The 42,767-nt window shown below is 36.3% G+C and carries 44 protein-coding genes; 5 read left to right on the top strand and 39 right to left on the bottom strand.

The window, feature by feature from the left end:
* Positions 1-214, top strand: a 214-nt coding sequence (locus BCR22_RS15085) for a transposase (RefSeq protein WP_141706569.1), incomplete at its 5' end; no start/stop codon positions are given.
* Positions 215-326: 112 nt separating this feature from the next.
* Here BCR22_RS15085 and BCR22_RS10835 read toward each other — a convergent pair.
* From BCR22_RS10835 to BCR22_RS10825, 3 genes are all read right to left on the bottom strand, one after another.
* Positions 327-1,184, bottom strand: a complete 858-nt coding sequence (locus tag BCR22_RS10835) for a glucosaminidase domain-containing protein (protein WP_069654914.1) — start codon at positions 1,182-1,184, stop codon at positions 327-329.
* Positions 1,185-1,532: 348 nt separating this feature from the next.
* Entirely contained in the window at positions 1,533-3,527 is a 1,995-nt protein-coding gene (tkt, locus tag BCR22_RS10830; protein ID WP_069654913.1) for a transketolase, read from the bottom strand.
* A gap of 98 nt (positions 3,528-3,625) precedes the next feature.
* Entirely contained in the window at positions 3,626-3,868 is a 243-nt protein-coding gene (locus BCR22_RS10825) for a DUF896 family protein (protein ID WP_069654912.1), read from the bottom strand.
* 296 nt (positions 3,869-4,164) lie between these two features.
* On the opposite strand from BCR22_RS10825, the gene lexA reads away from it, so the two are divergent.
* Positions 4,165-4,794, top strand: coding sequence for a transcriptional repressor LexA (gene lexA, locus BCR22_RS10820; RefSeq protein WP_141706568.1), 630 nt, complete (start codon positions 4,165-4,167; stop codon positions 4,792-4,794).
* A gap of 68 nt (positions 4,795-4,862) precedes the next feature.
* Here lexA and BCR22_RS10815 read toward each other — a convergent pair whose 3' ends face one another.
* From BCR22_RS10815 to BCR22_RS10700, 24 genes are all read right to left on the bottom strand, one after another.
* Entirely contained in the window at positions 4,863-5,363 is a 501-nt protein-coding gene (locus BCR22_RS10815) for a dihydrofolate reductase (protein ID WP_069654910.1), read from the bottom strand.
* Between the two features lie 18 nt (positions 5,364-5,381).
* Entirely contained in the window at positions 5,382-6,329 is a 948-nt protein-coding gene (locus tag BCR22_RS10810; protein WP_069654909.1) for a thymidylate synthase, read from the bottom strand.
* A gap of 12 nt (positions 6,330-6,341) precedes the next feature.
* Complete coding sequence (locus BCR22_RS10805) at positions 6,342-8,228, bottom strand: ABC-F family ATP-binding cassette domain-containing protein (protein WP_069654908.1); 1,887 nt, start codon at positions 8,226-8,228, stop codon at positions 6,342-6,344.
* A 56-nt stretch (positions 8,229-8,284) separates the two neighbouring features.
* The gene (locus tag BCR22_RS10800) at positions 8,285-10,348 is read right to left on the bottom strand and encodes a cation:proton antiporter (RefSeq protein WP_069654907.1); all 2,064 of its coding nucleotides are present in this window, start codon (positions 10,346-10,348) and stop codon (positions 8,285-8,287) included.
* 19 nt (positions 10,349-10,367) lie between these two features.
* Complete coding sequence (locus tag BCR22_RS10795; RefSeq protein WP_083241820.1) at positions 10,368-10,646, bottom strand: hypothetical protein; 279 nt, start codon at positions 10,644-10,646, stop codon at positions 10,368-10,370.
* A 148-nt stretch (positions 10,647-10,794) separates the two neighbouring features.
* Entirely contained in the window at positions 10,795-11,274 is a 480-nt protein-coding gene (locus tag BCR22_RS10790) for a hypothetical protein (protein ID WP_069654905.1), read from the bottom strand.
* Positions 11,275-11,306: 32 nt separating this feature from the next.
* Complete coding sequence (locus BCR22_RS10785; protein ID WP_069654904.1) at positions 11,307-11,498, bottom strand: hypothetical protein; 192 nt, start codon at positions 11,496-11,498, stop codon at positions 11,307-11,309.
* A 260-nt stretch (positions 11,499-11,758) separates the two neighbouring features.
* A complete protein-coding gene (locus BCR22_RS10780) occupies positions 11,759-12,607 on the bottom strand; it encodes a DegV family protein (protein WP_069654903.1) in 849 nt (282 codons plus the stop codon).
* Positions 12,608-12,682: 75 nt separating this feature from the next.
* Positions 12,683-13,810 carry an LCP family protein gene (locus BCR22_RS10775; protein WP_069654902.1) on the bottom strand — a complete coding sequence of 376 codons (1,128 nt, stop codon included), beginning with the start codon at positions 13,808-13,810 and terminating at the stop codon, positions 12,683-12,685.
* 110 nt (positions 13,811-13,920) lie between these two features.
* Positions 13,921-14,769: a prephenate dehydratase gene (pheA, locus tag BCR22_RS10770; RefSeq protein WP_069654901.1), complete on the bottom strand. Its 849-nt coding sequence runs from the start codon at positions 14,767-14,769 to the stop codon at positions 13,921-13,923.
* A gap of 12 nt (positions 14,770-14,781) precedes the next feature.
* A complete protein-coding gene (locus BCR22_RS10765) occupies positions 14,782-15,282 on the bottom strand; it encodes a shikimate kinase (RefSeq protein ID WP_069654900.1) in 501 nt (166 codons plus the stop codon).
* A gap of 17 nt (positions 15,283-15,299) precedes the next feature.
* The gene (aroA, locus tag BCR22_RS10760) at positions 15,300-16,580 is read right to left on the bottom strand and encodes a 3-phosphoshikimate 1-carboxyvinyltransferase (protein ID WP_069654899.1); all 1,281 of its coding nucleotides are present in this window, start codon (positions 16,578-16,580) and stop codon (positions 15,300-15,302) included.
* A gap of 59 nt (positions 16,581-16,639) precedes the next feature.
* Positions 16,640-17,731, bottom strand: coding sequence for a prephenate dehydrogenase (locus BCR22_RS10755; protein ID WP_069654898.1), 1,092 nt, complete (start codon positions 17,729-17,731; stop codon positions 16,640-16,642).
* A 29-nt stretch (positions 17,732-17,760) separates the two neighbouring features.
* Positions 17,761-18,927 carry a chorismate synthase gene (aroC, locus tag BCR22_RS10750; protein ID WP_069654897.1) on the bottom strand — a complete coding sequence of 389 codons (1,167 nt, stop codon included), beginning with the start codon at positions 18,925-18,927 and terminating at the stop codon, positions 17,761-17,763.
* A gap of 11 nt (positions 18,928-18,938) precedes the next feature.
* Entirely contained in the window at positions 18,939-20,000 is a 1,062-nt protein-coding gene (gene aroB / locus BCR22_RS10745; protein WP_069654896.1) for a 3-dehydroquinate synthase, read from the bottom strand.
* A gap of 52 nt (positions 20,001-20,052) precedes the next feature.
* Positions 20,053-21,075 (bottom strand): 3-deoxy-7-phosphoheptulonate synthase, encoded by a 1,023-nt coding sequence (gene aroF, locus BCR22_RS10740; protein ID WP_069654895.1) that lies wholly within the window; start codon positions 21,073-21,075, stop codon positions 20,053-20,055.
* A 29-nt stretch (positions 21,076-21,104) separates the two neighbouring features.
* Entirely contained in the window at positions 21,105-21,974 is an 870-nt protein-coding gene (gene aroE / locus BCR22_RS10735) for a shikimate dehydrogenase (RefSeq protein WP_069654894.1), read from the bottom strand.
* Positions 21,975-22,384: 410 nt separating this feature from the next.
* On the bottom strand, positions 22,385-22,714 hold the full coding sequence (locus tag BCR22_RS10730; RefSeq protein ID WP_069654893.1) for a nitrous oxide-stimulated promoter family protein: 330 nt from the start codon (positions 22,712-22,714) through the stop codon (positions 22,385-22,387).
* Positions 22,715-22,729: 15 nt separating this feature from the next.
* A complete protein-coding gene (locus tag BCR22_RS10725; RefSeq protein ID WP_069654892.1) occupies positions 22,730-23,710 on the bottom strand; it encodes an NAD(P)H-quinone oxidoreductase in 981 nt (326 codons plus the stop codon).
* Positions 23,711-23,787: 77 nt separating this feature from the next.
* Complete coding sequence (locus BCR22_RS10720; RefSeq protein ID WP_069654891.1) at positions 23,788-24,240, bottom strand: hypothetical protein; 453 nt, start codon at positions 24,238-24,240, stop codon at positions 23,788-23,790.
* 82 nt (positions 24,241-24,322) lie between these two features.
* Complete coding sequence (locus BCR22_RS10715) at positions 24,323-24,694, bottom strand: thioesterase family protein (RefSeq protein WP_069654890.1); 372 nt, start codon at positions 24,692-24,694, stop codon at positions 24,323-24,325.
* A gap of 5 nt (positions 24,695-24,699) precedes the next feature.
* Positions 24,700-25,911 carry a CCA tRNA nucleotidyltransferase gene (locus tag BCR22_RS10710; protein ID WP_069654889.1) on the bottom strand — a complete coding sequence of 404 codons (1,212 nt, stop codon included), beginning with the start codon at positions 25,909-25,911 and terminating at the stop codon, positions 24,700-24,702.
* Complete coding sequence (gene dapB, locus BCR22_RS10705; RefSeq protein WP_069654888.1) at positions 25,908-26,696, bottom strand: 4-hydroxy-tetrahydrodipicolinate reductase; 789 nt, start codon at positions 26,694-26,696, stop codon at positions 25,908-25,910. The genes BCR22_RS10710 and dapB overlap by 4 nt, the downstream gene beginning before the upstream one ends.
* Complete coding sequence (locus BCR22_RS10700) at positions 26,689-27,036, bottom strand: nucleotide pyrophosphohydrolase (RefSeq protein ID WP_069654887.1); 348 nt, start codon at positions 27,034-27,036, stop codon at positions 26,689-26,691. Before BCR22_RS10700 ends, dapB begins: the two co-directional genes overlap by 8 nt.
* Before the next feature lie 160 nt (positions 27,037-27,196).
* On the opposite strand from BCR22_RS10700, the gene BCR22_RS10695 reads away from it, so the two are divergent.
* Positions 27,197-28,087 carry a YitT family protein gene (locus BCR22_RS10695; protein WP_069654886.1) on the top strand — a complete coding sequence of 297 codons (891 nt, stop codon included), beginning with the start codon at positions 27,197-27,199 and terminating at the stop codon, positions 28,085-28,087.
* Between the two features lie 53 nt (positions 28,088-28,140).
* On the opposite strand, the gene BCR22_RS10690 is transcribed toward BCR22_RS10695, so the two are convergent.
* The 6 genes from BCR22_RS10690 to BCR22_RS10660 form a co-directional block, all read right to left on the bottom strand.
* Entirely contained in the window at positions 28,141-28,674 is a 534-nt protein-coding gene (locus BCR22_RS10690) for a YpiB family protein (RefSeq protein ID WP_069654885.1), read from the bottom strand.
* An 8-nt stretch (positions 28,675-28,682) separates the two neighbouring features.
* Positions 28,683-29,942, bottom strand: a complete 1,260-nt coding sequence (locus BCR22_RS10685; RefSeq protein WP_069654884.1) for a tetratricopeptide repeat protein — start codon at positions 29,940-29,942, stop codon at positions 28,683-28,685.
* Positions 29,943-29,945: 3 nt separating this feature from the next.
* Entirely contained in the window at positions 29,946-30,992 is a 1,047-nt protein-coding gene (locus BCR22_RS10680) for a hypothetical protein (protein ID WP_069654883.1), read from the bottom strand.
* A gap of 861 nt (positions 30,993-31,853) precedes the next feature.
* The gene (locus tag BCR22_RS10670) at positions 31,854-32,129 is read right to left on the bottom strand and encodes an HU family DNA-binding protein (protein WP_010761417.1); all 276 of its coding nucleotides are present in this window, start codon (positions 32,127-32,129) and stop codon (positions 31,854-31,856) included.
* A gap of 247 nt (positions 32,130-32,376) precedes the next feature.
* Entirely contained in the window at positions 32,377-33,687 is a 1,311-nt protein-coding gene (gene der / locus BCR22_RS10665) for a ribosome biogenesis GTPase Der (protein ID WP_069654882.1), read from the bottom strand.
* A 179-nt stretch (positions 33,688-33,866) separates the two neighbouring features.
* Positions 33,867-35,207: an acetaldehyde dehydrogenase (acetylating) gene (locus BCR22_RS10660; protein WP_069654881.1), complete on the bottom strand. Its 1,341-nt coding sequence runs from the start codon at positions 35,205-35,207 to the stop codon at positions 33,867-33,869.
* A gap of 228 nt (positions 35,208-35,435) precedes the next feature.
* Between BCR22_RS10660 and BCR22_RS10655 the strand changes: the two genes are divergently transcribed.
* Complete coding sequence (locus BCR22_RS10655; protein ID WP_069654880.1) at positions 35,436-36,212, top strand: helix-turn-helix domain-containing protein; 777 nt, start codon at positions 35,436-35,438, stop codon at positions 36,210-36,212.
* A gap of 98 nt (positions 36,213-36,310) precedes the next feature.
* On the opposite strand, the gene rpsA is transcribed toward BCR22_RS10655, so the two are convergent.
* The 5 genes from rpsA to BCR22_RS10630 all read right to left on the bottom strand — a co-directional run bounded on the left by rpsA (position 36,311) and on the right by BCR22_RS10630 (position 41,617).
* Positions 36,311-37,522, bottom strand: a complete 1,212-nt coding sequence (gene rpsA / locus BCR22_RS10650; RefSeq protein ID WP_069654879.1) for a 30S ribosomal protein S1 — start codon at positions 37,520-37,522, stop codon at positions 36,311-36,313.
* A gap of 213 nt (positions 37,523-37,735) precedes the next feature.
* A complete protein-coding gene (gene cmk, locus BCR22_RS10645) occupies positions 37,736-38,404 on the bottom strand; it encodes a (d)CMP kinase (RefSeq protein WP_069654878.1) in 669 nt (222 codons plus the stop codon).
* A 114-nt stretch (positions 38,405-38,518) separates the two neighbouring features.
* Positions 38,519-39,067 (bottom strand): SAG1386/EF1546 family surface-associated protein, encoded by a 549-nt coding sequence (locus tag BCR22_RS10640; protein ID WP_069654877.1) that lies wholly within the window; start codon positions 39,065-39,067, stop codon positions 38,519-38,521.
* Between the two features lie 79 nt (positions 39,068-39,146).
* On the bottom strand, positions 39,147-40,589 hold the full coding sequence (locus BCR22_RS10635; RefSeq protein WP_069654876.1) for a RecQ family ATP-dependent DNA helicase: 1,443 nt from the start codon (positions 40,587-40,589) through the stop codon (positions 39,147-39,149).
* Complete coding sequence (locus BCR22_RS10630) at positions 40,586-41,617, bottom strand: YpbB family protein (RefSeq protein ID WP_069654875.1); 1,032 nt, start codon at positions 41,615-41,617, stop codon at positions 40,586-40,588. Before BCR22_RS10630 ends, BCR22_RS10635 begins: the two co-directional genes overlap by 4 nt.
* 39 nt (positions 41,618-41,656) lie before the next feature.
* On the opposite strand from BCR22_RS10630, the gene BCR22_RS10625 reads away from it, so the two are divergent.
* Positions 41,657-41,869: a ferredoxin gene (locus tag BCR22_RS10625; RefSeq protein WP_069654874.1), complete on the top strand. Its 213-nt coding sequence runs from the start codon at positions 41,657-41,659 to the stop codon at positions 41,867-41,869.
* An 81-nt stretch (positions 41,870-41,950) separates the two neighbouring features.
* On the opposite strand, the gene BCR22_RS10620 is transcribed toward BCR22_RS10625, so the two are convergent.
* A complete protein-coding gene (locus BCR22_RS10620) occupies positions 41,951-42,673 on the bottom strand; it encodes an alpha/beta hydrolase (protein ID WP_069654873.1) in 723 nt (240 codons plus the stop codon).
* Positions 42,674-42,767 lie beyond the last annotated feature (94 nt).

Genomic DNA, 42,767 nt, shown 5'->3' with positions numbered 1-42,767 from the left:
TACTACCTTTAAAAAAGTTCAAACGGGCATTAAAAATGCGTTGAATTTGCCTTATTCCAACGGACCATTAGAATGCTTGAATAACCATATAAAAGTACTAAAGAGAAACGCCTATGGCTTCCGTAACTTCTATAATTTTAAATTGAGAATTACTTTATGCTTTGGCACTGTTCTTTTAAATCAAATAGAAAAACCTAGAGGAATTTCCCTCTAGGCTTCATTAGTGATTTAATTCTTTGGATTTCTTCACCAACATTAGTTGACAAAGAGCCGAAAAAATCTTCCAACAAATAGTCATTTTCACGACAGATTGTTGGAAGATTTTTTTATGCGACTTGTAAGACTTGTCCTATAGTAATCAACTCAGCCGTTATACCATTGGAAGCCATCAGTTGGTCGACAGTAACACCAAATTTTTCAGCTATCCCCCAAAGAGTATCACCAGAAGCTACAGTATATGTTTGAGCTGTGGTAGTTGCACTGCTTTGTCCAACAGCAGATTGATTCGTTACAGGGCTCGCAACAGTTGTAACTGTTGCACTATTTCCACTATCATATGCAGTCAAACCATATGCCTCAATCAACCAATTTAATTTCCCAGCGTAGTTTGGATCAGTTGCATAGCGTCCAGCTAAAGCAGCTGTCGCATCCATGTAACTAGTTGTATTACTTTTCCACACGCCAGAATAATGATAGTCTCCGCTAGAAGCTAACGTCGTTTTAAGTACATTGGCATGATCTTGGAATGATTCAGTGTATGATGGATAACTTCTAAATGGCTCAGTTATCGTTACCCATTGACCATTCAAATATTCCGAAGTCGGCATATAGACTGTTTGTCCACCGTAGCTTCCCTTTACGCCAAACAAATTATAATTCGGAGCTGCAGCTAATCCTGAAGTACCGTAGCTGCTTTCCAATAATGCTTGAGCAATCATAACAGATGCGTATAAATCATTAGCGTCAGCTACAGACGACGCTGAATAGCCAATAGAATCAATAAATGCTTGTTGTGAATAGTCTCCTTGTACTTCAACTTCATTTGCTTGAACACCTAATGGCAAAATATTCCCAGCAATCGGAAGAAATACTAATGAAGTTCCAATTATAGATACCATCCGTTTACGATTATTTCTACGTTCTTTTTGTTGGTGTCTACTACTTCTTGTTTCGATCTCGCTCATTCACTTGTTCCTCCTCAATAGAACATCATACTATCATTCTACTAGGGGACTTTTTTATGCACAATTATTTGTTCCTGAAATTTGAAGTTTTAAAGTGAGTGTAATCCAGTTGAAATCTTTGTTTTATTGATTATAGCGATTTTTGTTTCATTCGTTTTACATAGTGTATATTATTCAGTATTATTCTTTTCGCAAATGCCTTCATCCTAAGTTTATTAACTTTTTTAATTTTAATATAAAATATTACGTTTATTACTTTAATATTACATAAAAATCGTTTTAAATATCTAATTTATTCATATAAAAGGCAGAAATTCACGAAATGTGAACCTCTGCCTTTTATACTTTTTATAGATTATTGTATTTTGATACTACATTATCGACTGTAAAGCCAAATTCTTTCAAGACCAAATCTCCAGGAGCAGAAGCCCCAAAGTGATCAATCGTTACAGTCGTACCAGTTGTCCCAACATAACGCTCCCACCCAAAAGGTGATGCAGCTTCGATTGCAACTCGTTTAGTTATATCTTTAGGTAATACAGCTTCTTTATATTCCGCTGTTTGTTTTTCAAACAAATCAAAACTTGGCATTGAAACAACCGAGACATCTTTCCGTTGTTCAGCTAATGCCTTTTGGGCTTCAATTGCTAAATTCACTTCTGAACCAGTTGCAATTAAAATCCCTTCAGGTTTCTCACCATTTTGTTTAGAAATAACATAAGCACCTTTTTGAACAAATTCTCCTGCATGTTCTTTTGTCCCTTCAATAACCGGTAAGTTTTGGCGACTTAGAACTAAGACAGTCGGTGCATCTTTTGTTGTCATCGCAATTTTCCATGCTGCAACAGTTTCATTACCATCTGCTGGACGAATTACTTGTACACCAGGCATGCAACGAATACTTGCCAATTGTTCAACGGGTTCATGTGTTGGTCCATCTTCGCCCACCGCCACAGAATCATGTGTTAATACATATGTCACAGGAGTGTTTTGGATTGCAGCTAAACGTACTGCTGGACGTAGATAATCTGTAAATACAAAGAATGTTCCACCGTAAACGCGACTTCCACCATGTAATTGGATTCCGTTCATTGCTGCTGCCATAGCAAACTCACGAACGCCAAACCAAATATTGCGGCCTTCGTATTGACCAGGCTCAAAATCTTTTTCTGCTGTAACCATCGTATTGTTCGACGCAGACAAATCAGCTGATCCGCCCCAGAAACCTGGTACAGTTTTAGAGATTGCTTGAATCGTTTCTTTACTTGTAACACGACTAGCTGCACTTGAACCTATTTCATAGGTTGGTAATTCACTATCCCAATTTTCAGGAAGTTCATCGGCAAAAGCCTGTTTAAATTGTTTCGCTAACTCAGGATGATCTTTTGAATAATTTGCAAACATCTTATTCCATTGATTTTCTGCTTTCTCGCCTTCTTCTATCATCGTTTCTTTAAAGCGGGCAGCAACTTCTTCTGGAACAGTAAAGTCTGGGTATTCCCAACCATAAACAGCTTTAGCTGCAGTAATACCATCTGCCCCGATTGGCGCTCCATGTACAGATGATGTACCTTCTTTTGGAGCACCGTAGCCAATAACTGTTTTTACTTCAATCAATGTTGGCTTATCTGATTCAGCTTTTGCAGCTTCTATTGCTTTAGAAATTTCTTCTAGATCATTGCCGTCTTTGACTAAAATATGTTGCCAACCGTATGCTTCATAACGAGCACCAACATTTTCCGTGAACGCTTTTGACGTTGGACCATCTAAAGAGATATCATTTGAATCGTATAACACGATCAGTTTACCTAATTTCATGTGTCCGGCCATAGAACTTGCTTCTTGAGAAACACCTTCCATCAAATCACCATCTCCGCATAAGGCATACGTATAATGATCGATTACAGGAAAACTATCACGATTATATGTTGCAGCAGTATGTGCCTCAGCCATCGCCATCCCAACAGCCATCGCTATTCCTTGACCTAAAGGACCCGTTGTTGCTTCAACACCATCTGTGTGATGAACTTCTGGATGTCCAGGTGTCTTACTACCCCATTGACGGAAACTTTTCAGATCATCAATTGTAACACCATAGCCCGCTAAGTGAAGTAAGCTATAAAGCATTGCAGATCCGTGACCGGCAGAAAGGATAAAACGGTCTCTATCTACCCAATTTCTTGAAGTTTTTGGGTTTACTTTTAAGTGTTTTGTCCAAAGTGCATAGGCCATAGGTGCTGCACCCATTGGTAATCCTGGATGTCCCGAATTAGCTTTTTGTACTGCTTCAATGCTTAATGTACGAATCGTGTTAACGCCTAACTGATCAGTGTTGTCGAACAAAAAAATCATCTCCTATTTAGGTTTTTTTTACCTTTATTAACTACATTTTATCGCATTTCGTTTATGAAAGCAATTACTTTTAGTAAAAAAAACTAAAATTACTTTCTATTGTGCAATCCTTTTGCTTTTTGAATCTCTTTCAATTTCTCTGGTGTTACATCATTTCCTTTAGGATCAACGACTTTCATACCTTCAATATGATGCCGCATCCCACCTCGAAAAGCTGCCAAATATTCTTGACGAAGTACTTTTTGCTCTTCTTTTTCTTTCTCAGTCAATTCATTTTCTTTCGCTTTTTTTGCTAGTTCATTAATACGGTTCATTTTTTCTGACGATAACATCTATTTTGCCTCCTCGTTTTTAACATTTAATAGGCGTATTCAATCTTTTTTTGAAAGGCTAGTTTTGAAGTTAGACAAGTTTACTTTCCAAGTCTATCTTATAAGATGGGCACAAAAAATACAACTATATTCTTATTAAAATTAGAAACGATTCCGTTTATTTACTGAAATTTTCATTTACTGCCTTATCACTTTTGGAGTATCCTTCCTACAATTATACTTTTTCAAAAATACACGAACGCTTGTTTGATTCCTATATAAAACTATGGTACACTAAAAATATAAATCGAAAGAAGGTGCGGGTTGTGGTGAAACGTACAGACACAAGACAAATCGAAGTATTAAAATATATATATGAACAAGTTGAACTAAAAGGCTATCCGCCGACTGTAAGAGAAATCGGAAAAGCAGTTGATCTTTCCTCAACCTCGACTGTTCATGGACATTTAGCACGTTTAGAAAAAAAAGGACTCATTTTACGTGATCCTACAAAACCAAGAGCAATTGAATTGACTGCAGACGGACTTGAAAGAATCGGTGTGAGACCGACAGTGATTCCAATGCTGGGTGTTGTTACAGCTGGTGAGCCGATCTTAGCTGTCGAAGAAGCTTCTGACTTTTTTCCTCTTCCACCTGATTTAATGGCAGAAGAAAATGCTTTGTTCATGCTGACTATCAGAGGTGAAAGTATGATCAATGCTGGTATTTTAGATGGCGACCAAGTTATTGTTCGCAAACAAACTGCTGCTTCAAATGGTGATATCGTTATTGCGATGACAGATGAAGATGAAGCAACTTGTAAACGATTCTTCAAAGAGACAGATCATGTTCGCTTACAACCAGAAAATGATGCATTGGAACCAATTATTTTGAATAATGTAAGCATTCTAGGAAAAGTTGTTGGTTTGTATCGCAATCATATTTAAATAGTAAAAAAACATACTAACTCTTAGTATGTTTTTTTACTATTTATTTCTTTAAATCAAAAAACGTTTTAACCTACCATGACTTTGCGCTGATATGTTTCAAATTGATAGCCGTAACTATTTGCTTCGTCTTGTTCGCCTGCACTCAAATTGATCAAGGTCCAGTCATCCCAATTAACCGAAGGGAATAGTGTATCGCCATCAAATGAATGATGAATAACTGTACGGTATAATACATCACAATACGGTAAAAAATCTTCATACACTGCTGATCCTCCCGCAATGAATGTAATTCCTGAAAAAGTTTTAGCATAATCAAGAACTTCATCCACAGTATGAAATACAATGACTCCTTTTGCTTGATAGCTTTTGTCTCTAGTTAGAACAATCGTTTGACGATTTGGTAACGGCCGAGCGCCCATCCCCTCAAAAGTTTTTCTTCCCATAACAATGGTGTTGTCTTCAGTCATTTGTTTAAAAAATTTTAAATCATTTGGCAAATGCCAAGGTAATCGATTCTCTTTACCGATTGTCCCTTGCTCATCTTGTGCCCATATGGCTGCTAACATTGGAGAACTCCTTTCGAATTAAACGGCAATTGGTGCCTTGATTGTAGGGTGAGGATCATATCCTTCGATTACAATATCCTCCATCTCAAAATCAAATACTGATTTCTTATCTTGATTCAATTTTAAAGTTGGGAAAGAACGAATTTCTCTAGCAAGTTGCTTATTCATTTGATCGATGTGATTCGTATACAAATGAGCATCTCCTAAAGTATGAACAAAATCACCCACTTCTAAACCAGTTTCATGAGCAATCAAATGCGTCAACAATGCGTAACTAGCAATATTAAATGGGACACCAAGAAAAACATCTCCACTGCGCTGATACAATTGACAACTTAATTTTCCATCGTTGACATAGAATTGAAACATCGTATGACAAGGTGGTAAGGCCATCGATGGGACATCCTCAGGATTCCAAGCTGATACAATCAAGCGTCTGGAGTCTGGTGTTTTTTTGATCATTTCAATAACATTTTTTAATTGATCGATGAATCCACCATCTTTTGTTTCCCAATGACGCCATTGAGCACCATAAATATTCCCTAATTCACCATACTTAGACGCAAAATTATCATCTAATAAAATAGCATCACAGAATTTTGTGTGTTCTTTTTCATAAGTTTCTTTGAAAGCTTCATCCGTCAGTACTCGACGACCAAAGTCAGTCATATCCGGACCTGTGTAATCTTCACTTTTGATGTAACGTTCAAAAGCCCATTCATCCCAGATATGATTGTTGTGTTGCAAGAGGAAACGGATGTTCGTATCCCCATTTAAAAACCATAAAAGTTCGCTTTTAATTAAGCCGAATGGTACCCGTTTTGTTGTTAAAAGAGGAAAACCTTTTGACAAATCGAAACGCATTTGATGACCAAAAATACTTTTTGTACCTGTACCTGTACGATCTTCTTTAAAGTGACCCTCCTTCAAAATTTTACGGCCTAACGATAAATATGCTTCTTCCATAGTTTCTGCCCCCTAATTTTCTGCAAATTCACTTAAATATTCCCAGCGTTCCATTTTTGATTCAAGTTCTTCTTCTGCGTTCGACAACTCTGTTTGAAGTTGTTGCAGTTTTGTAAAATCATCCCCTTGATGATTCATCTCTTCAGTCAGACGTGCTGTACGATCTTCAAGTTGTGCTATATCACTTTCGATTGTTTCCCATTCTTTTTGTTCCATGTAAGTCAATTTTGTTTTTTCTTTTTTCTCAATTTCTTTCATTGGTTTTATTTCAGTCTTGATTGTCTTTTTCGATTGTTCTTTATTCGTCATCAAGTACTCACTCATCGAACCGAAGTACGTTGTAATTTGACCTTCACCTTGAAAAACAAGTAGTTTTTCCATCGTTTTATCAAGAAAATAGCGATCATGTGAAACTGCGATAACTGCACCCTTGAATGTTTGGATATAATCTTCCAAAATCGTTAATGTATCAATATCCAGATCATTTGTTGGTTCGTCCAATAATAACACATTTGGCTGGCCAATCAAGAGTTTTAATAAATACAAACGACGTTTTTCACCACCAGAAAGCTTACCAATCACAGTTCCATGCATAAAGCGGGGAAATAGAAATCGTTCCAATAATTCAGCAACGCCAATAGTTGTTCCATCTGTCCGCTTCACTTGTTCTGCCGCTTCTTGTAAATAAGAAATCATCCGTTGGTTTGGATCCATTGCTTCATTTTGTTGGGTATAGTAAGCCAAGTAGACTGTTTCACCGATTGAGTACATACCACTCTCTAATTCTAAGCGACCAGCAAGAATATTCAATAATGTTGATTTTCCTGCACCATTTTTCCCAGTAATTCCAATACGATCTTTTGCTTGAATAAGTATATCAAAATCTTTTAAAATCGTCTTATGTTCAATTTGATAGTAACCATCTTTGATTTCTAAAACTTTCTTTCCTAATCGTTGCGTTGCAACATCGATTTCCAATTGACCTTTTTGGTTGACTTGATGAAGATTTTCTTTCAGATCATGGAAGCGATCTTGTCGCGCTTGCTGTTTGGTTCCTCGTGCTTTCACACCAGCACGCATCCATTCTAATTCTTGATTATAAAGCTGCTTTCTTTTTTCTTCTTGTTCGACACCGACGCGTTCACGCTCAGCTTTCGCAATAATGTACGCTTCATAATTTCCTTTATATTCATATAACTTCCCAAAAGATAGCTCAAAAATTCGGTTTGTTACTCGGTCTAGAAAATAACGATCATGCGTCACCATTAAAATAGCACCGCGATATCCATTCAAAAAGCTTTCCAGCCAACTGATTGCTTCATAGTCTAGATGATTGGTAGGTTCATCTAATAGCAATAAATCTGGTGATTCGATCAATACTTGGGCTAAGCTAACGCGTTTCTTTTGCCCCCCTGATAGTTCACCGATCCTTTTATGCAACGTTTCAATACCTAATTTTTGTAAAATGATTTTGGCATCCGTATCCGCTGTCCAAGCATCTTCTTTATTCATTCGTTCTTCCGCTTGGGTATATTGCTTTTGAGCTGCTTCACTAAGTCCGTCATCTGCTAATGCAAGCAACGCTAATTCATAATTTTTGACCGCTTGAATAATCGGAGTGTCTCCCTGAAAAACGGCTTCTACAACAGTTAGTTCCGGATCGAATTCCTGGTCTTGTGACAGATAGCCTATTTGGTAATCGTTGGCTTGTTGGATTGCTCCGATATCTCCATCTCCGCTGTCTTTACCAGCAAGGATATTTAATAAACTAGTCTTACCAGTTCCATTTGTACCAATCAATCCAATTCGATCTTTATCGTGAATATGGAAAGAAATGTGATCAAATAATGTCTTCTCTCCATATGTTTTCGTCAATTCATTTACTTTTAATTCATTCATATGCTCACGCCCTTTTCATCCTGCTTATTGTAACAAAAAAAAGCAAAAAAAAGAAGCTAGTTTTCTTCGTCTGCTTCTTTTTTTAATTCTCTTGTTAACTTTCTAAACGGAACAGCTCCTGAAATGTCATTAATTGAATAAGATTCTAATAGATTCACATTTTTCCGATACTCATTAGCCTCATAAGAAGAAATTATTTCAGATAATTCATATTCATCGATGACTCTGCGTTCCTCTTGGTAACCAATCAGAAGCTCTTTAACGTAATTCGATTGAGAACGAACAATAAATGAGTCAATAAAGGTACCATCTTCTAATCTATGAGCAAATTGTAGTCGTCCTTCTATGAAAAATTGAATGATTTCGTCATCATAAACCCCTTTTAGATTATCTAAACTCTTCAAAACAACTTCCGTATTTTGTAAAAAGACTTGTCGAACATTTTCTAGTTCTTCTTTTTGAAATTCTCTTCGATTCTCATCTTCTTTTTTTGCAAATAAGTGTTTAGGATGGACGAAGAATGCAATGATTTGGCGCGCAAAAAGCAACCAAAAACCAATGATCGATAATAGTTGTCTAGCAATCGATCGTTCCATTCTAGAAATCAAGCGTTCATAAAGTCGATACCCTTCAATACCAATTTCTTTTTGGCGAAAGCTTTCTTCTAGACCATCGCGCTCGATAGAAACAATCAATGCTCTTAACTCTTGTACCTCTTGCCGTTGATCTGACGGCAATTGTTCTGTGTACAGTTCCTTAACACGATCTTGATAATTTTCGATTACAACATTCATTTCAACATGAGGATTATTATGATTTATTTTTTTAAGACGTTCAATAACTTCCTGCAGCAAGGTGATACCTTGTAAATTGTTGCTCTCTACCTCGTCAGATTCTGTTAAGAACGGTAAAAGGACAATACCACCGACCAAAGTAACCAAAATTACACAAGCCGTAATAAACAAGAGCAACGAACGTTCAGGAAAATCTTGACCATTTAGAGTTAACGGTAAAATAAAAATAGTTGCTAAACTTACGGTCCCTTTTACTCCACCAAAAGTCAAAATCAACATTTCATTCATCGACTGCCAAATATTTTTTAACCCGTTTTTTACACTATATATCAATACAATAGAGAAAAAGCGCGCAACAAATAATGTAACACTTAAAATAAATACAACAATCATCAGAAAACTGTTAGAATAGGTTTCACTATTCCAGATTGGTGAGAATACCTGTGATAACTCAATTCCCAAGAAAAGGAATACTAGAGCGTTCAACATAAACGTGATCGTTCCCCATGTACTTTCTGAAACACTTGAAAGTTCTGCTTCAAACAATGACACTTTTTTAAAACTAGCCGCTTGCATAACTCCTGCTACAACAGCAGCAATAATTCCGGAAACATGAAATAATTCAGCAACCATATACGCTAAAAAAGGCAACAGTAATTCTAACAATAGATAACCCGTAACATCTCTTGCAGATGCTTTTTCTAAAACCATAACGATCTGACGTTTGATCATCACTAAAACAGCCCCTACGATAGCGCCTCCGATACTAGAAAAAACCAATGTAATCCCCGCATCCATCGCTGAAAAACTGCCTGTCAATAATGCAGCCAGTGCAAATTGAAACGCCGTAACACCGGACGCATCGTTGATTAGACCTTCACCTTCTAAAATATGCATCGCTTTAGGCGGAATTTGAATTTTCCCAGATAAAGAACCTACAGCTACTGCATCTGTAGGTCCAAGTGCTGCGCCTAAAGCAAAACAAGCTGCAATCGGCAAAGCAGGAATAACCATGTGTAACGCCCATCCTACACTGACTAGTGTGATCAAAACACCAATAAATGCTAAAAATAATATTACACTAAAGTTTTTCATCGTTGCAGAAATATCATTTCGTTCTCCTTCTCGGAACAACAACGGTGCAATAATCATTACTAAAAATATCTCTGGTTCAAATACTATTTCACGACCGACATCCGTCAATCCAATTAAAACCCCTACAATTATTTGCACAATCGGTAATGGAATAATTGGTACGATTCGATTGAATACATTTGAAAATGTTATCGCAAAAGCAAATACAATAATTAAATAAACAAACTCCATCTCGTATCCCCCTTACTAATCAATGATTGAGTTGTTTTCCTAAATACCGTAGTAATTTTTCTTTTTTACACATAATTTTTTTCTCTACTAAAGATAACTCTTTTTCCTTGTCACATAATTCTAATTGTGCGCGACGCGCTTCTAAGCGAAGTAATTCAGACTTGATTAATTCAATTTTTTTATAATTTAAAAAGTTTCTCTTTTTTATATGGTGTTCCCACTCCGCTTTTTTTTCAGGTGGTAACTCCTTGTATTTTTCGCGTAATTCAGCAATTCGTTGCTCTATTTCTTTATTCACAACAATACTTCCTTTCAGAATTTCTCTGCACATTATAGCAAACTGTTAAAGAAATACCTACTAAAATTTACTATTATTTTAAAAAAACTTTTTGAGAAAAATTTCTAACGCTTACATTTCAATAAAAGGGGAATAATGATCATTCTACTTATTCACCTTCGTCTACTAGAATGCTGATTTCAGTATCTTCATTCAATCGCTCAGAAAAAAAGGCCAGTAAATCTTCTAATGGGATAGAAAATTTCATCATTGGACCTCGTCGTCCATTTTTTAAATAGTTTAAACGAATTTCTTTTTTTTTGATCAATAGAGCTATCTTGTCTACGTCCTGATACAAAATACCATTCTTATCGAAGGGACCTAGAATAAGCCGATCATCTGACAATCCTTTTGTGTCTAATAAGAAACTCAAGACAAGCAACACTGATAAAAAACCACGAATGCGTTGATCAAAAGTTTGTTCCGTTACTAAAGTAAGAAGTAGAATAAGCAGGCTAAAACCAATCACTAACATATAAATAAGTTTTCTTTTGACACTTTTGATCAGGATGGTTTTTCTTACTAAAATAAGATAAACATACATGATCACAACAAAGGCTGATAACAGCACAGTAAAATAATTTATCACCAAAATAGGCTCCTTTTATAACTTAACAATCGTTACTCTTTTTTATTTAGTTCTGTCAATTTTTGATTGATTTTTTTTATTTTATCCTTACAGGCTAATATATCTCGAATCATCTGATCTCTCTTATCGCCAAGCGGTAACCGATTAACTACTTGGTAATATGCAGCGAGTAGTTGAACTTGTTTCATTTTATCTTTTTGTAGACGTTCTTCAATTAGATTCATCCACTCGCCCTCCTTTTTTCTTTAAAGATATCTTACCTTTAAAGGAAAATGACTATTGAATCGTTATTCTTTATCGATACTTGACTAAAAATGTATGATTTATTTATTATTATTGTAACATACTATATTTTTAAATTGAACTAACCAAACGTGTTTCCCAATAAAATAATAACAAATAGTTTAAGTAATAATATCCACCTTTAGGATGAAAAAATAAAGATGAAACAGAAGCCGATAAACGCTTTGTTTCATCTTATTCTTTATTGCGCTGAGATACAAATTCCGATTGCTTTCTCACCTAAATGGGTTCCAATAACTGGACCAAAATGACCGATTTCAATAATTGCTTCAGGATATTGCTTTTGAAGTTTTTCTTTCTCCTCTTCAGCAACTGCTAAGTTATTTGCATGGATTACATATAACTTCACTGATCGATTGATTTCTTTATCACGTTGGCCAATAATATTTTCAGCACGGGCAAAAGCTTTTTTGGTCGAGCGAATCTTTTCAAATAAAATAATCTTACCATCTTCAAATGTCAAAATCGGCTTAATTTTCAATAATCCAGCAATCAGAGCCGCACCATTGGTTAAGCGTCCGCCACGTACAAGGTTATTCAGATCATCCACGATTAAATATGCATAGGTATTATCTCTGATGATATCTAATTTCGCAAATATCTCTTCTAAGCTAGCATTTTCCTTCACTAAATCTAAAGCAGCCTCTACCATATGTCCCATGGGTACACTTGTGATCTTAGAATCATACGGGTAAAGTGTCACACCCTCAATTGAATCGGTTAATGAAAATAATGTATTAACAAATCCTGAGATACCTGCCGAAAGATGAATACTGATAATCGTATCAAATCCTTTGGTTGCAATCCCTTTGTATAGTTCGATCACTTCACCTAAGGCAGGCTGAGAAGTTGTCGGAAACTCACTACTATTATTCAACAAGCTGTAATATTCGTCAGCCTCAATGTCGATTCCTTCGTTATATATTTTACCATCTAAAATTACAGGGATGGGAATAACAAACAGATTGGATGCGTCTTTGATCCGATCAGGTAAATAAGCTGTACTATCTGTCACAATAGCAATTTTCATTTTGTAACCTCGTTTCACTAAATTTACACGGTATTATAAATATAGCATAAATCAGTTCATAATTAAATAAAATACTTATTGGTCTAGAAAACTTTGTACGGCTGCTTTATTTGTGTCTAAATCGATTTGAAGAACACTACCCGCATAACCAATGTCTACATTACTCCATGATCCCTCAACTGGGATGGTTAAGCGCTCAATCCCGCTGCCACCTTTTAACAGTAATGATGGGCCATTTTTTAGCATAAATGTCGTAGGAACATCTGTTGACATATACCCAACTAAACGACCTAAAGATTCTGGTGTACGAATCAATGCTAGAGGATTTTTTAATTGTCCCATCACGGCTGTCATAACTTGTTGCTGACGGCGCACGCGACCGAAATCCCCTTCCTCATCTTTTCTAAAGCGAGAATACTGTAAAAGTGTATGTCCATCCATTTTTTGACTTCCCTTGAAGATATCAACACCGTCTAAATTTAGGTCTTTCTCGGCATCGATTTTAACTCCATTTGGAAACATCGAGTCAATAATTTTTTCAAAGGATTGAAAATCTACTTTAGCATAATAGCGACACTGAATATTAAAATTTTCCGCTAAAGTTTGACGTACCAAATCCGCTCCACCTAACGCATAAGCTGCATTGATCTTATTCTCATCATAGCCTGGAATATCAACAAAAGTATCTCGCATAAATGAAATCAATTTAGGTTTTTTTGAAGGTCCGTCCAATTGCAGTACCATAATAGTATCCGCGCGTCCAGAATCTTCTCCTCTTGTATCACTGCCTAAGATCAGAATATTATTTGCACCGTTCGCACTTTTTACTCCGTTAAACGTCTCAATTGCTTCTTTTGGTAACGAAGTATCATTTTCAGCATATGATTTTCCTTTGAAAAAGAATCCAACTGCTAAAACAATCAGCAATACTAAGAATACAGCGATTCTTTTAGGCCAGCTAAAACGTCTCTTTCGTCTCGGTTTTTTCGGTTTTTTTTCTTTTTTTGATACACTTTTTGCATTTCCAGTCGTTTCCGTTTGCTCTGCATACGGGTTTGAATCATTACTGGTTTCTGATTTCTGATAATAGTTACTTTCAAGTTCTTCTGTGTATTTTTTTTCTTTTCTTGGATTAAAACCATTTTTTTCTTCTACTGGTTTTGACTTATCATGTATATGTTTATAGCGATCTACACGGCTCATCATTTCCACCTCACTTCGATTAACAACATTTATAAGCATACCTTATTTTGCCATAAATTCCTATTAGATAGACAAAATTTAACAAAAAATAAAAAGACCTTTTCAGATCTTTATACTCCGTTGATTGGATGAATCGCGTAATTTCCGAATATTTTTACCGTTCCACCCAGTAAACGTATTTCTTCTAAAGCATTATCTAATAATTGTTGTGGTTTTTGGACATTAATATCAATCAAAAAGAAATATTCTCCTAACGTTGTTTTCAATGGCCGTGACTCAATCTTACTCAAATCAATTTCTCTCCAACTGAAGGCAGATAATGCTTTATGCAATGCGCCAGGCATATTATTGGGCATGGTGAGCGCAATCGTTAATTTATAATCATTTGACTTAATTGGTACGTCGACTTTCTCTGATCCAATCACCCAAAAACGTGTCTCATTGATTGCAACATCTTGAATGTCTTGCCCAACAATTTCAAGATCATATTTCTCAGCAGATAGTCTAGGTGCAATAGCAGCAATTTTTTGTTCAGGATGAAGTGCGACAAAGTTAGCTGCATACGCAGTCGAAGGTGTCACTTCAAGATCCGCCATTGGAAAATAAGCATGAATGAACTCTTGTGATTGTGCTAAAGCCTGAGGATGAGACAAAATTTTTGTAGTCTCCTGCCAAGATCCTTTGTTTTCTTTTGAGACCATCAATTGCTGGAAGATTGGTAAAACAATCTCCGCGCCCACAGGGATTGTTGTTTGATGAAACAGATAGTCTACGGTTGTGTTGACAGATCCTTCGATTGTATTTTCAATCGGTACAACACCCAAATCAACTTCCCCAAACTCAACACCTTTAATACAAGCTGGAATCGAATGATAAGATATCAATTCGTCGGCAGGAAAAGCAGTTTTTGTTGCAGTATGTGTAAAAGAAGCTTCTGGACCTAAAAATCCGACTTTCATTAGCTCACCTACTTATATATTCTCTAAAATTTCATGAACGATTTCTTCTGGTGTTCGTTCATCTGTATCAACGACTATGCTAGCACTTTCTTCATAAAGAGGGATTCTTGGCTCAAAAACTTGTTTGATTTCTTCTGGAGATTTTGATACAACTAGAGGTCTAACCGTTGTATGATCGTGTTTCAAGCGCGGAATAAAGACTTCTGGTTTTGTTTGTAAATAAACAACAGGTGCCATTTGTTTTAAAAGTTCCCGATTCTCCGGTCTCATGACGATACCGCCACCTGTTGAGACCACTTGATTATGATCTAAATAACGTTTTAAGACATTCGTTTCTCTTTCTCTAAAAGCAGCTTCGCCATGTAAATCAAAATATTCTTGAATCGTCATACCGATTTCTTCCACGATTTTATCATCAAAATCAATATGTTCCATTCCAGTTTTTTCTGAAAGAAGTTTCCCGACGGTCGTTTTACCAGCGCCCATAAAACCAATTAAAATAATCCCCTTCATCTTTGTTCCTCCATTTATTAATATAAGTTGTTTAAATCTTCAAAAAATCTTGGATAAGAAACAGAAATTGCCTCAGCTTTTTCTAATTCTACTGTTCCATCTTTTACCAAAAGAGCTGCAATTTGCAACATCATGCCAATGCGATGATCACCGTAACTAGTGACCTTTGCAGCATATAGCGGCGTTTTACCATGAATGATCAGTCCGTCATCAGTGGGTTCAATATTTGCTCCCATTTTAGTTAATTCAGTTGCAACTGCATCGATCCGATTAGTTTCTTTTACTTTCAATTCTTCAGCATCACGAATGATTGTCGTCCCTTCAGCTTGAGTGGCTAATAATGCAATGATTGGCAATTCATCAATCAAACGAGGAATAATTTCTCCGCTGATTTCGACGCCTTTTAAATTACTAGTTTCAACTGTTAACGTTCCGGCTTTATTCGCTTCGCTTCCTGTTTCTTGAATCGTTAATGTCCCACCCATTTGCTGAATAACATCAATGATGCCGGTGCGTGTAGGATTCAACCCAACATTGTTCAGTGTAATTTGGCTATCTGGGACAATTAAACCCGCTGTAAGGAAAAAGGCTGCAGAAGAAATGTCTCCTGGCACAATGACTTCTTGTCCTACAAGTTTTTGTGGACCAGTGATACTGATTTCTTTTTCTGATACAGAAATTTCTCCACCAAATTGACGAATCATATCTTCCGTATGATCCCGCGTTTTCTCTTTTTCTACAATAACTGATTTTCCTTGTGCTTGTAAAGCAGCAAACAGAATCGCTGATTTCACTTGTGCACTCGCAACAGGCATTTGATACTGAATCGGTTGTAAATTTTTTGTACCTTTAACCGTTATAGGAGGAAACTCTGTCCCGTCATGCCCCGTGCACTCAGCTCCCATTTGATTGATAGGTAACATAACTCGATTCATTGGTCTTTTAGCAATTGAGTGGTCACCAAATAATTCTGTGCTAAAGGAAGTTCCTGCTAAAATCCCCATGATTAATCGAATCGTTGTCCCAGAATTCCCGACATCGATTGCTTGTTTCGCTTGTTTTAACCCAGAAAAACCAGTTCCATAAACCGTTATGACTTCACCATCATCTTCTATTTCAACTCCTAAATCTTGAAATGCTTTCAGGGTACTTAAACAATCATCTCCTCGTAAGAAGTTTTTAATTGTTGTAGTTCCGTGTGCGATTGCACCAAACATTATACTTCTATGAGAGATCGATTTATCACTAGGAATATCGATCATTCCGTTTAAACTAGTTTTATTGATTACTAAATCCAAAATAGCCCTCCTAAATGTAAAATAGTGTAACTAGATACAGCAACACGCAATTTCGATATTTACTTTTCATAACACTTGTAAGCTGTCTCTTTTTCAATAATTTCTTTCGCCTTTTCTGAATCTTCTTCTCGTTTAAAACTTAATTGTAAAATCCCATAGATATCTTCACGCGTTTCAAGAATTTTCAAATTAATTAGGGACAATTGCGCTTTGCCAAGTAATGCTGTTATCTCGGCAATTACACCTGGGACATCAGGCACATCCACAAATAAATCATGGAATGCAGGAATCGCCCCCTCTTTATGAACGGGCATTTGATTTCTTGTTTCCTTTGCTTCGTAGAAAAATTGAAAAATCGCTTCTTTGTTTCCGTTTTGTATCCAAGTCGAAACTTGTTCCATTTCAGCTTGCCATGAATGCATTAGTGCCAACAATGCTTCTTTATTACTCATTAGAATATCTGTCCACATTTGTGGATCAGAAGATGCAATACGCGTGATATCTCGAAATCCACCTGCAGCTAATTGTTTAGAGCGTGGATGTTCTTCGTTAAAAACTTTACTTTGGTTAACTAAACCAGCAGCAATAATATGTGGCAAGTGACTAAGCATTCCTGTAATTTGATCGTGCTCTTGGGCTGTAAGTACTACAAATTTCGCTCGTGTTCCTTGCAACAATTTTTGCAATTCGTTGTCATTTTTTTCAACCTTCTGAGAGGTTAAAATATAATAGGCATTCTCAAATAAATTTTCATCCGCCGCTGTCACACCAGATTTATGTGAGCCCGCCATTGGATGTCCACCGATAAACGTTTTTAATCCAGCTTTTTTTGCCGCATGCATAATTTCTACTTTCGTACTACCGACATCTGTAATAATGACCTCTTGTTTTAAAGGCAGAGTACCTAATAAGTCTAGTTGACTCAGCATACTTTTTACTGGAGTACACAGAAAAATGAAATCAGCTAATATAGCAGCTTCTTCTATGGAATTACCTCTTTCATCGATGATTTTTCTTTTTAAAGCAAATTCTTCTGAAGTTTCTTGACAATCTATTCCGATAATTGTGACTGATGGGTGTTCTTTTTTGATACACAATGCTAATGAGCTACCAATCAGTCCTAGACCGACAATCAAAACCTTTTTATTCATTCCGTGTCACTCTCCATTTTTATTTTTTATTAAAACGTTTGAGTATAACGGCGATACGATTCAACTTCTTCTTTCATTTGTTCAAAAGCATCACTGCCAAATTTTTCTAGCATTGCTTGGGCAACTTCTGTTGCGACAACAGCTTCACAAACGACACTTGCAGCTGGAACCGCAGTACTATCTGAGCGTTCCACACTTGCTTTATAAGGTTCTTTTGTATCAATATTGACACTTTGTAACGGTTTATACAATGTTGGAATAGGCTTCATAACGCCTCTAACAACAATCGGCATTCCATTTGTCATACCGCCTTCAAATCCACCTAGATTGTTCGATGTTCTGGTATAACCTGTTGTTTGATCCCAAACGATTTCATCCATTACCTGGCTACCAGGTTTGAATCCCATTTCAAATCCAATTCCGAATTCAACCCCTTTAAAGGCATTAATACTTGTAACAGCTTGAGCGATTTTGGCATCAAGTTTGCGATCCCATTGAACATAACTGCCCAATCCAATTGGCACTCCGCCCACAACTACCTCAACAACTCCGCCGATCGTGTCACCATTCTTCTTAGTTTTGTCGATTAAATCACGAATATCTTGTTCGACTGACGGGTCAAGAACTCGGACATCTGAATTTTCAGAGCGTTCTTGGATCTCTTTAACTGTTAGGTTATCTGGGATTTCAGCTTTGATTCCGCCTAATATCGCAACATGACCTGCTACTTCTACATCTAGTTCTTTTAATAGTTTTTTAGCAACAGCGCCAATTGCAACTCGCATCGTTGTTTCACGAGCTGATGAACGTTCTAATACATTTCTAAGATCATCGTGTTGGTATTTGATTCCGCCGACAAGATCTGCATGACCTGGTCGTGGCTTATTTACCCGTCTGATTTTTTTCTCTTTTTCCGAAACTTCTTCAATTGACATGACCGAAGTCCAATTTTTCCAATCTTTATTTTCAACAACAAGAGTTAACGGGGAGCCTAGTGTTTTGCCGTGACGAATGCCTGAAGTGATTCTTACTTGATCTTTTTCAATCAGCATTCTTCCGCCGCGACCATATCCGCCCTGTCTTCTAGCTAACTCGAGATTGATATCTTCCGGTGATAATGGCATACCTGCTGGTAACCCTTCTATAATGGCTGTTAATTCTGGTCCATGTGATTCTCCCGCTGTAATAAAACGCATATGATTTCCTCCTAATTTAAATAACCCTTCATTTCTTCAATTGGAATTCGAACGATTTTTGCTTCACCGATCGAATCCAATAAAATAAGATTAATTTTCCCGCCTCGTGCCTTCTTATCATGTGTTAATGCCGCATATAATTGCTCTTGATCCCATTGATTTGATCTAATCGGTAAATGAAATTTTTGAATCATTTTAGTCAATTTTTCTGTTGTTCCTTTTGGCGTTAGTTTCTTACTTTCGGCAACTCTTGTGACCTGACTCATCCCAATTGCGACTCCCTCGCCATGAGTTAAATTGCCGTATCCAGCAGTGTTTTCTAATGCATGACCGATTGTATGACCAAAGTTAAGAAGTAAGCGAACTCCGTTATCCAACTCATCCTCTTCTACAACTTTGCGTTTGATTTTACAGCAGGCAGCTATAATTTCTGTTGCATGAGCTTTTAAATCATTCTCATCCGTCAGTGCATCTAATTTTTGCCATAAGTCCTGGTCTGCGATAGCAGCAGATTTAATAATTTCGGCGATTCCTTCTTGAATCCTTCTTACCTCCAATGTATCCAGAGTATCTGGATCAATCAAAACACCATCAGGCTGAGCAAATGTGCCTACTAGATTTTTAGCTTTTTTCGTATTTACAGCTGTTTTTCCACCAATACTACTATCAACTTGAGCCAACAAAGTTGTTGGAACTTGTAAAAAATGAAGACCTCTCATATAAGTTGATGCAACAAATCCAGCTAAATCGCCAACAACTCCGCCACCTAACGCTATGATTCCATCGCTTCTAGTCATGCCTTCATCTGCTAAAACATCATAAACTTCAGCCGCTACAGACAAACTTTTACTTTGTTCTCCTGCTTTGATTACAAAGGTTGCTGTCTCAAAGCCTGCTTCTTTTAAACTTTTTTGAACTTGCTCACCATATAAAGGTTGAACATTTGTATCTGTTATGATCACGATTTTCTGCGACAACCATAACTCTTTTACCCAAGAACCGATACTTTTCAACAATCCTTTTTCAATAGTCAGATCATACGAGTGATTAGGTAAAGTGACCGTGAGTTTCATTTGTTTCAACTCCTATTTTTTAGTGAAGAGAAAAAATACTCTCCGTTCATTTTTAATCTAATTCATTAATTTCTTTCATTGCTTTTTCCATGATATGGACTTCTCTCATCATGCGCAAGTAAGTCTTCTCATTTAATGATTGAGGCCCGTCAGACCATGCGTTGATTGGATCTGGATGAATTTCCACAATAAGTCCGTCTGCACCGGCAGCGACACCAGCACGAGCCATTGAAGGAACAAGATCCCAAATTCCGACACCATGACTTGGGTCAACGATGATTGGAAAATGACTTAATTTTTTAATTAATGGAACAGCACTTAGATCGAGTGTATTACGTGTCGCTGTTTCGTATGTGCGAATACCACGTTCAATAAATAGCACATTAAAATTCCCTTGGGCAGCGATGTATTCAGCCGCATTTAGCCACTCATCAATTGTACCAGATATTCCACGTTTCAAGCCAATTGGTTTCCCTTTTTTTCCAACAGCTTGTAATAATTTAAAGTTTTGCATATTTCTGGCACCAATTTGCAAAATGTCACTGTATTCCGCAATCATAGCAATATGCGCTTCATCCATTACTTCAGTGATGACTTTCATGTCAAATTCGTCCGCTGCTTGGCGAATGTATTTTAAGCCTTCTTCTTCTAATCCTTGGAAAGCGTAAGGGGATGTTCTTGGTTTAAAAGCACCACCGCGTAAAATCGTTGCTCCGCCTGCTTTAGCAATTCTTGCACACTCTCGAATTTGGTCTAAACTTTCGATTGAACATGGCCCAGCCATCATTGTCATGCTACCATCACCGATTTTGACACCATCAACATTAACAATTGTATTTTCTGGATGAAACTCACGACTTGTTAATTTGTAAGTTAAAGATATTCTAACTGCATTTTCAACACCATCGTAACTGTTGAATGCCACATCCTGCATTTTTCGAGTATCTCCAATCAAGCCAATGATTGTTTGTTCTTTTCCTTCACTTAGATGAACTTCTAAACCTTCTTTTTTTACTCGTTCTATCACTGAATTGATTTGTGCTTTCGTTGCTTCTGATTTCATAATTACGATCATTGGTGTTCTCTCCTTCAGTAGATTCTGATTTAGTTGTTTTCAATAATTGGTTTTACAACTTCTATAGGCATTTCTTGACCAGTCCATTTTTCAAACGCTGCAGCACCTTGATAGAGTAACATGCCTAACCCATTATTTGTTTTAGCTCCACGTAACCGTGCTTGTTTTAGAAATTCTGTTTCTCTAGGTGTATAGATAACATCACAAACCGCAAGATCGGGACGAATGATTGAAAAATCTTGAATCGGTGTTTGTTTTTCTAATGGTTTCATGCCGACGCCTGTTGCATTTAGTAATAGGGCACTCTCTGCTACATCTTTTGCCAAACTATTTTCATCAGATAATTCATGTAATGTTATGATGCAATTTGTATTTTCTGAAATGTACGCTAGTTTTTCTTTGATTTTTTCGTAGAACTCATCTTTTCGGTTGTACACAGTAATTTCTTTTACTCCATCTAAAGCTGCTTGCACAATAATTGCTGTAGCTGCCCCACCTGCTCCAATGATTGTCATTTTTTTATCGATAATGTCAACCTCGATATCTTTCAAGCTTCTCATAAATCCTGTTCCATCAGTGTTATGACCTGTTAATTTACCTTGGTCGTTGGTGATGGTGTTAACGGCACCAATCAAGCGCGCCGCTTCACTTAGTTCATCCATATAGTCAACGGCTAAAATTTTATTCGGCATTGATAAGTTGGCACCCATCATTTCCAAATTTTTGATTGAATCGATCGCTCGTTCTAATCCATCTGTTCCTATTTCGAATGTAAGGTATACGGCATCGATTCCTAACGCTTGAAACGCTGTATTATGAATCATTGGTGAAACACTGTGACGAATTGGTGTCGCGAATAATGCGGTCAAGCGCGTATGGCCAGTAATCGTATTTTCCATCTTATTTCCTCCTTGAAAATCATTTTTTAAACAAAAAAGGTATTCACGTAAATTTTCAGAAAAAAATCTACAGTGAACACCTCACAAAAAATAGGTAATATAAAAGCCACTATAGATTTTCTCATCTACGCGGCTGAAAGTCATCTCAAAATCCCCTAGCCATCATAGATACAAACTTGCTAGTCTGCATCCACAATGTTATGAATACAAACTCATCTAAAATAGCTAAAGTAATAATTATTCAGTTGTGATTGATTATGCTTCATGTCTACCATATGAATCACTCCGTAACTGATTTATTTAAGAATTGTTATCAGTATATACCTACGTATACTGTGTGTCAACCTCTTTTATTCCTTAATGTCTAATTTTTTTCTGTCTTTTTAAATAAAAACCTTTCATTAGATCTTTTAATCACACTTTATTTTTTTGCTTTTATTTTCTTTTATAAGATGTTTAATCGCTAAAATTGGATGATACAGTGTCATTCTTGGTCCAGAATATCTCATTACTTCTTTCATCTGCTCATTGTAATCTGGACGATAACAATGAACGGGACATTGCTTACACGTTGGTTTTTCTTCACCGAAACGGCAAACATCCAAGCGAAGTTGTGAATAAGACAGCAACTTTTCTTTGTCTATCTTCGGTGTTTTATGTTTGCTGTAATAGATGTCAATCATTGCACGAATGGTCTTTTTTTCTTCTTGTATTTTTGGTCCATTATTCTTTTTCACCATTTTTCAGCTCACTATTCACTCATCTATTTTTAAAATGATTTTTCCTTTATTTTGATTATGCCTCATATACTGGTGTGCTTTTTCTACTTCTTCCAATGAAAAAATTTTATCTACAACTGGTTTTAAATAATGTTTATCAAAAAGCTTTTTTGTTTTTATTGAAAATTCTTTGGTCAACTCTGCTTTATAGGCATCACTTCTTGGCGTTAGTAATGTTCCTTTGATGGTTATTCGTTTTTCTAATAACTCCATTAAATTAATTTCTTCTACAATTGCGCCACCTAAAATACCAATGAGAATCAACCGACCATCGTAAGCTATACTAGAAAGATTTTTTTCCCAGTAAGATGCACCAATAAAATCTAAGATCACGTTCACACCCTGACCTTTAGTTTCTTCCAGAATTCTCTTACTGAACGATTCTTCATGATAATTTATTAGAACATCTGCCCCCAACGAGTGGCATAATTCTAGTTTATCAGACGTGCTTGCTGTGACAAAGATTTTAGCAGTCGTTAATTGTTTTACTAACTGAATAGCCGCGGTTCCTACGCCACTAGCACCAGCATGAATCAAAATAGACTCATTAGGACCTAATTCACCAAGCCAAAATAACGTTTGATAAGCCGTTAAAAAGACTTCTGGGATCGCCGCCCCTTCTTCATATGTTAACTGATCGGATAAAAGCATTGCATTCCCACTATTCATTACAGCGTACTCCGCATATCCACCCCCGTTTACAAGTCCCATCACGCGACTGCCACAAGGAAATAAATCTGAGTCGCTTTCGATTACTTTTCCTGAAACTTCAACCCCTAGAATCGGATTGCCTTTTGGAAGTTTTCCTGTTTCTATCGCTACTAAATCCGTACGGTTGATTGCGGCTGCTTCGACTTTTATTAATAGCTGGTGGCTTTTTCTTTTAGGTATCAACGCATCTTTCTTCAATTCCAAAACGGGTTGACTATCCTTATACGATAACTCAATGGCCTTCATTTTTTCACCTCACAAATTTTGACGAAAAAACCGTAGAATCTCCCAAAAAGAAATCTACGGTCCCATTTATTTAGTTATTAAAGTTCTTCACCATATACATCATCAACCGTTTGTGTTGGATCGATCACGATGTACAAGCTTTTTGTTTTTTCGCTGACTTTTGTAGATTGGTAAATGTTATCTAAACCTTCGTCAGTTTTGTCTTTGTATGGGAAGTAAACTAAATCTGGTGTTCCCGTTTTATATAAGATTTCCATACGTTCGATATCTTCATATTTTAGAGCACGTGCAAACATTCCTAATTCTAGCCCACCAAGGTTGATATCATGGGTTTGAACATGATCTCCTTCTTGGAAGATTTCGATTTTAAAGCCTTCGCACGGATGAATTTCCATAAATTCGCTTCCGTGGATACGGCCAAAGCTAGTTGTGATGTGTTTGATCCATAGATCTCCGATAAAACGACGACCAATCGTCCAAGTTTCACCATTTCTAAAATAAAATTTTAATCCTGTCATTTCTCTACTCATAATATAAGTCTCCTTATCTAAAATAATTTCTACAAAGCTAAGTTTAGCATAACTTTAAGGTTAGGTCACACCATTCGCACTATCACTTAGGAAGAGCTAATTTATCTAAAAAAACATCTGTTAAGATAACAGCTCTCTGATGGATACCTGTTGCGATGATTTGCTCATTGTCATTAGCCTCGAAAGAAAAATTGATTTTCGTTTTTTCTTGAGACTCGACTTTCACTTTAACCATAATTTCCGCGCCAACTTTAGATGGTCTTAAATGTCTAGCTTCGATTAGAGTACCAACACTTGTTTCTTCTGAAGCTAATTCTTTATGCAAGTATTCTTTTGCAGTATTTTCTACCATTGCAAGTACTGCAGGTGTACCTAATACCTCTAAATCACCAGACCCGATTTCTTTTGCGGTATCCTTGGAACCAACAACAAACTTTTTTGAGAACTCTTCCATGGCTATCACTCCTCGTCAATCTTCTCTTTTGCATATGCAAGCAGTAATTCTTTGTCATTTTTTATTTGGCTATTTACGACAGCGGTCTCAAGTTTCTCAATCATATCACCTAGCCATTTTCCAGGCTTCTTATCGAAATAATTCAATAAATCATTCCCTGTAACAGCAAGTTGCTTTCTGTCGTGAATGGGCAAACTTAAATAACGTTCTTTTACTTCTTCAAGTTTACTCTTTTGCCCGTAATAAAACAACAGTTTTTCAACAGACAATGCTGCGTCTATCCCTAAATCGAACAAATCCATGACTTGCCAATCCTCTAAAAGACGTCTATTCAACCCATAAATTAGTTGCTGGACTTCTTGAATCATTTGATTTGACTGTTTCCACGACTTCAAGAAGCTACGAATCTCGTTTTCTTTTAATCTCATTGTCTTGATCAATAAAGCCCATGCTTGATTTTCCAATTCAATTTGTTTATTGGGAAGTTCTATAAAATTAAATAGTGCTTCACCAAAGTATTTTAGACCAGGACAGTATTGATAACAATTTGTTTCGATAAACGGCAATAGTGCAGCTTGCCGATTTTTTCCTAATAAAAGTTTGATGAATTCCACAGCTATACGTTCTACAGATATTTTTCCTAAAAGTGGATGAAATTCTTCAATAGCTAATAGTGTGTTTTCTTCAATCGTAAAATTTAGTTGACTGGCAAAACGCAGTCCCCTCATCATTCGTAAAGCATCTTCATGAAATCGCTCTTTGGGATTCCCAACAGCTCTTATGACTTGTCTCTCCAAATCAGCTATCCCGTCAAATAAATCGATGATCTCTCCGTCAACGTTCATTGCCAATGCGTTAATTGTAAAATCTCGACGTTTCAAATCTTCTTTTAAAGAACGAACAAACGTAACTGTATCAGGACGTCTAAAATCTTGATACGTTGATTCCGTTCTAAACGTAGTGATCTCGTACTGCTCCTCACCGTCTAATACAAGAACGGTCCCATGATCGATTCCTACATCGATCGTCCGATGGAAAATTTGTTTGATTTCCTCTGGATATGCGCTAGTAGCAATATCAACATCGTGTATTGATTGTTTTAATAATGCATCACGAACGCTTCCACCAACAAAATAGGCTTCAAAACCATGCGCTTGAATTTCTTTCAATACACTAGCTGCTCGAGTAAATTCATCTGGTATGATTTCTAATTTCATAATAGGTTTTCCAGCCCGTAGACTAACTTTTCTAAGTGGACTACTTTTTCGCATCCTAAAGCTACACCCGTCATAAATGAACTACGATCATAAGAATCGTGTCGGATTGTTAAGCCTTCTCCAATCCCACCAAATTGAACTTGCTGATGGGCAATCAAGCCTGGTAGGCGAACACTATGGATTTTCATTCCTTCAAAATCAGCTCCTCGGGCACCTTCAATCAATTCTTCTTCTTCAGGATGTCCTTGTTTTTTCTTTGCACGGACCTCACTCATCATTTCGGCTGTTTTGATGGCCGTTCCACTTGGTGCATCTCGTTTATTGTCGTGATGTAACTCAATGATTTCAACATCAGGGAAATATTCGGCTGCTTTTTGGGCAAATTGCATCATTAGAACCGCCCCCACTGCAAAATTAGGTGCAATCAGACCACCGACTTGCAATTCTTTTGAACGATCAGTCAACTTGGCTAATTGTTCTTCTGATAAACCGGTCGTCCCTACAACGGGGGAAATGTTGTGTTCAATAGCAAATCGTGTGTTTTCATAAGCTACTGCTGGGATCGTAAAATCAATCCAAACATCAGGCTGAACAGAAAGAACGGCTTCTTTCGTTTTAAAAATTGGGACATTAATTGTTGGATACTCAATTAATTCATTCAGATTACCTTTCTTTTCAAAAGGATCTAATACTCCTACTAGCTCAAATTGGTCATGATTTAAAACCATTTTTGTTGCGGTTGCACCCATTTTCCCTTTAAAACCTGCGACTAAAATTTTAATCATTTGTTTGCCCATCCTTTCGTTCAAAACGATATTTATCCCGTTGATTGAATTTATCCATATTTTTTTGAAACGCTTCAGTTAAATCTATGTCTAAAGAATTAGCCATAATCATTGTCACGAATAAAACATCCCCAAGTTCCTCAGAAACTGTTTTTGGTTTCTCCTCTGTTTTCTTAGGTTTTTCGCCATAATAATGATTGATTTCTCTTGCTAATTCACCTACTTCTTCTGTTAATCGTGCCATCTGGCTTAGTGGAGAAAAATAGCCCGTTTTAAATTGCTGGATATACGTATCCACTTCTTCTTGCATGGAATGCAGAGATTGATTGTCGTCTGTCATCTTACCCCAACCTTTCTACTACTCATCTTATCAAAAAGTGCGCCATCTGAAAAGGTTCTGCTTGTTGTTTTATAGTGAGAATGATAAAGTGAGTACTGGATAAGGGTTTTTCACTTTGGCTATACGTGTAATGAACCAATATGTTATAGGAGTGAACATTATGGAAGAAAAAAAGTTTTATGTTAAAGACATTCTGTTTATTTTGGCTGGCACATGTCTTTACGCATTTGGGTTGGTAACATTTAATATTGCAAATGATCTAGCAGAGGGTGGCGTAACTGGGATCACGTTGATTTTACGTGCGCTTTTTTCTATTGATCCAGCCTATTCAACATTGATCATCAATATTCCGTTGATTTTGATTGGCGGAAAAATATTAGGAAAGCATTCATTTTATTATACAATTTTGGGTACTGTTTCTTTATCTGTCTTCTTGTGGTTATGGCAACGATTCCCGATAGAAGTGAATTTAGATCATGATTTATTAATCGCTTCTTTATTAGCCGGGCTTGCTGCAGGTCTTGGTAGTGGACTGGTTTATCGAGTTGGTGGGACAACAGGTGGAACCGATGTAGTTGCTCGTATTTTAGAAAAAAATTATGGCATTAGTATGGGCCGTTCGTTGTTGATTTTTGATATTTTAGTTTTGATTCTTTCATTGAGTTACATTGATGTCAAAAGAATGATGTATACTTTAATTGTTTCATTTGTTTTTAGTAAAGTCGTCGATTCTGTCTTAGATGGCGCCTATGCTGCAAAAGGGATCTTGGTTATTTCTGACCATTCTGAGGATATTGGGGAAGTGATTATGGCTCTTTTAGAGCGTGGTGTAACGTATTTAGATGGTCAAGGGGGATACTCTCAAGTACATAAGAAAGTTCTTTATGTAGTTGTTAGTCCTAGTGAAATTATTGAAATTAAACGTATCGTTCATGAGTTAGATACCAAAGCTTTCATTTCTGTCATCAATGTTCATGAAGCCATCGGGGAAGGATTCACCTATTCTCGACCTGAAAAAATGCTTTTTAAAAGAAAAAAACAATTAACTTAGCCTAAATAAAAAAAGGTAAAACAGACGGGATTCGTGCTATTTCACCTTTTTTATTATTTTAATCGATTCAATTCATCTGTTAATTCTAAAAAAGCCTCATAATTATTATCTTCTAATGCTAAATCGATTTGACTATATAGCAAGTCTAATTTTGCTTGTTTTTCTTCATGGGCAAAGAAATCATTGATACTCTCAATCACATCATCACTTACTTGCTCATTCCAACGAGCATATGGATTATCTTCCAGAATCGACAAATACTGACTATTTTGCCAAGAACCATCAAAAATGCATTCTATAAACAATGCTTCTTTCCAATTCATACGAATTTCATGGAAAATCTGATCAGTATCATTAAATTCTTTTCCTGACAAGAACAATTGGATTGGTTCATCATCTAGTTCTCTTGCCGTAACTTTTAACCCGCGAACTGCTTTGTCTGCCTGCTCAATGAAATGAACATTATTTAAAATAGCTTCGTGGTTAATCAAATAATTCAAAATCCATAACACTTCTCTTTGGCTAAATGAGACATTATTCACTAGCCAAACCAAAAACTCTTTTTTATCAGCTACATTAACAAACATCTTATCACCTATCTTTCTTCAATATCATCTAACAGGGATTGTGCTTCATTATCCCCTGGCTCGTGTTGAAGATAGTGTTGCAATAACTCTTTTGCTTTTTCTAATTGTCCTTCTTCACGAAGAAAAACAGCATATTCCTTTAAAAATTCAGGTTCATGAGACAATTCTTGATAAGCTTGTTCAAAATGAACTTTTGCTAAATCAAATTCCTCTAGCTCATTATATGCATGAGCTAAATTCCATTCACCATATGGATGGCCTTGCTCTTCCATTTGTTGTATGACTTCAACTACTTCATCGAAACGCTGTTCATTCAAATACAGATTACTTAATGTAAGTCTCGTTTCATCCGTCTTTTCACCAAGTTCCAGTGCTTGCTTCAATAAAGATTCAGCTTTTTCTGTATCATGAAGGCGATAAGCATTCTCAGACGCTAATTGGTATAAATCTACTTGGAAAGGATTTTCTTTGATTCCTTCTGCTAAAACAGTTTGCGCTTCTTCCAGTTGCTCTTCTTCTTGTAACGCCTCGCCTAAAGATAAATACAATGATTGATAATGCGGATTTAGCACTCTTAACTGTTGTAACAGTGCGATTGCTTTTTGATTTTCATGTAATTGTAGATAAGTGAAAGCTAATTGGAACATCCGATCATCCGTTTGACCTTCTTTTAATGCTAGTTCTAAAAATGGAATCGCGTCTTCAAAATCGCCTGACATGCTGTGAGTGCTTCCCAAACGTTCATTGATTGAGACATTGGATATTTCTGTAACGTGGGTGTTAAGCAGCTCTTGATAGGCTACTGAGGCCTCTTTAAATTGTCCGTTAGAAAAATACAACTCCCCTAAAGCAAACAGAATCAAAGGTTCATCTGGCATCAATCGTTGCGCTTCTTTTAATTTCGCTTCACTTACCTCTGGAATGCCTATTACTTGATATAAATCTGCTGTTACAAGCAAACTTTGAACATAACTATCGCTTTCTTTATCAACTTTTTCTAAGTAACCAAAGGCGTCGTCAATTAAATTATTTTCAATTGCAATTTCAGCTAAAGGAATATTCAAGCCGTCTGCATTAGGAAAAATTGTCAGCAAATGATCAAAAACTAATTTAGCCTCTTCTAAAAATCCTAGTGACAATAACTCTTCTCCTAAATCAGCAAGTGTATCATCATCATCTTTCTTGATTGCTTCTGCTAGCATCAATTGTGCTTGAGCCAACTCTTCTTCATGTAATGCTTGGAGCATTTGTTCACTATGTGTTGTCATCTTTTATCCTCTAATTTCTTTTAATATATTTTTATATTGTTCTACTGTTTTTAGTAGTTCGTCCGTTTTTGGCTGTTGCATAGAATCAAGCTGCCCAATATCTTTTAAAAGAGCAGCTGTTTCGCCACAGTTCACGTATTTTAAAACACCTTCCACGTAATCACTGACTAAAATTTGCTCTGGAAAATCCACTGGAAAACCTAAGCGAATCAACCAGATCATAAAGTTCTTATAATGGAACGAAAACTGACTAACGTCTTGAGACCAGAGTAACTGCAATAAACACCCTAAGAACCGTTTCATATGACTGGACAACAAATGACCATTTTCAGTCTCTAAAAAACCTTGTTCAAACAGTTGGCCAAATCGATCGATCGTTTGTCCTTCTTTTTCGTAATAACCTATCATCTCGTCCAACATACCATTAAACGACTGCTGATTCAATCGAGTTGCATCACTGTAGTTCTTAAAAAGCATCCGTAAAAAATCATGGCTACAAACTAATCCACAACGGATAAAAACAACAAAATCCACAAGTTTTCCATCGCCTTGACCCGTGGTTAAGGTATGATCATAGATAATTTTTTCTGCTAGCACTTTACTATATAAAACCGGATGATTTTTTAATTCTATTTGAGCTTCAGCAATCAAACTTTTACTTAATGATTCGATGGATAGTGGTAAAAGCCAGCAATCTGAAGTTAGCACAGATGTTTCGTGTAAAAAATGGGTTAATTGAACGACTCCTTCATTTCCAACACCTAGAAAAAGAAACTCTTGTTGCTGGTCAAAATCCGACAAAAAAGCCAATAAGCTTTCCAGCTCTTTTATATTGTTACAATGTGAATCATTCTTACAAATATACCAATCTAATTCCTGTTTGTCATCAAAAAGCTGAATGAATTTTTCCGAAAACAAATCATAATACCGCTGATTGGTAATCAAAAAAAGATGTTTTGAATCGAATGAGGCTGATTTGATTTGTGAGGCAAACGTTTCGCCATAGATAATCGTCGTTTGCAACTGATACTTCTTATAAACTAATTCCATTGATAACACCCCTCTTTATACATTTTACCATTAGTTGTTATAAAACAGAAAGGGGATGATTTTTTTTAAAAAATGCAATGATAACTGTTCAAAGTCAATTATTCTTTTACTTTCCTTAAAGAACAGACATAATTGTTTCACTATTTCGTTACAGTTATTCTACTATATCTATGCAAAAAAAAACTTACTTTACCTTTATACTTAACTTGTTTCAAGAAATAGTTCGCTTTTAAAGAAAATAGCGCACTTCTTAAAAAGTGCCATTTTGAAGAAACATTGTGATTCAGTCTAAGCTGAATAATTAGCACTTTGTAACGTTCATAGTTATTTTAAACATAGCTGATTATTCATTATCCGCAAAAGGTTGGGATATAACTCCAAAAAGTTATGTCACAACTTTTTTTAACAGAAAATAAATGAAAGAACTCTCAATTAATGACGAGCTCTTTCATTCGGGGGTTCCTATCAAAGCAATATAACTATCTATGTTAACGATGCGCATATGTTTTACGTCAAACTGTCCTCTACTATTATAGTTTCCTTCTACCTCAATTTCATACTGGTGCATCGGTAGCGATAGGACATACCTGGCAAATGGTCTGTTTTTGATAACACAATTGATACAGACATCATTTTCCCAAATTAACATTCCTGTTATAGCATACGGCTTTTCTTTGAACACCTTGATATGGGTTAATAATCCTGTGTGAGTTTCCATAACTTCATGATACACGAAATAATTATGATGTCCACTCTCATGTTTTTTTATTAAAAAAAACACTATTGGTATAATGCTGATATGTAAAAAAATAATGAAATAAAGAAAGAACCCTTGACTCATCAAGGGTTCTAAGATCTGTCTTATTTAACAGCATCTTTCAACGCTTTACCTGGTTTAAACGCAGGTACTTTACTTGCAGCGATTTGAATTTCTTTACCAGTTTGTGGGTTACGTCCTTTACGAGCCGCACGTTCGCGTACTTCAAAGTTACCAAAACCGATTAATTGAACTTTTTCACCTTTAGCAAGAGATTCTTGGATTGTTGAAAATACAGCATCCACTGCTGCAGTTGCGTCTTTTTTAGTTAAACCAGTTGAAGATGCAACGTTTTCGATTAATTCTGCTTTATTTGCCATGGATTATTTCACCTCCTCCACAAGGGATAGGATATCTAAAAGATATCTAATTTACGTTTCTTTTTGAGTGGTCCAAAAATGACGTACAAATATTGAATTGAATCAATATTCTGTTATCACGATATCATAGGAAGCTTGTAATAGCAAGGTTTTTGATGCGTTTTAACCAGTTTTTTCTAAAAATATCATTTTTTTTTATAACTCAATGAATTTATTTGTGCAATTAAAACAAGTGTGGTAAAATGCTCTATTTTCGCCTTCTTGGGATGATTTTGATTGGTGTTCCTTCAAACGTAAAAGCTTTGCGAATTTGATTTTCTAAAAAGCGAGCATATGAAAAATGCATTAATTCTTCTTCATTTACAAAAATAACAAATGTTGGCGGCTTAATTGCCACTTGTGTTCCATAAAATACTTTCAACCGTTTGCCCTTGTCTGTCGGAGTCGGATTAATAGCAATGGCATCCATTACCACATCATTCAACAAAGCAGATGGAATACGCAGATTTTGATTCATGCTGACACGTTCGATCAATTCTGGTAATTTGTTCAAGCGTTGTTTTGTTAATGCTGAAACAAAGATGATTGGTGCGTAATCAAGGTATCGAAACTCTTCACGTATCTCTTCTTCAAAGTCACGCATCGTGTTGGTTTCTTTTTCAACAGTATCCCACTTATTCACAACGATAATAATGCCGCGTCCTGCTTCATGCGCATATCCAGCAACCTTCTTATCTTGTTCACGAATACCTTCTTCAGCATTTAAAACCATTAAAACAATATCTGAACGTTCAATCGCACGCATTGCACGCATAACACTGTATTTTTCAGTTGATTCGTATACTTTGCCTCGTTTGCGCATGCCAGCTGTATCGATCATCAAGAATTTTTGACCATCTTCCGATTCAAAATGTGTATCAATTGCGTCACGAGTCGTTCCTTCAATTTCTGAAACGATGACACGGTCTTCCCCAAGAATCGCATTGATCAAAGAAGATTTCCCAACATTTGGACGCCCAATCAAACTAAATTTGATTGTATCTTCATCGTCCTCTTCGATTTCAGATGAAAAATGTTTAACAGCTTCATCTAAAACATCTCCGATACCTAAACCATGACTTCCAGAGATAGGAAGTGGATCACCTAAGCCTAAAGAATAAAACTCATAAATATCATTTCTCATTTCAGGGTTATCAACTTTATTTACAGCCAGAATTACTGGTTTCTTGCTGCGATATAAAATTCTTGCTACTAATTCATCAGCATCCGTCACACCTTCTCTGCCACTTGCGACAAAAATAATGACATCCGCTTCTTCAATAGCGATTTCAGCTTGATGCTTGATTTGATCCATAAATGGCTCGTCACTTAGATCGATACCACCTGTATCAATAATACTAAACTCACGGCCTAACCACTCTCCTGTGGTATAAATACGGTCTCTTGTTACACCTGGTGTATCTTCTACTATAGAAATTCTCTCACCAGCTATACGGTTAAAAATTGTCGATTTCCCTACGTTCGGGCGCCCGACAATTGCAATTGTTGGATTTGCCATTCAAATTACCTCCTTGACAAGTTTTCAATCCTTACTAGTTTACCTAAAGCTTGTCTAAGATGCAAGAAAAACTAGTGAAATAAGTGAATTAACCCGCTAAACAGAAAAAATACCCTGTAATTGCACGTATCATAAATCGCAATTACAGGACACTTTATTTTTAAATTAATCGTTTTCTACTATTCAACACCATAAGCAATGCGTTTTATATTCATCAAATGGTGTGCCGTTACATTATCCGTTGTACTACTGCCACCCATCGCACCACAACCTAATGTCATTGAAGGTGCTAGTTTTGTTGTCGCTCCGATTGCACCTAGTGCACCTAATGTATTGACTAAAATACGTGATGCTCTCATCTCTAATCCAAATGTTTCTGCATTAGCATCGGTTGTTGTATGGATAACTGCAGTATGACCAGTTCCTTCATTCGCCAGTAAAGCTTTACATGTTTCTACACCATTCTCAAAAGAATCAACGGTGAATAAACCTAAAATTGGCGTTAATTTTTCTCTTGAATAAGGATTGTGATGACCGATTTCTGTTTGCTCTGAGAGTAAAATCGATGTGTCGTCTGGAACAGAGATACCAACCAATTTTGCAACGTCTGATGCACTTTTACCAACGATATCTGGATTTAGGGTGCCCGTCTCTCTCAAAATAAATTGGCTAACTTTTGCAGATTCCTCTTCATTCATAAAATAAGCTTTTTTTGCTTTTAGCTGTTCGACTACTGCATCTTTCACCGTCTTATCTACAACAAGTGCTTGTTCTGATGCACAGATGATTCCGTTATCAAAGGTTTTACTACTAATGACACAATCGATTGCATGTGCCACATCAGCTGTTGCATCGATTAATACTGGTACATTACCAGGACCTACCCCAATTGCTGGGTTTCCAGAACTGTATGCAGCTTGAACCATTGCTTTACCGCCGGTAGCAAGAATAAGTGAAACATCTACATGCTTCATCAAAGCACTAGTCGCATCCAAAGTCGGTTCCTGAATCACTTGAACCAAGCCAGATGGAGCCCCAGCTTCAATAGCCGCTTTTTCAATAATATCAACTGCCATTAAAATTGATTTTAAGGCTTTTGGATGTGGTGAAAAAACGATTGCATTTCTAGTTTTTAGTGCAATCAATGCCTTGAAGATCACTGTTGCAGTCGGATTTGTTGATGGGATTAGACCTGCTACTACCCCTAAAGGAATGCCAATTTCAATGATTTTCTCTTCTTTACGGCGGTTGATGACTCCCACTGTAGGTAACTCCTTGATGCTTTCATAGACTTGCTCACTTGCAAAAGTGTTTTTGATTATTTTATCAGAAACTTTTCCGAATCCAGTTTCTTCATGTGCTGACACTGCTAATTTTTCTGCGTTATCAAGCGTTTTTTGATAGACATTTTTCACGATAGCATCTACTTGCTCTTGCGTATAACTTTCGTATTCAGCCTGTGCTTTCTTTGCAGTTTCGACTAGTGTTTCAATTTCTTTCACTCTGATTATTTCAGTCATATTTGAACACTCCTTCTTTTTTTAACGCTTACAACTCAATTTTAATCTATTCTATTCAATTTGTTAGGTACTTTTTTAAGAAGTTTGTGGACAAAATTTACCTATTAACGTATTTTTTCACAAAGAGTTATACTTGAAAGGTTCATTTTTTCAAGGTATCATAAAGTAGTAAAGTATATTTAACAAAGAAAAAGGACATTATCTCATGAAAGAAAAGAGGGGTTATTTATGTGCCGATTATTGATTGTTAGCAATGATACAAAAGAGCAACAAACTCTTCAACACTCTATCAACGATGCATTTATGAACATAAAAGTGCTACCTCCTGCAGAAACAGAACAAGAAGCTCTAAAAATTGCTGATAAACTGCTTCCAGAAATTCTTTTGATTGCTATCGACCATTTAGAAATTGACGGATTTATCGTTAAACGTAAAATAGTACAACAACTACCCAATATTAAAGTCATTATACTGACGGAACGGAATGATTTCCAGAGTATTCATCAGGCTTTACGCGGCGGGGTGATCGACTACTTGTTAAATCCTATTGATTTTAATGAATTAAAATTTGCTATTGATCGCTGTGTTAAATCACTCAACCAGGTTTCTCTAATGGATGTTTTGAATAATAAACCTACTGTTTTAGCAAAAGAACAAATCAATACTATTTTGGATTACATCCATGACCATTATAATGAAGAAATCAATTTGACAACGTTGGCTGATATCATGCATTTAAATCGTCATTATGTCAGTCGATTTTTTAAAGAAGCTGTTGGTATGAATTTCATTGATTATCTGACTGCTTATCGTATAGAAAAATCAAAACAATTATTAATGAAAACAGAAAAGTCTATTTCTGAAATTTCTGGAACTGTGGGATATGTCGATTCGACTTACTTTAGTAAACTATTCAAGAAAAAAGTAGGTCAATCCCCCCATCAATTCCGCAAACACTATCAAGGCGAACATATACCGGCAGATTTACGAATCATTTATAATTGATTGTCTATCTAAAAAGGAGACTTACCACCTCATTAAGGTAGTGAGTCTCTCTTTTTAATAAAAAAAGCGAAGGTTTCCCTCCGCTCGAATCATTATACTTATTCTGAATCAGTATCTTGTGCTTTTAGCGCGTCACCTAAGATATCCCCCATTGTGAAACCAGTATTCTCTTCTGGCAACTCATATTCTTGAACATCTTTTGGTTCTTCTTGAGATTCAGGTTTTGCTTCCAAGGCTTTGATACTTAATGCAATGCGGTGTTCGTCTGGATTAACTTCTAGTACTTTCACTTGAACTGCATCGCCTTCTTTTAATACTTCATGAGGTGTTGCAATATGTTTGTGTGAAATTTGAGAAATGTGGACTAATCCTTCAACTCCTGGGAATACTTCTACAAATGCACCAAAGCTAGTCAGGCGTTTAACCGTTCCATCAAGAACTGAACCGACAGCCGCTTTATTTTCAATATCTTCCCAAGGTCCGGCTAGTGTTTCTTTGATAGATAGAGAAACACGTTCTTCGTCTGGATTGATTGAAAGAATCTTCACTTTTACATCATCGCCAACTGTTAACACATCGCTTGGTTTCCCAACGTGTTGATGCGCAATTTCTGATACGTGAACTAATCCGTCAATTCCGCCTAAATCGATAAACGCACCAAAATCAGTTAAACGAGCAACTTTTCCTTCGACGATGTCTCCATCATGAAGCGTCGCTAAGATATCTTTTTTCTTAGAATTTTTCTCTGCTGCAACAACAGCTTTATGAGATAAAATCAAACGATTTTCAGAAGGCTCGATTTCAATGATTTTAAACGTCAAAGTTTGGCCTTTGTATTCAGAAAAATCATCAACAAAATGTTCTTCTACCATTGAAGCTGGAACAAAACCTCGAACACCAACATCAACGACTAAGCCGCCTTTTACAACATTTGTAACTGGGGCTTCAATGATTTTTCCAGCTTGAAAATCTTGTTCGATTTCTTCCCAGACTTTTTTAGCGTCTAAACGACGTTTAGATAGTAAATAACTACCATTTTCTTTATCTTTGCCAATCGAAGTGATGACAACTAAATCTAAGATATCGCCTACTTTAACTAATTCATTGATATCTTCTACTTGAGTCGTAGATAATTCTTTTGCTGGTACTACACCTTCAACGCCAGCATCTTCAATACCAACAATTACTTGTTTGTCCTCGATTGCTAGCACTTCACCTTTAACGATGTCGCCAACATTTACTTCTTTGAAACTGTTCATTGCATCTTCCATTGTTTCATTGCTGTTTTCCACTTTTTTGTCTTCTGTCATGAATACTTATCCTCCTATGCCACCAAAAAATTCGTAAAATCTGACCTACTCCTTTAATAGTACGGGATTTTGCTAAAAAAATAAAGCGATTTCTCTCATTTTCTTTTATTTCTTTAAGAGTGAGAAAAAATTTTCTTGTTTCAAGGCAAAGATAGCATAACTTTACCACAGTCATATTATCTTCTTATCTATGTTATGACCAAATTTGAAAGGTTAACTTTTTACTGTGATGACCTCTTCGATTGCTTTTACAACTTCTTCTATGTTCATTCCAGTTGTGTCGATTTTAACAGCATCTTTTGCTTGCTTTAACGGGGACACTTCCCTTGTTGAGTCCAGATAATCCCGGTGTTCGATTTCCTTTTTTAATGTGGTAAAATCGGTTTTAATTCCTTTTTCCTGATTTTCTTTATAACGTCTTTCAGCGCGTTCTTCCACACTTGCCACCAAAAAGATTTTAACTTCAGCATCTGGTAAGACAGCCGTTCCAATATCACGACCGTCCATAACGACACCACCTAGACGTCCGATTGTTTGTTGAAGCTCTACCATTTTTTCACGAACAGAAGCATGTTTCGCAACAATTGAAACTGCATTTGTCACATTCGGTTGTCTGATTTCTTCAGTTACTTCGTTTCCATCAATAAAAACTAATTGTTCTTTTTCTGTTTGCTTGAAAGAAATTGTGTGTGTGAGACATAGATTAACCAAACCATTTTCATTTTCAAAGTCGACATTCTTTTGAATAGCTAAATAGGTTAATGCCCGATACATTGCGCCTGTATCGCAATAAATATAATGTAATTTTTTTGCCAAAATTTTTGCTACTGTACTTTTGCCAGAAGATGCTGGTCCATCGATCGCAATACTTATCTTTTCCATAATGAACTCCTTTGTTTGTCACATAGTAAAAGAGTCTGGTACAAAACATAAGTTGTTTTGTTTCAGACCCTTAATAACGGGGAGTAGCGCTATCGCTACACTCCGATTTTCTTGTTATTTAACGCGTAAAGATTGCTCAGGTTGTAAAACAGTATCTAAGGAAATACCATTTAATTGTAATAATTCTTCAACAGTAATACCATTTCTTTGAGCGACTTGATTTGGTCCCTCACCACTACGAACTTGATCGTACACAGCCGCTTCACTTGTCGGTGTAGTCTCTTGCGGTACACTGCTACTTTGTCCACCATCGGTTGCTACCTCAGAGGATGAAGCTGGTTGCTCTTGTGAAGAGCTAGAACTTGAAGATGATGATTCTGTCGAACTATTTTTAGTCGATGATTGAACAACCACAGAGGATGAAGGCTGACTAGTCTGCTTGTTGTCACTTGGTTTATCTCGCATCACATAAAGGTATGTTCCTACTGGTAAAGTAATGATCATTAGTAATAAGATAACTAAAATCGTTAGAAAAACTGTGTTCCCTTTTTTTTGTTGACGTTTTTCTGAGCGAGAACCTCCAGCATTCTTATCTGTCTCATAAATTGACTGCTCCCAAGGTTCACGGGCACCTGATTGTTTTTTCTTATCTTTTTTACTCACGTATCGTTCCTCCTAAAATTCTCTCGTTTGCTATTATACCACAGCTTTCTATCAACTGCAGTCTAAAAAAAGATTATTTTTATTCTTTAAATAATCTTATTAAAATGTCCTCCCATTGTTCGGAGATTTCGTTTTCTTCTGGTGATTGTACTATTTGAACTTTGTAGTTGTCAAAAGATAAGTCGCATCGATCACAACAATTTTCTTGGTTTATTTCTGCGATTGTTTCTGAAAAATACTGCTGAATAAACACCCGACGGCATTTTTCTTCATTAATATAGTTTAACATAGCATCCAACTGTTGTTGACGTTCTTTCTCTTTTCTTAATAATCTTTGTTCTAACTCTTCAATCGTGTACTCTTTTTCTAAATAACCTTGTAGCCATTTTTGCTGAATTTCATTTAGTGTAGGTAAAACATTGTCTTGATTGTCTGAGTGTATTTCAGCTAATTCGTTTAACAGCTCTCGGTCAAGCCGACTTTCTGATTGGAAATAATAGTGAATTGATTCATCACCCTTTTGATAGAGTAAAATCGCGACACTAGCCTGACCATCACGACCTGCTCGACCAATTTCTTGTACATAATTTTCTAAACTATCAGGACAATCGTAGTGAATAACAAAGCGCACATCTGGTTTATCAATTCCCATACCAAAAGCATTTGTTGCACATAAAACATCTAATTGGTTTGAGACGAATTGCTGTTGTAATAAACTGCGCTCATTGGCTGTCAGTCCCCCGTGGTAGAATGCTGATTTTAAATTTGTTTGGTCGTTGATGACACGATTCACTCTCTCAGCCATCTTTCTAGTTGCGCAGTAAACAATTCCTCTGTTTGTTAATTGTGTCAAATAGGAAATCAGTGTCTCGTCTTTTTCAGTTGTTTGATTAACAATCAAACCGATATTAGGCCGATTCACAGAAAAAATGACTTCTGAAATTGGTTCACGATGAGAAAAGATTTGTTTCATTATTTCCTTTTTTACAGCTGGTGTTGCCGTGGCAGTTAAGGCTAAAGTCAATGGATAACCACACTCTGCTTGGATTTTAGCTAATTTGGTGTATTCTGGTCTAAAATCGACACCCCACTGGGAAACGCAATGCGCTTCGTCTACCACAAACAAAGCAATAGTTAACTCAGAAATTCTTTTTCGAACCTCTTTTTGGCTTAGCGTTTCAGGACTAATTAAAATAAATTTGTAGTCACTTAGATGATCAAGTACATATTGTTTTTCCATAAAGGACAAACTACTATTCAAGGCGATAACCTTGGCTTCACCTTTTTTCTGAAGTTGGTATACTTGGTCTTCCATCAATGACAGAAGCGGGGAAACAATGATCACTGTGCCGTTAAGTAATTGTCCAACTAATTGATAGCATAATGATTTCCCTGTACCAGTTGGTAAAACAGCTAACGTATCACGTTTCTTTAAAAGCTGCTGGATTACTTCTTTTTGCCCAGGTTTAAACGTACTAAAACCAAAATTTTCCTGCAATATTTGCTCTAAATCGATTGTCATTGTCTAAAGTCTCTTTCTTCCCTAAGTTTTTGAATTTGATATAAACGAAATTCAAAGTAGTCAAGTTCTGGCATTATTTGTTTGATGGAATAATAGACCCAATCTTGATAGGGTTTTGGGTATTCAAGTAAGTATTGATTTGTCTTTTTTGATATAAACTGTTCAAACGGAAAATTTTTCGTTAAAGCTAATTCCATAAGATGATCTTTAATCGTACTTACCTTGACCCTTCTTTGCTGAGCCAATGCCTCTAAAGATAGCTGCGCTTCCAAATATGACCAAGTTTCGCTCATACTCTTATTTTCATTTTGTCTCACTAGCGGTAAAATCAGCTTCTTTAGGAAGCTATCCTCTGGCATTTGACAAATTATATCCAGTAAATGATGGAGTTTTTCTTTTTTACTCAAAAACTGCTCAAAGGGATCCGCTTGATTATCCATTAGTTGAAAAGAAGTTTTACCTATTAATTGATAGCCGGAAAATTGTTGCGCGAAATAATTCGCCTCATCTTTTGTTAATTGAGAAAAAAGTTGCATCCATTCTTTTTTTACAGTTCCGATCAATTGTGCTTTCGTTGTTGACCTTAGGAACAGTTTGATTTGTTTCTGATATAGTGGCGACTGTTCTAGAGGAATGTAGTTTTTATGATTGTAGGACAAGTTCGAAACCACTTGCACTGTAAACTGTAAGAATCGCCAAATTATTTCGTCTGTTTTACCAAAACGATAATGATCGATCCAAGAAAAATGATTGCCCTCTTCAAGCACGATCTGCTTCCCTTTTGCGGTTATCTGAACCCTGCTATCTGACATTAAACACAATAACTCTTGCTTAACTAATTCATCTAGTATAGTATTAAATTGCTTTTCAGATAATAATGGAAATAACTGAAAAAAACGTAAATTTTCGTATAGAAAACCATATAGTAATACGGAGCTTGTCCGTTTGCCTTTTAAAAGGTGGTACAAAGTCGAAGTTCGTACCTTGTATCCGTGCTGAAATAACGCTAAAATAAAGTAAGGTTCCATATTTCCACCTCTTTCAATGATAGAATAGGATGTGCTCTTATGTTATGTAAAATTATTCCTGAAAAATGTATCGCTTGCGGATTATGCCAAGTTTATGCACCAGAAATTTTTGATTATAATGATGATGGGATCGTCATTTTAAAGAATGATGGTCAGGCCCAACAAGAATTTGTTCCCAAAAACGAACAAAACAATGCGTTAACAGCGTACCGCAAATGTCCTGTTCGTGCAATAGAGATCATCGAAAAATAATAAATAGTTTCTCACTTTCACACTAGAAATAAAAGAAGGAGAGAATGCTTGTCTAAAGACTATATTCTCTCCTTTTATTCTTTATTTTATTGATTTTAGCCAATCAATTAGTTGATTGGCAACAGCTTCTTGTTGTTCGTCATTATTGATTCCAGCGGGTTTGTCCCCTTTTTGCTCACCGTAGCTACCAAATCCAGCATGATTTCCGCCTTTGATTTCTTGAAAAACAGTTTGTTTGGGTAAATATTTTTTCGCTTGCTCATACGCATCCCAATTTAAAACACCATCTTTAGATCCTGTCAGTGAAAGAACTTGTCCTTTAAAGGATGAAAGACTACCTTTTTCATCAGGGTAACTGGCTAAGAAAAATACACCTTTTAATCCACTATTATCTTGTTCGGTTGCAAAGCGACTAGCCATAACGCCACCTAAGGAATGCCCGCCGATCACGTAATCTGTTAGATCATTAGAACGTATGATTTGCTCCGCTTTATTTTGACCTAAAACAGCCAAATTTAAGGGTTCTTTTACTAGATAAACCGAATATCCAGCCTCTGCCACTTTCTCAGCCCAAATACTATAGCTGGCACTTTCAACTAAAGCTCCTTGATAAAAAATTAGTGCGGGTTTCTCTTTATCCCCTTTAAAAAACAATACATCCTTCTCATCTGTTGCTTTTTGTGATGCTTCTAAGGCCATTGTCGTCGGAGTATATGTAATGGTTTTTACATAAAATAAACCTACTAAAATCAATGCTATCAATACACCCATAAACCAAAGTAATCGTTTTTGCCATTTTTTCATCGTTGTTCTCCTCTCTTCATCTTTTCTATTTTAACAAAAATTTCCATGGAACTAGAAGAATTTGTATTGACGAACAAAAAAACACAGAGCAAAA

The sequence above is a fragment of the Enterococcus plantarum genome, assembly GCF_001730295.1.
Lineage (GTDB): Bacteria > Bacillota > Bacilli > Lactobacillales > Enterococcaceae > Enterococcus_L > Enterococcus_L plantarum.
The sequence above is the reverse complement of the archived record's forward strand: the minus strand, read 5'-3'. Positions and strand labels throughout refer to the sequence as shown.

Excerpts from the sequence above, each read along its gene's own strand:
- BCR22_RS10715 (WP_069654890.1), bottom strand. The coding sequence starts at position 24,694 with ATGGAAGAGTTCTCAAAAAAGTTTGTTGTTGGTTCCAAGGATACCGCA.
- BCR22_RS10690 (WP_069654885.1), bottom strand. The coding sequence starts at position 28,674 with ATGTTTGTTAATGTAGCTGATAAAAAAGAGTTTTTGGTTTGGCTAGTG.
- BCR22_RS10780 (WP_069654903.1), bottom strand. The coding sequence starts at position 12,607 with ATGAAAATTGCTATTGTGACAGATAGTACAGCTTATTTACCTGATCGG.
- BCR22_RS10720 (WP_069654891.1), bottom strand. The coding sequence starts at position 24,240 with ATGAGTAGAGAAATGACAGGATTAAAATTTTATTTTAGAAATGGTGAA.
- BCR22_RS10810 (WP_069654909.1), bottom strand. The coding sequence starts at position 6,329 with ATGGAAGAAGCATATTTATCGTTAGGCCGTAAAATTTTGAAGGAGGGT.
- BCR22_RS10625 (WP_069654874.1), top strand. The coding sequence starts at position 41,657 with ATGTTATGTAAAATTATTCCTGAAAAATGTATCGCTTGCGGATTATGC.
- BCR22_RS10710 (WP_069654889.1), bottom strand. The coding sequence starts at position 25,911 with ATGAAATTAGAAATCATACCAGATGAATTTACTCGAGCAGCTAGTGTA.
- BCR22_RS10680 (WP_069654883.1), bottom strand. The coding sequence starts at position 30,992 with ATGGAATTAGTTTATAAGAAGTATCAGTTGCAAACGACGATTATCTAT.
- BCR22_RS10685 (WP_069654884.1), bottom strand. The coding sequence starts at position 29,942 with ATGACAACACATAGTGAACAAATGCTCCAAGCATTACATGAAGAAGAG.
- cmk (WP_069654878.1), bottom strand. The coding sequence starts at position 38,404 with ATGGAAAAGATAAGTATTGCGATCGATGGACCAGCATCTTCTGGCAAA.
- BCR22_RS10660 (WP_069654881.1), bottom strand. The coding sequence starts at position 35,207 with ATGACTGAAATAATCAGAGTGAAAGAAATTGAAACACTAGTCGAAACT.
- BCR22_RS10725 (WP_069654892.1), bottom strand. The coding sequence starts at position 23,710 with ATGAAGGCCATTGAGTTATCGTATAAGGATAGTCAACCCGTTTTGGAA.
- BCR22_RS10805 (WP_069654908.1), bottom strand. The coding sequence starts at position 8,228 with ATGAATGAATTAAAAGTAAATGAATTGACGAAAACATATGGAGAGAAG.
- BCR22_RS10815 (WP_069654910.1), bottom strand. The coding sequence starts at position 5,363 with ATGTTAGCAGCCATATGGGCACAAGATGAGCAAGGGACAATCGGTAAA.
- BCR22_RS10620 (WP_069654873.1), bottom strand. The coding sequence starts at position 42,673 with ATGAAAAAATGGCAAAAACGATTACTTTGGTTTATGGGTGTATTGATA.
- dapB (WP_069654888.1), bottom strand. The coding sequence starts at position 26,696 with ATGATTAAAATTTTAGTCGCAGGTTTTAAAGGGAAAATGGGTGCAACC.
- BCR22_RS10700 (WP_069654887.1), bottom strand. The coding sequence starts at position 27,036 with ATGACAGACGACAATCAATCTCTGCATTCCATGCAAGAAGAAGTGGAT.
- BCR22_RS10635 (WP_069654876.1), bottom strand. The coding sequence starts at position 40,589 with ATGACAATCGATTTAGAGCAAATATTGCAGGAAAATTTTGGTTTTAGT.
- BCR22_RS10730 (WP_069654893.1), bottom strand. The coding sequence starts at position 22,714 with ATGGTGAAAAAGAATAATGGACCAAAAATACAAGAAGAAAAAAAGACC.
- aroB (WP_069654896.1), bottom strand. The coding sequence starts at position 20,000 with ATGAAACTCACGGTCACTTTACCTAATCACTCGTATGATCTGACTATT.
- der (WP_069654882.1), bottom strand. The coding sequence starts at position 33,687 with ATGGCAAATCCAACAATTGCAATTGTCGGGCGCCCGAACGTAGGGAAA.
- BCR22_RS10775 (WP_069654902.1), bottom strand. The coding sequence starts at position 13,810 with ATGAGCCGTGTAGATCGCTATAAACATATACATGATAAGTCAAAACCA.
- BCR22_RS10695 (WP_069654886.1), top strand. The coding sequence starts at position 27,197 with ATGGAAGAAAAAAAGTTTTATGTTAAAGACATTCTGTTTATTTTGGCT.
- BCR22_RS10765 (WP_069654900.1), bottom strand. The coding sequence starts at position 15,282 with ATGAAGGGGATTATTTTAATTGGTTTTATGGGCGCTGGTAAAACGACC.
- pheA (WP_069654901.1), bottom strand. The coding sequence starts at position 14,769 with ATGAAAGTCGGATTTTTAGGTCCAGAAGCTTCTTTTACACATACTGCA.
- BCR22_RS10800 (WP_069654907.1), bottom strand. The coding sequence starts at position 10,348 with ATGGAGTTTGTTTATTTAATTATTGTATTTGCTTTTGCGATAACATTT.
- BCR22_RS10785 (WP_069654904.1), bottom strand. The coding sequence starts at position 11,498 with ATGAATCTAATTGAAGAACGTCTACAAAAAGATAAAATGAAACAAGTT.
- aroF (WP_069654895.1), bottom strand. The coding sequence starts at position 21,075 with ATGATCGTAATTATGAAATCAGAAGCAACGAAAGCACAAATCAATTCA.
- BCR22_RS10670 (WP_010761417.1), bottom strand. The coding sequence starts at position 32,129 with ATGGCAAATAAAGCAGAATTAATCGAAAACGTTGCATCTTCAACTGGT.
- BCR22_RS10835 (WP_069654914.1), bottom strand. The coding sequence starts at position 1,184 with ATGAGCGAGATCGAAACAAGAAGTAGTAGACACCAACAAAAAGAACGT.
- BCR22_RS10655 (WP_069654880.1), top strand. The coding sequence starts at position 35,436 with ATGTGCCGATTATTGATTGTTAGCAATGATACAAAAGAGCAACAAACT.
- rpsA (WP_069654879.1), bottom strand. The coding sequence starts at position 37,522 with ATGACAGAAGACAAAAAAGTGGAAAACAGCAATGAAACAATGGAAGAT.
- BCR22_RS10755 (WP_069654898.1), bottom strand. The coding sequence starts at position 17,731 with ATGAATAAAAAGGTTTTGATTGTCGGTCTAGGACTGATTGGTAGCTCA.
- BCR22_RS10630 (WP_069654875.1), bottom strand. The coding sequence starts at position 41,617 with ATGGAACCTTACTTTATTTTAGCGTTATTTCAGCACGGATACAAGGTA.
- BCR22_RS10825 (WP_069654912.1), bottom strand. The coding sequence starts at position 3,868 with ATGTTATCGTCAGAAAAAATGAACCGTATTAATGAACTAGCAAAAAAA.
- aroE (WP_069654894.1), bottom strand. The coding sequence starts at position 21,974 with ATGGAAAATACGATTACTGGCCATACGCGCTTGACCGCATTATTCGCG.
- aroC (WP_069654897.1), bottom strand. The coding sequence starts at position 18,927 with ATGCGTTTTATTACAGCGGGAGAATCACATGGACCAGAATTAACAGCC.